General features: G+C 69.0%; 46 protein-coding genes, 1 pseudogene and 1 riboswitch. Of the genes and pseudogenes, 17 read left to right on the plus strand and 30 right to left on the minus strand.

Annotated elements, in window-relative coordinates:
• Positions 1-260: pseudogene (locus tag FFS72_RS21870) on the minus strand (SWIM zinc finger family protein); the annotation flags it as partial.
• Between the two features lie 12 nt (positions 261-272).
• Positions 273-3,122: a DEAD/DEAH box helicase gene (locus tag FFS72_RS21875; protein WP_171018782.1), complete on the minus strand. Its 2,850-nt coding sequence runs from the start codon at positions 3,120-3,122 to the stop codon at positions 273-275.
• A gap of 94 nt (positions 3,123-3,216) precedes the next feature.
• On the opposite strand from FFS72_RS21875, the gene FFS72_RS21880 reads away from it, so the two are divergent.
• Complete coding sequence (locus tag FFS72_RS21880; RefSeq protein WP_137875916.1) at positions 3,217-3,534, plus strand: hypothetical protein; 318 nt, start codon at positions 3,217-3,219, stop codon at positions 3,532-3,534.
• A gap of 3 nt (positions 3,535-3,537) precedes the next feature.
• Here the strand turns inward: FFS72_RS21880 and FFS72_RS21885 are convergent, their stop codons facing one another.
• Together FFS72_RS21885 and FFS72_RS21890 are read right to left on the minus strand one after the other, a co-directional pair.
• Complete coding sequence (locus FFS72_RS21885; RefSeq protein ID WP_502704144.1) at positions 3,538-5,775, minus strand: arylsulfatase; 2,238 nt, start codon at positions 5,773-5,775, stop codon at positions 3,538-3,540.
• Between the two features lie 181 nt (positions 5,776-5,956).
• Positions 5,957-7,357 (minus strand): amino acid permease, encoded by a 1,401-nt coding sequence (locus tag FFS72_RS21890; protein WP_137875918.1) that lies wholly within the window; start codon positions 7,355-7,357, stop codon positions 5,957-5,959.
• A gap of 146 nt (positions 7,358-7,503) precedes the next feature.
• Positions 7,504-7,616: riboswitch (SAM riboswitch) on the plus strand.
• Between the two features lie 136 nt (positions 7,617-7,752).
• Between FFS72_RS21890 and FFS72_RS21895 the strand changes: the two genes are divergently transcribed.
• From FFS72_RS21895 to metX (FFS72_RS21905), 3 genes are all read left to right on the plus strand, one after another.
• Complete coding sequence (locus FFS72_RS21895) at positions 7,753-9,057, plus strand: bifunctional o-acetylhomoserine/o-acetylserine sulfhydrylase (protein WP_137875919.1); 1,305 nt, start codon at positions 7,753-7,755, stop codon at positions 9,055-9,057.
• Positions 9,054-10,244, plus strand: coding sequence for a homoserine O-acetyltransferase MetX (gene metX, locus FFS72_RS21900; RefSeq protein ID WP_137875920.1), 1,191 nt, complete (start codon positions 9,054-9,056; stop codon positions 10,242-10,244). Before FFS72_RS21895 ends, metX (FFS72_RS21900) begins: the two co-directional genes overlap by 4 nt.
• Before the next feature lie 181 nt (positions 10,245-10,425).
• Positions 10,426-11,541 carry a homoserine O-acetyltransferase MetX gene (gene metX / locus FFS72_RS21905; RefSeq protein ID WP_502704145.1) on the plus strand — a complete coding sequence of 372 codons (1,116 nt, stop codon included), beginning with the start codon at positions 10,426-10,428 and terminating at the stop codon, positions 11,539-11,541.
• A 68-nt stretch (positions 11,542-11,609) separates the two neighbouring features.
• Here metX (FFS72_RS21905) and FFS72_RS21910 read toward each other — a convergent pair whose 3' ends face one another.
• Positions 11,610-11,915 carry a DUF3017 domain-containing protein gene (locus FFS72_RS21910; protein WP_050063302.1) on the minus strand — a complete coding sequence of 102 codons (306 nt, stop codon included), beginning with the start codon at positions 11,913-11,915 and terminating at the stop codon, positions 11,610-11,612.
• 5 nt (positions 11,916-11,920) lie between these two features.
• The gene (locus FFS72_RS21915; protein WP_212744383.1) at positions 11,921-12,781 is read right to left on the minus strand and encodes a bifunctional methylenetetrahydrofolate dehydrogenase/methenyltetrahydrofolate cyclohydrolase; all 861 of its coding nucleotides are present in this window, start codon (positions 12,779-12,781) and stop codon (positions 11,921-11,923) included.
• Between the two features lie 31 nt (positions 12,782-12,812).
• Here FFS72_RS21915 and FFS72_RS21920 point away from each other — a divergent pair, with 31 nt between their 5' ends.
• The gene (locus tag FFS72_RS21920; RefSeq protein ID WP_137875922.1) at positions 12,813-13,334 is read left to right on the plus strand and encodes a GNAT family N-acetyltransferase; all 522 of its coding nucleotides are present in this window, start codon (positions 12,813-12,815) and stop codon (positions 13,332-13,334) included.
• 9 nt (positions 13,335-13,343) lie between these two features.
• On the opposite strand, the gene FFS72_RS21925 is transcribed toward FFS72_RS21920, so the two are convergent.
• A complete protein-coding gene (locus FFS72_RS21925; protein ID WP_137875923.1) occupies positions 13,344-13,781 on the minus strand; it encodes an Rv1443c family protein in 438 nt (145 codons plus the stop codon).
• 39 nt (positions 13,782-13,820) lie between these two features.
• Complete coding sequence (locus FFS72_RS21930; protein WP_137875924.1) at positions 13,821-14,426, minus strand: pentapeptide repeat-containing protein; 606 nt, start codon at positions 14,424-14,426, stop codon at positions 13,821-13,823.
• Positions 14,427-14,604: 178 nt separating this feature from the next.
• Between FFS72_RS21930 and FFS72_RS21935 the strand changes: the two genes are divergently transcribed.
• Positions 14,605-15,069 (plus strand): tRNA (cytidine(34)-2'-O)-methyltransferase, encoded by a 465-nt coding sequence (locus FFS72_RS21935; RefSeq protein ID WP_050063297.1) that lies wholly within the window; start codon positions 14,605-14,607, stop codon positions 15,067-15,069.
• 85 nt (positions 15,070-15,154) lie between these two features.
• Here the strand turns inward: FFS72_RS21935 and FFS72_RS21940 are convergent, their stop codons facing one another.
• The 4 genes from FFS72_RS21940 to stf0 are packed head-to-tail and all read right to left on the minus strand — an operon-like array spanning position 15,155 to position 19,604.
• Positions 15,155-15,940 (minus strand): class I SAM-dependent methyltransferase, encoded by a 786-nt coding sequence (locus FFS72_RS21940; protein ID WP_137875925.1) that lies wholly within the window; start codon positions 15,938-15,940, stop codon positions 15,155-15,157.
• A 39-nt stretch (positions 15,941-15,979) separates the two neighbouring features.
• Complete coding sequence (gene cysC, locus FFS72_RS21945; protein WP_137875926.1) at positions 15,980-17,866, minus strand: adenylyl-sulfate kinase; 1,887 nt, start codon at positions 17,864-17,866, stop codon at positions 15,980-15,982.
• On the minus strand, positions 17,866-18,804 hold the full coding sequence (cysD, locus tag FFS72_RS21950) for a sulfate adenylyltransferase subunit CysD (RefSeq protein ID WP_171018783.1): 939 nt from the start codon (positions 18,802-18,804) through the stop codon (positions 17,866-17,868). Before cysD ends, cysC begins: the two co-directional genes overlap by 1 nt.
• Entirely contained in the window at positions 18,801-19,604 is an 804-nt protein-coding gene (gene stf0 / locus FFS72_RS21955) for a trehalose 2-sulfotransferase (protein ID WP_137875927.1), read from the minus strand. Before stf0 ends, cysD begins: the two co-directional genes overlap by 4 nt.
• A 126-nt stretch (positions 19,605-19,730) precedes the next feature.
• Between stf0 and FFS72_RS21960 the strand changes: the two genes are divergently transcribed.
• Positions 19,731-21,089, plus strand: coding sequence for a sulfatase family protein (locus FFS72_RS21960; protein WP_137875928.1), 1,359 nt, complete (start codon positions 19,731-19,733; stop codon positions 21,087-21,089).
• 34 nt (positions 21,090-21,123) lie between these two features.
• On the opposite strand, the gene FFS72_RS21965 is transcribed toward FFS72_RS21960, so the two are convergent.
• The 5 genes from FFS72_RS21965 to FFS72_RS21985 form a co-directional block, all read right to left on the minus strand.
• A complete protein-coding gene (locus FFS72_RS21965; RefSeq protein ID WP_137875929.1) occupies positions 21,124-22,017 on the minus strand; it encodes a LysR family transcriptional regulator in 894 nt (297 codons plus the stop codon).
• 64 nt (positions 22,018-22,081) lie between these two features.
• Positions 22,082-23,239 carry a hypothetical protein gene (locus FFS72_RS21970; protein ID WP_249353452.1) on the minus strand — a complete coding sequence of 386 codons (1,158 nt, stop codon included), beginning with the start codon at positions 23,237-23,239 and terminating at the stop codon, positions 22,082-22,084.
• 121 nt (positions 23,240-23,360) lie between these two features.
• Complete coding sequence (locus tag FFS72_RS21975) at positions 23,361-23,753, minus strand: DUF302 domain-containing protein (protein ID WP_137875930.1); 393 nt, start codon at positions 23,751-23,753, stop codon at positions 23,361-23,363.
• Positions 23,754-23,791: 38 nt separating this feature from the next.
• Positions 23,792-24,385: a class I SAM-dependent methyltransferase gene (locus tag FFS72_RS21980; protein WP_137875952.1), complete on the minus strand. Its 594-nt coding sequence runs from the start codon at positions 24,383-24,385 to the stop codon at positions 23,792-23,794.
• A gap of 2 nt (positions 24,386-24,387) precedes the next feature.
• A complete protein-coding gene (locus tag FFS72_RS21985; protein ID WP_050063486.1) occupies positions 24,388-24,657 on the minus strand; it encodes a metal-sensitive transcriptional regulator in 270 nt (89 codons plus the stop codon).
• Between the two features lie 154 nt (positions 24,658-24,811).
• Between FFS72_RS21985 and FFS72_RS21990 the strand changes: the two genes are divergently transcribed.
• Positions 24,812-25,237, plus strand: coding sequence for an Rv0313 family protein (locus FFS72_RS21990; RefSeq protein WP_137875931.1), 426 nt, complete (start codon positions 24,812-24,814; stop codon positions 25,235-25,237).
• A 7-nt stretch (positions 25,238-25,244) separates the two neighbouring features.
• Here FFS72_RS21990 and FFS72_RS21995 read toward each other — a convergent pair whose 3' ends face one another.
• The 3 genes from FFS72_RS21995 to FFS72_RS22005 all read right to left on the minus strand — a co-directional run bounded on the left by FFS72_RS21995 (position 25,245) and on the right by FFS72_RS22005 (position 32,518).
• Entirely contained in the window at positions 25,245-27,395 is a 2,151-nt protein-coding gene (locus tag FFS72_RS21995; protein ID WP_137875932.1) for an MMPL family transporter, read from the minus strand.
• 87 nt (positions 27,396-27,482) lie between these two features.
• Positions 27,483-29,111, minus strand: coding sequence for an FAD-dependent oxidoreductase (locus tag FFS72_RS22000; RefSeq protein WP_137875933.1), 1,629 nt, complete (start codon positions 29,109-29,111; stop codon positions 27,483-27,485).
• 98 nt (positions 29,112-29,209) lie between these two features.
• Complete coding sequence (locus FFS72_RS22005) at positions 29,210-32,518, minus strand: error-prone DNA polymerase (RefSeq protein ID WP_137875934.1); 3,309 nt, start codon at positions 32,516-32,518, stop codon at positions 29,210-29,212.
• Between the two features lie 568 nt (positions 32,519-33,086).
• Here FFS72_RS22005 and FFS72_RS22010 point away from each other — a divergent pair.
• The 3 genes from FFS72_RS22010 (at position 33,087) to FFS72_RS22020 (ending at position 35,697) form a co-directional block, all read left to right on the plus strand.
• Positions 33,087-33,608 carry a MaoC family dehydratase gene (locus FFS72_RS22010; RefSeq protein ID WP_137875935.1) on the plus strand — a complete coding sequence of 174 codons (522 nt, stop codon included), beginning with the start codon at positions 33,087-33,089 and terminating at the stop codon, positions 33,606-33,608.
• Positions 33,601-35,280 (plus strand): PHA/PHB synthase family protein, encoded by a 1,680-nt coding sequence (locus tag FFS72_RS22015; protein ID WP_137875936.1) that lies wholly within the window; start codon positions 33,601-33,603, stop codon positions 35,278-35,280. The genes FFS72_RS22010 and FFS72_RS22015 overlap by 8 nt, the downstream gene beginning before the upstream one ends.
• Positions 35,281-35,370: 90 nt before the next feature.
• The gene (locus FFS72_RS22020) at positions 35,371-35,697 is read left to right on the plus strand and encodes a hypothetical protein (protein ID WP_137875937.1); all 327 of its coding nucleotides are present in this window, start codon (positions 35,371-35,373) and stop codon (positions 35,695-35,697) included.
• A gap of 76 nt (positions 35,698-35,773) precedes the next feature.
• On the opposite strand, the gene FFS72_RS22025 is transcribed toward FFS72_RS22020, so the two are convergent.
• Positions 35,774-36,187, minus strand: coding sequence for a helix-turn-helix domain-containing protein (locus FFS72_RS22025; protein ID WP_137875938.1), 414 nt, complete (start codon positions 36,185-36,187; stop codon positions 35,774-35,776).
• Positions 36,188-36,374: 187 nt separating this feature from the next.
• Between FFS72_RS22025 and FFS72_RS22030 the strand changes: the two genes are divergently transcribed.
• From FFS72_RS22030 to FFS72_RS22040, 3 genes are all read left to right on the plus strand, one after another.
• Entirely contained in the window at positions 36,375-37,934 is a 1,560-nt protein-coding gene (locus FFS72_RS22030; RefSeq protein WP_137875939.1) for an MFS transporter, read from the plus strand.
• A 269-nt stretch (positions 37,935-38,203) separates the two neighbouring features.
• Positions 38,204-38,749: a hypothetical protein gene (locus tag FFS72_RS22035; RefSeq protein ID WP_249353453.1), complete on the plus strand. Its 546-nt coding sequence runs from the start codon at positions 38,204-38,206 to the stop codon at positions 38,747-38,749.
• Positions 38,746-39,909: a PrsW family intramembrane metalloprotease gene (locus FFS72_RS22040; protein WP_137875940.1), complete on the plus strand. Its 1,164-nt coding sequence runs from the start codon at positions 38,746-38,748 to the stop codon at positions 39,907-39,909. The genes FFS72_RS22035 and FFS72_RS22040 overlap by 4 nt, the downstream gene beginning before the upstream one ends.
• Positions 39,910-40,013: 104 nt before the next feature.
• Here FFS72_RS22040 and FFS72_RS22045 read toward each other — a convergent pair whose 3' ends face one another.
• From FFS72_RS22045 to FFS72_RS22055, 3 genes are all read right to left on the minus strand, one after another.
• On the minus strand, positions 40,014-41,609 hold the full coding sequence (locus tag FFS72_RS22045; protein ID WP_137875941.1) for an ABC transporter permease: 1,596 nt from the start codon (positions 41,607-41,609) through the stop codon (positions 40,014-40,016).
• Positions 41,606-42,517 carry an ABC transporter ATP-binding protein gene (locus tag FFS72_RS22050; protein WP_137875942.1) on the minus strand — a complete coding sequence of 304 codons (912 nt, stop codon included), beginning with the start codon at positions 42,515-42,517 and terminating at the stop codon, positions 41,606-41,608. Before FFS72_RS22050 ends, FFS72_RS22045 begins: the two co-directional genes overlap by 4 nt.
• Before the next feature lie 93 nt (positions 42,518-42,610).
• A complete protein-coding gene (locus tag FFS72_RS22055; protein WP_137875953.1) occupies positions 42,611-43,615 on the minus strand; it encodes a zinc-binding alcohol dehydrogenase family protein in 1,005 nt (334 codons plus the stop codon).
• A 154-nt stretch (positions 43,616-43,769) separates the two neighbouring features.
• Between FFS72_RS22055 and FFS72_RS22060 the strand changes: the two genes are divergently transcribed.
• The gene (locus FFS72_RS22060) at positions 43,770-45,881 is read left to right on the plus strand and encodes an MMPL family transporter (protein ID WP_137875943.1); all 2,112 of its coding nucleotides are present in this window, start codon (positions 43,770-43,772) and stop codon (positions 45,879-45,881) included.
• 51 nt (positions 45,882-45,932) lie between these two features.
• On the opposite strand, the gene FFS72_RS22065 is transcribed toward FFS72_RS22060, so the two are convergent.
• Positions 45,933-46,508 carry a TetR/AcrR family transcriptional regulator gene (locus FFS72_RS22065; RefSeq protein ID WP_249353454.1) on the minus strand — a complete coding sequence of 192 codons (576 nt, stop codon included), beginning with the start codon at positions 46,506-46,508 and terminating at the stop codon, positions 45,933-45,935.
• Between the two features lie 88 nt (positions 46,509-46,596).
• On the opposite strand from FFS72_RS22065, the gene FFS72_RS22070 reads away from it, so the two are divergent.
• Positions 46,597-47,574: a quinone oxidoreductase family protein gene (locus tag FFS72_RS22070; protein ID WP_249353455.1), complete on the plus strand. Its 978-nt coding sequence runs from the start codon at positions 46,597-46,599 to the stop codon at positions 47,572-47,574.
• On the opposite strand, the gene FFS72_RS22075 is transcribed toward FFS72_RS22070, so the two are convergent.
• The 5 genes from FFS72_RS22075 to imuA' all read right to left on the minus strand — a co-directional run bounded on the left by FFS72_RS22075 (position 47,558) and on the right by imuA' (position 52,185).
• Entirely contained in the window at positions 47,558-48,448 is an 891-nt protein-coding gene (locus FFS72_RS22075) for a ferredoxin family protein (RefSeq protein ID WP_137875945.1), read from the minus strand. The genes FFS72_RS22070 and FFS72_RS22075 overlap by 17 nt on opposite strands.
• Entirely contained in the window at positions 48,445-48,987 is a 543-nt protein-coding gene (locus FFS72_RS22080; protein WP_050063274.1) for a TetR/AcrR family transcriptional regulator, read from the minus strand. The genes FFS72_RS22075 and FFS72_RS22080 overlap by 4 nt, the downstream gene beginning before the upstream one ends.
• Positions 48,988-48,994: 7 nt before the next feature.
• Positions 48,995-49,753 (minus strand): alpha/beta fold hydrolase, encoded by a 759-nt coding sequence (locus tag FFS72_RS22085; RefSeq protein WP_137875955.1) that lies wholly within the window; start codon positions 49,751-49,753, stop codon positions 48,995-48,997.
• Between the two features lie 81 nt (positions 49,754-49,834).
• The gene (locus FFS72_RS22090) at positions 49,835-51,412 is read right to left on the minus strand and encodes a DNA polymerase Y family protein (protein WP_137875946.1); all 1,578 of its coding nucleotides are present in this window, start codon (positions 51,410-51,412) and stop codon (positions 49,835-49,837) included.
• Positions 51,409-52,185, minus strand: a complete 777-nt coding sequence (imuA', locus tag FFS72_RS22095; RefSeq protein WP_137875947.1) for a DnaE2-dependent mutagenesis accessory factor ImuA' — start codon at positions 52,183-52,185, stop codon at positions 51,409-51,411. Before imuA' ends, FFS72_RS22090 begins: the two co-directional genes overlap by 4 nt.
• A 217-nt stretch (positions 52,186-52,402) precedes the next feature.
• On the opposite strand from imuA', the gene FFS72_RS22100 reads away from it, so the two are divergent.
• Positions 52,403-53,560: a serine/threonine-protein kinase gene (locus FFS72_RS22100; RefSeq protein ID WP_249353456.1), complete on the plus strand. Its 1,158-nt coding sequence runs from the start codon at positions 52,403-52,405 to the stop codon at positions 53,558-53,560.
• The last annotated feature ends 208 nt before the right edge of the window (positions 53,561-53,768 follow it).

The following is a 53,768-nucleotide window of genomic DNA, read 5'->3' on the forward strand; positions in this document are numbered from 1 at the left end:
CCCCGCACCCGCCCCACGACCACGTCGATCGCCTCCCCGTCCAGGACACGTACCGTGACGGTCGCCGTGAACGGCTCGTTCTGACTGCCCTGCACCTCACCGATCACCAGTCCCGGCGCGACGCGGAACGACAGCACCTGCCCCGCCCGCACGTGACTGCGACCACGACCCAACCGCCCACCGCCGGAGGACTTCTCGACCGCCGCCATCAGCGCGCGGCCCCAGCCCTCGCCCGCGCCGCGCCGCGCCACCCGTCTCACTCGCCCACCGCCCTATTCACCGACCGCGTCGTCGCCGAGCATCATCAGCGAGGCCAACTCGTCGTCGCTCATCTCGGTGATCCACTTCTCGCCGACGCCGACCGCGAGATCCGCGAGTTCCGCCTTGCCGGTGAGCATCGCGTCGATGCGCTCCTCCAGGGTGCCGACGCACAGCAGCTTGCGAACCTGCACGTCTCGGCGCTGACCGATGCGGAACGCGCGGTCGGTGGCCTGGTTCTCGACGGCAGGGTTCCACCAGCGATCCAGGTGCACAACATGATTCGCCGCGGTCAGGTTCAGCCCGGTGCCACCGGCCTTGAGGGAGAGCAGCATGATCGGTGACGGCGACCCGTCGCGCTGGAAGTCGCGGACCATCTCGTCGCGCGCGGTCCGCGGCACCCCACCGTGCAGGAACGGCACCGCCACCCCGAACCGCTCCGCCAGGTAGGGCGCCACGATCGACCCGAACTCACGGAACTGCGTGAACAGCAGTACCCGCTCGCCGTCGGCCAGAACCGACTCGACGATGTCCTCGACCAGCGCGAGCTTCCCCGAGCGGTGCCGACCGCGTCGGATCGCGGGCGAACCGTCCGCCAGGAAGTGCGACGGGTGGTTGCACACCTGCTTGAGCCTGGTCAGCGCGGCGAGCACCACACCCTTACGTGCGCGCGGATTGTCCGCGTCCCGCAGACGCCGCGTCATGTCGTCGAGCACCCCGCGATACAGACCCGCCTGCTCGGCGGTGAGATTGGCCCGCACCGTCATCTCGAACTTCTCGGGCAGGTCCGCGATCACCGTCGGATCCGTCTTGACCCGCCGCAGTACAAACGGCGACGTCACCGCCTTCAGCCGCGCCAACGCGCCCTCGTCCTGCAGTCGTTCGACCGGCACCGCGAACCGGGCCCGGAACTGCTGCGGCGACCCGAGCAGGCCGGGGTTGGCGAAGTCGAGGATCGACCGCAGTTCCTCCAGCCTGTTCTCGACGGGGGTGCCGGTGAGTGCGAGACGATGCCGCGCAGGGATGGCACGCACTGCCCGCGACTGCGCCGTCGCCGCGTTCTTCACGTGCTGGGCCTCGTCGAGAACAACCCGACCCCAGCCTGTTTCCCGCAGCATCTCGACGTCGCGCGCCGCGACCGCGTAGGTCGTGACCACCAGGTCCGACCCGGCGACCGCAGCCGCGAACCCGTCGCCGCGCAACCGGGCAGGCCCGTGGTGGACGTGCACCCGCAGTCCCGGCGTGAACGACGCCGCTTCTCGCTGCCAGTTCCCCACCACCGACATCGGGCACACCAGCAGTGTCGGCGCCACGGCGCCTGCGCGCTCCCGCTCGTGCACCAGCAGCGCCAGCAACTGCACCGTCTTCCCGAGCCCCATGTCGTCGGCGAGAATGCCGCCGAGCCCGAGGTCGCTCATGAACGCGAGCCAGTCGAGGCCGCGCTGCTGGTACGGGCGCAGCGTTGCGTTCAGTCCGTCCGGCGTCGGAACGGGATCGGGACGCGACGCACCACCGAGCAGCGCCGACACCCACCCGGTCGAGGTGATCGCGTCGACGGGGATCGGCGGCGGGTCGGCCGCGGTCAACAGCGCCAGCAGCCCGCCGAGCGTCGAGGCATCGCCCGACTCGTGAGCGCCGACGTACTTCGCTGCCTTCGCGAGCGCCGCGCCGTCCGCCTGAACCCACTGCCCCCGAAGCTGCACCAGATCCGCCGCCGACCGAGCCAGGCGCTCGATCTCGGCGGCCGTCAGTACGAGGTCGCCGATCGCGAGTTCCCAGTTGTAGGAAAGCAGTTGGTTCATCCCGACGTCGCGTTCGTCGGTGTCGAGGAGCACGGGCGGGCTGGCGACCGCCAACCGCAACGACGGCGCCGCCACCACCCACGCCCGCGGCAGCAGCAGCGTCACGCCCGACGCCGCCAGCGCCCGCGCCCCGTGCGCCACCAGGTCCATGACCACCGCGAGCGGCAGCAGCAGATCGAGTCCGTCGAGATCCGACGGCACCGCGCGCAGTCGCGGGTACGCCTCCATCGCCTTCCCGAGCAGCCGCAGGGCGACCCGCAGCCCCTCGGGGTCGGTGTGACGGACCGGCATCGGTGCCTCCCCCGAGGGTCGCAGACACACTTCGAGACGCCACAGCAGTACATCCGAGCCCGACTCGGCGAGGTCGTCGGATTCGTCCGGTTCCACGAGCCGCAGGACGAGGTCCGGTTCCTCCACGGCAAGCGATTCACGCCACCGCTCGAGCCGTGACTCCGCGACCGCGGCACCCCGGATCGGTCCGTCCTCGGGCTCCGGGATCGGCGTGTCGGTCAGCAACGCGTGCAGCATCGGGTGGTCGCTGTCGCGGCCACCGAGCCGGTCACGCACGATCGGGTCGGTCAGCGCGAGGACGAAGTCGTCGAGGGCCTGCCTGCCTCCGGCGCGGCGAAGCACCCCCGGCATCGCGGCGCCGAGTTCCGCGAGCCACGCCCGCTGCCGATCGCCGCCGAGCAGCCGCCACCGCACCCACCACCGGCCGTCCTCGCGCCCCAGATGGGGGACGACCCGACCCGCCTCCGCCCAGCGCCGGATACCGCGCGCGACATGGACGAGGTAGCGCAGATCGCCGGGCAGCCGGGGGTCCGTCGCGGACAGGTCGAAGAGCAGCGACGCGGCGTCGGCGGGCGCCAGCGCCAACGCGGGAACCTCGACCTCGGTCAACTCGCCACGCGCATCGGGCAGCACGACGGTGACGCGATGCCGGAACCGGCGACCGAGCAGACCCGGCAGCGGCGACGGCAGGCCGTCCTGGTCGTGCGGCGCATCGGAGGCAGCGGTCCACAGCATCAGCCCCGAGCCGGGAGACCACACCGCATGCACCACCGGACCATCCAACCACCCGGCGCGGACAGCCTGGCTTCACGGCGCCGACCAGCGGAATAATGGGCGTCGACGCCGTTCGCACACGGGAGGTTCCATGACCATCCTGATCCAGGTGCTCGAACAGGGGTACTCGCACAGCACCCCGTGGGAGCAACGCAAATACCAGTACGTCGACGTCGCCCACATCCTCGGGATGCGGCTCGACGGGAACAAGGGTGTCTGGCTGGACATGTCGCGACCCGGCGAATCCCACCAGCTTGCGCTGGCACCGACCGCGGAAGACGCGATCCTCTTCATGCTGAAGGCGTTCGACGCCGTCGCCACCTGCCGGAAGCAAGGCGGCTCGTGGATCGTCGGGCACGACGGGACCGAATACGGCTCCATCGCCGCGACCCACTTCCCCCTGCCCTGACCGTCAGACGTACTCGACGACGACGGTCTCGATGGTGCCCTCGAACGGGAACGGTGCCCGGTCGAAGTAGTCCAGCGACACCGGCGAGCCCAGGCAGGTGCCGATGTCGAGGCAGTCGTTGGCGGTGAAGAGCAGCGGCGCGCTCACCGGCACCGTGGACCGACCCACCTCCTGCCCGTCCACCGACAGCACCACGTCGAGCGGACCGCCCGGCCGCTCCTGCGCGTACACCGTCGACACCTCGACGGTGTGGGCACCGGGGACCATCGGTTGCGCGGAGCGGATCTTGGTCCGCATGAGAATGAAGAGGTTGTACTCGAAGCAGAGGTAGCCGTCGTCGAGGTAGCAGGTCAAGCCGCCGCCGTTGCCACCGAGTGCGTACAGGACGCCCGAACCGGACTCCGGGACCGTCAGTTCGATCGTCACCCGATTGTTCTTGTTGCCCAGCGCCGGAGCGCAGAACTCGGGCATGCGGGTGACGTCACCGGTGAACCGCCAACTGGTGTACGGGGTGGAGATGCGCTGCTCCGGATGCATCGCGACCACCCACAGCCCGCCACCGACGGGCAGGACCTTGTTCTTGGCCGCCTCGATCGCGAACAGTTCACGCAACTGCGCCAGCTTCTTCGGATGCTGGTCCGCGAGGTCGTTGTTCTGCGTCCAGTCCTCGTCGAGGTGGTAGAGCTCCCACGTGTCGTCGTCGGGGTTCCAGTCCTGGATGCCAGCGGGCATACCTGTCGCCCACGGTGCGCGCGGTCCGAACGCGGACGCCATCCAACCGTCGTGATAGATCGCCCGACTGCCCATGATCTCGAAGTACTGGGTTGTCTTGCCCGCCTTCGCGTCCCGATCGACGAGCGTCGCCGCGAAACTGGCACCGTCGATCGGGTCCTGCGGAATGCCGTGCACCATCCGCGGCGGCGTGATGCCGAGCAGGTCGTAGAAGGTCGGCACGAGGTCGTTGCAGTGCAGGAACTGCGTTCGCGGAACTGGGTCCGGTGTGACCTTTTCGGGCCAGCGGACGACCATCGGGTTCCGCGTCCCACCGAGGTGCGAGGCGAGCAGCTTCATGCCCTTGTACGGCGTACTCCCCGCCCACGCCCACCCCGCGTGATACATGTTGTCGGTCTTCGGGGAGCCGAGGACATCGAGTCCGCCGAGTTCCTCCAATGCCGCGATGTGTTGAGCCGTGGTGGTCGGAATGCCGTTCTGGGCGAGCAGTTCACTGATCGTGCCGTTCTGCCCCTCGCCCGACGAGCCGTTGTCACCCCAGATGTAGAGCACCAGCGTGTTGTCCCGGTAGCCGAGGCTGTCGAGTTCGTCGAACAGGCGCCCCACCTGCACGTCGCAGTGCTCGGCGAAGCCCGCGGCGACCTCCATCAATCGCCGCTGGAACGGCTTCTCGTCCTCGGGGATGTCGTCCCACGCCGTCATCGTCGGGTCGCGATCGGTCAGTTCGGATTCCGGCGGAATCCAGCCCGCCTCCTTCGCCCGCGCGAAAACCCTCTCGCGGTAGGCGTCCCAGCCGTCGTCGAACTTGCCGGAATAGCGGTCCGCCCACTCCTTCATGATGTGGTGCGGGCCGTGCAGGCAGCCGCTGGCCCAGTACATGAAGAACGGCCGGTCCGCGTCGAGGGCCTTGTGCCTGCGGAGCCACCCGATCGCGTCGTCCGCGAGGTCCTCGCTGAGGTGATAGCCCTCCTCCGGAGTCTTCGGCGGCAGCACGACCGTCGTGTTGCGGACCAGATGCGGTTCGTACTGGGACGCCTCCCCGGCGAGGAAACCGTAGAAGTAGTCGAACCCGACCCCGGTGGGCCAGTTGTCGAACGGTCCGGACGCCGTCGTCTCCTCGGCGGGAGTGTTGTGCCACTTGCCGAACGCGGCCGTCGCGTAGCCGTACTGCCGCAGCACCTCGGCACCGGTCGCGCTCGACTTCGGAATGTGGCCGGAGTACCCGTCCCAGTCGTTGGCGAGTTCCGCGATCTGGCCGTTCCCGACCCGGTGATGGTTCCGCCCGGTGAGCAGTGAGGCTCGGGTCGGTGAGCACATCGCGGTGGTGTGGAAGCGGTTGTAGCTGACGCCCTCCCCCAACATCTGCGACAGCGTCGGGGTGTTCACCTCGCCGCCGAACGCGCTCGGCAGACCCGGGCCCGCGTCGTCGATCAGGACGACCAGGACGTTCGGCGCGTCGTCGGGCAGCCGCCGCGACTTCGACCGCGGGCTGTACACCGACTCCTGCATCGTGCGACCCGCGACGCTCCCGGACGGTGTCGGCGGGAAGGGAAGCGAGTCGCCGCCCGGAATCCGCTCTCCCCTGACGTCACCGTTCACGTGCCGACTCCCTTCGCTACCGGACGAGGCCGCACCCAGTGCAGCATTCGCACTCGGCCGGCGGCCTCACCCTGCGCGGGTGAAAGCCCAGCTATCTCGCGGTTTCGGCCTGTTCGGGGACGTCGACGGACTCGGTGATCCGTGGTCGAACGAAACGCCGGTACGCAGCCGTCAGGCAGGCGAGCCACACCACGCCGACGATCAACGCGACGCGAGTGTCCGCATCGAAGGCCAGCACGACGATGACGAAGCCGAGGAACGCGAGCGCGGTGAGCGGCGCGTACGGCCAGAACGGAACGGGGAACTGCAGCTCCGCCTGCTCCTGCGCGCTCATCCGCCGGCGCGCCCGGTACTGCGAGAGCAGAATCATCACCCACACGAACACCGTCGCGAAGGTCGCGATCGACGCGATGACGACGAACACCGACTCGGGAATCAGGTAGTTGAGCAGGACCGCGAGCAGCAACGCCACCGTCATCACGACCACCGTCATCCACGGCACGCCGTTGCGCGACACCTTCGTCATCACCGCGGGCGCCTGACCGCGCTGCGCCATTCCGTACATCATCCGGCCCGCACCGAAGACGTCACTGTTGATCGCGGACAGCGCCGCGGTGATCACGACGACGTTGAGCACGGCCGCGGCCGGTCCCACTCCGATCGCCTCGAAGATCTGCACGAACGGACTGCTGCCGGTGCCGATGGTGTGCCACGGGATGATCGCCATGATCACGGCGAGGGTGGCGATGTAGAAGAGCATGATCCGCATCGGGACCGTGTTGACGGCCCGGGGAATGGTGCGGGCGGGATCCTCCGCTTCGCCCGCGGTGATACCGATGATCTCGGTGCCGCCGAAAGCGAACATCACGATCGCGAAGCAGGCGACGAACCCGCCGAATCCGCCCGCGAAGAAGCCGCCCTCGCTCCACAGATTGCTCACGCCCTGCGAGGTGTCGTGCACGCCGAACCCGAAGATCAGGATGGCGACACCCGCGGCGATCATCGCGAGAATCGCGGTCACCTTCACAACGGTGAACCAGAATTCGAGCTCACCGAACACCTTGACGCTGAGCAGGTTCAGGGCACCGATGAAGAAGACGATCGCCAGCACCCAGATCCAGCGCGGCACGTCCGGGTACCAGAACCCCATGTAGACGCCGAACGCCGTGACGTCGGCGAGGCAGACGACGATCATCTCGAACGTGTACGTCCAGCCCGTCATGAATCCGGCGAGCGGCCCGAGGTGCTTCGCGGCGTACTCCCCGAACGAGCCGGAGACGGGATTGCGGACGGCCATCTCACCCAGCGCACGCAGCACCACGTACACGGCGGCACCGCCGATGAGATACGCCAGCAGGACCGATGGCCCCGCCTTCTGGATCGCCCCTGCCGAACCGTAGAACAGGCCGGTGCCGATGGCGGATCCGAGCGCGATGAAGCGGATGTGGCGGGCCGACAGACCTCGGGTCAGCGCCGTGGCGGCGTCTTTCACTTCGGGTCTCCCAGCTCGTCCTGCACGGTTGCGACCAGCAGTTTAGTGCTGTTGCGCAGGTCACTCACGGTCGGGCCACGTGGCGACGTGCCGCGGCAGCGTCCCCGTTTCGGTGAGGGCGGACACAGCGGCTAAGATCGCTGCCAGGTCATGAGTGCCAGCATCAAGCCCCGGCTCGCTGGCCGGCAACCCTCCATCCGCGGTGGGGTGCCCCGGGTGATGACCTGGTTCTCCGCACAACGGAGGACAAGCGCGGGTCCGCTGGGACGGACCCACCAACAGGGCCACGACCCACCGGAGGTTTCACCATGTGTTGCTGTCGCAGATAGGCCCCATCAGCCAGGGCGCCCCGTCGCGCCTCATCTTCGGAACACAACCTGGAGCAGAGCCAACCCATGAGCGAGAACACGATCGATCCGACCGCGAGCTGGAGCTTCGAGACGAAGCAGATCCACGCGGGACAGACGTCCGACGCCACGACCAAGGCCCGGGCGCTGCCGATCTACCAGACCACCTCGTACACGTTCGACAACACCGACCACGCCGCCGCGCTGTTCGGCCTCGCCGAGCCCGGCAACATCTACACCCGGATCATGAACCCGACGCAGGACGCCGTCGAGCAGCGGATCACCGCTCTCGAAGGCGGCGTCGCCTCGCTGCTGCTGTCGTCGGGACAGGCCGCGTCGACGTTCGCGATCCTCAACATCGCGAGCGCGGGCGATCACGTGGTGTCGAGCCCGAGCCTGTACGGCGGCACCTACAACCTCTTCCACTACAGCCTCGCGAAGCTGGGCATCGAGGTGACGTTCGTCGAGGATCCCGACAACCTCGACCAGTGGCGTGACGCGATCCGCCCGAACACCGTCGCGTTCTACGGCGAGTCGATCTCGAATCCGCGCAACGACATCCTCGACATCCCCGGCGTCTCCGCAGTCGGACACGAGGCGGGGATTCCGCTGATCGTCGACAACACCGTCGCGACGCCGTACCTGCTGCGCCCGCTCGAGCACGGCGCGGACATCGTCGTGCACTCGGCGACGAAGTACCTCGGCGGCCACGGCACCGCGATCGCCGGCGTCATCGTCGACGGCGGCACCTTCGACTGGACGCAGGGTCGCCACCCCGGCTTCACCACCCCCGATCCCAGCTACCACGGTGCGGTGTTCGCCGACCTCGGCGCTCCTGCGTACGCACTGAAGGCGCGGGTGCAGTTGCTGCGCGACCTCGGGTCGGCCGTCTCACCGTTCAACGCGTTCCTGATCAGCCAGGGCATCGAGACGCTGAGCCTTCGGGTCGAGCGGCACGTGCAGAACGCGCAGCGGGTCGCGGAGTTCCTGGAGGGACGCGACGACGTCGTCCGCGTCGCGTATGCGGGGCTGCCGAGTTCGCCGTGGTTCGAGCGGGCGCAGAAGCTCGCACCGAAGGGCGCAGGCGCCATCGTCGCGTTCGAGCTGGCAGGCGGTGTGGACGCGGGCAAGAAATTCGTCGATGCGCTCACGCTGCACAGTCACGTCGCTAATATCGGCGACGTGCGTTCCCTCGTAATCCATCCCGCGTCCACCACCCACTCCCAATTGACCCCGGAGGAGCAGTTGGCGTCCGGTGTCACGCCGGGCCTGGTGCGTCTCGCGGTCGGCATCGAGGGCATCGACGACATCCTGGCCGACCTCGAGGCCGGATTCGCGGCGGCGGCGTCTTGACAGTCGGTTCCGTTTCCAGCCCCCGTCCGGCCGGGCCCCGAGAGGTGTTCCCGTCGCCGGACGGGCGGCTGACCACGATTCCCATCGGTTCGCTGACGCTCGAGGACGGGACGCTGCTGCCCGACGTCTCCCTCGCCGTTCAGGCGTGGGGCGAACCGAGCGCGACCCGGGACAACGTGGTGCTCGTCGAACACGCGCTGACCGGCGACTCGCACGTCACCGGACCGGCGGGCGACGGTCATCCGTCGCCCGGCTGGTGGGACGGCATGGTCGGCCCCGGCGCACCGATCGACACGAACGAATGGTGCGTCCTGGCCACCAACGTGCTCGGCGGCTGCCGCGGCACCACCGGACCTACCTCCCTCGCGCCCGACGGACGGCACTGGGGATCCCGGTTTCCCGGCATCTCGATCCGCGACCAGGTCGCCGCCGAGGCGGCCCTCGCGGACCTGCTCGGCATCGAACGGTTCGCCGCTGTCCTGGGCGGGTCGATGGGCGGCATGCGCACCCTCGAATGGATCGTTGGGCACCCTGAAAGGGTAACGGCCGCACTGGTTCTCGCCGTCGGCGCTCGCGCCAGCGCCGACCAGATCGGAACCCAGACCACCCAGATGGCGGCGATCACGGCCGACCCGAACTGGCAGGGTGGCGACTACCACGGGACCGGACTCAGCCCCGATGCGGGCCTGAGCGTCGCACGGCGCATCGCGCACCTGAGCTACCGCACCGAGGGCGAACTCGACGCACGGTTCCACAACGACCCCCAGGACGGGGAGGATCCCCGCGCAGGCGGCCGTTACGCGGTGGACAGCTACCTCCAGCATCAGGCGTCCAAACTGGTGGCCCGCTTCGATGCGGCCACCTATGTGCTCCTCACCGAAGCGATGAACCGGCACGACGTCGGACGCGGGCGCGGCGGGGTCGAGGCGGCTCTGGCGTCGTGCACCGTGCCCACGATCGTCGGCGGCGTCGACTCGGACCGCCTGTACCCGCTGTGGCAACAACGTGAGATCGCGACCCACCTCGCGGGATGTGAGGGACTTCGCGTGGTGAACTCGAAGGACGGCCACGACGGCTTCCTGACCGAGGCCGCGTGGGTGACCACGCTGCTCGGCGAGACGATGGAGTTGACCAGGGCCCACCGCGATGTGCGGAGCGCCCACCGCACATCGCCCGATCCTGATTAGTGATCCCAGTTTCGCGATTGCCCCCATCGGGCGTGTTTCAAGTCGATAACATCGCGCCGTGCTCCCTATAGCAACAGATTCGACCACGACACCCTCGCTCTCCGGCGGCAGTGACCTGCGCCCCGCGGGGGCCGCCGGATCCTCCGCGGCTACCACCACGTCGCCCGACGCCCGGCCCGTCCTGGATTTCCCTCCGACCGACGGGACCATGGTCCATCTCGCGATCGGCACGCTGGCCCTCGAGTCGGGCGACCAACTGCCCGACGTCACGGTCGCCGTTCAGTGTTGGGGCGAGCCGAGCCCCGAGCTGGACAACATCGTGTTGATCGAGCACGCACTCACCGGGGACTCCCATGTGGTCGGCCCGGCCGACGACGTGCACCCGACCCCCGGCTGGTGGGAGGGCATGGTCGGCCCTGGCGCGCCGATCGACACCGATGAATGGTGCGTGCTCGTCACCAACGTGCTCGGCAGCTGCCGCGGCACGACCGGTCCCGCCTCGACCGCCCCGGACGGCCAGGCATGGGGCTCTCGATTCCCCGCGATCTCGGTGCGCGACCAGGTCGAAACGGAACGAGTCCTCGCGGACAAGCTGGGGATCGATCGGTTCGCGGCCGTCGTCGGCGGCTCACTCGGCGGCATGCGCGCACTCGAGTGGATCATCGGCCACCCGGACCGGATCGCCTCAGCCCTGCTCCTGGCGGTCAGCCCCCGCGCGACGGCAGACCAGATCGGCGGCCACACCGCCCAGATCGACGTCATCGCCGCCGACGTGAACTGGCACGGCGGCGACTACTACGGCACCGGCACTTCCCCGGACAACGGGCTGAACATCGCCCGCCGGTTCGCCCACCTGACGTATCGCGGCGCCGCCGCCCTGGACGACCAGTTCGAGAATGCCGCCCAGAAGGGCGAGGACATCTGGAACGGCGGCCGGTACGCGGTCCACAGCTACCTGGACTACTGCGCCAACAAGCTCGTGGCGACCTTCGACGCGGGCTCGTTCGTCGCCCTCACCCACTGCGCGAACAAGCACGACGTCGGCCGCGGCCGCGGCGGCATTGCCGCCGCTCTCTCCTCGACCGCGGTTCCGACCATCGTCGGCGCCATCGACTCCGACCGGATCATGCCGCTCCACCAGATCGTGGAGATGGCGGAGCTGCTGCCCGGTTGTGACGGCACGCGGATCGTGAATTCGCCCGCCGGGCACGACGGCTTCCTCACCGAGTTCGAGTGGGTCACGGGACTGATGGATGAGACCCTCACCCTGGCAAGGGCTGCACGCGCAAACCGGTAGTCGATCCCTGGCCGGTGCCGTCACGACGACGACACCGGCCAGGCAGTTCGAACCGGTCCGGGAACGGCTCAGCCGGTCCCGAGCGGGTCGATGGACACCGCGAGCCACACGATGGCTCCGCCGACGAGGGTCAACGCAGTGACGTCGAACGCCTGCCCGCGGACGGCGAGCAGGCCGACCTCCTCGGTCCTGAAGCAGAGCCGGAACCCGGCCGCGACGAGAGTCGCGATCCCGAACACGAAAGCTCCACGCCGCCACCGGTCCGCAAGCACGAACCCGATGGCGACCAGGACGATCACCGCGACCACGATCAAGGGCAGGTTCCTCCGCGCGAACCGAAGCCACCGGTTCGCCGGCTCCGCGGCGGCCGTCACCGTGGTCAGGCCGACTCGGCCGCGAGCTGTTCGGCGCGCTCGACCACGTTGCTCAACAGGAACGCGCGCGTCAGCGGTCCGACACCACCCGGATTCGGGGAGATGAATCCGGCGACCTCGCGAACGTCGTCGGCGACGTCGCCCCGAAGTCCGTCGGGGGTGCGGCTGACTCCGACGTCGAGGACGGCAGCACCCGGCTTGACCATGTCGGCGGTGATCAGACCCGCGACTCCGGCGGCGGCGACGACGATGTCGGCGCGGCGAACCTCGGCGGCGAGATCCTTGGTGCCGGTGTGGCAGAGGGTGACGGTGGCGTTCTCACTGCGACGGGTGAGCAGCAGACCGATCGGCCGGCCGATGGTGACGCCGCGACCCACGACGGTCACGCGGGCACCGTCGATCGGGACGTCGTAGCGACGCAGCAGGTGCACGACACCGCGCGGGGTGCAGGGCAGCGTCGCCTCCTTGCCGAGAACCAGACGGCCCAGGTTGACCGGGTGCAGTCCGTCCGCATCCTTGTCGGGGTCGATGCGTTCGAGCGCGGCGTTCTCGTCGAGGTGCTTCGGCAGCGGTAGCTGCACGATGTAACCGGTGCACTCCGGGTTTGCGTTGAGTTCGTCGATGACGGCCTCGAGCTCGGCCTGGGTGATGTCGGCGGGCAGATCGCGGCGCAGCGAATTGATACCGACCTTCGCGCAGTCGGCGTGCTTGCCGCGCACGTAGGACGCCGAACCGGGGTCGTCGCCGACGAGCACCGTGCCCAGTCCGGGGGTGATGCCCTTGGCCTTCAGTTCGTCCACCCGAGCCTTCAGGTCGACGAAGATCTCGTCACGGGTTGCCTTGCCATCGAGAATCGTCGCAGTCACGACGCCCATTCTTTCAGGTAACACTGGACACATGGCACACAGTCCTGAACTCGCGCCCGAATTGCGCGGTCCGCGGGTCGTGTTGACGCCCCTTCGGCCGGAGCATCGTCAACGACTGCGGGAGATCCACCGGGAGCCGGAGGTCCGGCGCTGGTGGCAGATGCCCGACGACGACTGGCCGGAGGCCCTCGAGCCCGACACCACCGGCTACACCGTCCTGACGGACGACCGGATCGTCGGGTTCGCGCAGTGGTACTTCGAGGCGGACCCCCAGTACCGGCACGCCGGCCTGGACCTCTTCCTGTCCGCCGAGGTGCACGGCCGCGGACTGGGCACGGAGGTGATCCGCGTGCTGTGCACGCACCTGATCGACGACCACCACCATCACCGGCTCGTGATCGACCCGAACGTGGCGAATGCCGCGGCCATCGCCTGCTACCGCAAGGTCGGGTTCACAGAAGTCGGGGTGATGCGGGAATACGAGATGCGACACGACGGCACCTGGGAGGACGGCCTGCTGATGGACCTGCTGGCCCGCGAGTTCGTCCGCTGACCCGCCCGGTCACGCGAGCACCGCGGCGAGCGCCCGCCAGCGCCGGTGGCGGTGCCGGAACAACAGGTGGGCAACGGGGCCGACCACCGCGCCGCGCCAGCCGTCGTCGATCTCGATCTCGTCGGTGTACCGGCAGGAGTGCTCGCCCGTCGGAGTGAACGTCAGGTGGTGATTCCACGTTCGAACCAGACCGCCGTGTTCACGGGTGAGGATCTCGGTGGCGTCCAGTCGCAGCAACGTCAGGTGATGGGTCCACGCGGGGATCACCCCGAACCACCACAGCCGGCCCGAGACGCGGGAGCCGGGCCCGATGCGGTCGGGCCGGTCCAGTGTGCGAATTCGGAGGATCGGCCGGAGTACGAAGTCGAACAGTTCGGGCTTCTGCGCGAGCGCGCACGCGGTATCCGCGGCGATCGGCAGGTCCACGGACCTCGTGACCGTTCCCATCACCACAGCATGATGGCGTCCGCGGGCGCGGACAACCCGTCACTGCTCGACAACGAGTCCGTTGGCCGCGGCCATTGCGACCGCCTGGGTGAGGTCGATCTTCGCGCCGGTCAGTTTCGCGCTGGTCCACAGGGACGCGTCGACGTGCGCGCCCCGTAGGTCCGCGTCCTCGAGGCGAAGCCCGAAGGTCCGGGCGCCGTGCAGGTCGACGGCACGCAGGTCCGCCTTGCGCAGATCCGCCTCGACGAGGTTCGCTTCGCGCAGCCGGCAGTCGGTGAAGTCGATGCCGCGCAGGTCCGCTCGCCCGAGGGAGGCGAGCGTGAAGTCGACCTCGTCGAAGTCGACGGGCCGCATCCGGCACTGCTCGAACGTCGACCCCATCAGGGTTGAGCTGCGAAACTGGCTGTGCCACAACGTTGTCCGAGCGAACGTGCAGGATCGAAATGCCGTCACGGTGTGCACCCCGTCGCTGAGGTCGGCGCCGGTGAAGTCGCAGTCCGTGAAGACCACGTGCTCGGTCCGTAGCTCGCTCAGGTCTGCGTCACGGAACGTGCATCCCGTGTAGTGCCGCCGAACCCAGTGCTGCCGCGGCAGCCGCGCATCGGAGAAATCCTCACCGACGAACTCTTCGATCTCCTCAGCCATACCCCGATCCTGCCCGCCACCCCCGACACGGCACAGCCGTGCACGTCAGCGGCCCGCAGCGGGTCCCCGTGCCCCGCCGGAGGTTGCCGAGCGACCCACATGCCGGACGTCGTGCCTGGTCCGCAGGCCTGACGCGGGTCGGCAACCGGCGGGGCAAGGCAGATGGCAAGCTTGTGCCGTGTTCCGTCTCCTGTTTCACGAGCCCCGCATCCCCCCGAACACCGGCAACGCCATCCGGTTGGTCGCCGGGACGGGGAGTGAGCTGCACCTGGTGGAGCCGCTCGGCTTCGACCTGTCCGAGCCGAAGCTGCGGCGGGCGGGCCTGGACTACCACGACCTGGCATCGGTGACGGTCCACGCGGACCTCGAGGCCGCATGGGCGGCGCTGGCGCCGGAACGGGTGTTCGCGTTCACCGCACACGCCGACACCTCGTACGCCGACATCGAGTACCTGCCCGGCGACGTGCTGCTGTTCGGTCCGGAACCGACGGGCCTGTCGGACGAAGTGCTCGCCGACCCGCACGTCACGAGCCGGGTGCGGATCCCGATGATCCCGGGACGGCGGTCACTGAACCTGTCGAACGCCGCTGCCGTGGTGACGTACGAGGCGTGGCGCCAACACGGGTTCGCCGGCGGGGTCTGATCAGGGCACTGCCAGCCGTCGGCGGAGGTCGTCGACGCCCACCCGCGCACGCTGCGCGTCGATCTCGGCCCTCAGTTCCCCTCGGTCACCCCCGAGCGCCGTCGCGGCTCAACTCGACGCGCATCTGGTTGAACCGGAACAGTCCCGGCCTGCCCGCGACCGCCTCGTACGCGGCGACGACGTCGGCCATGAACCGGGCAGCCCGGTCGGGTTCGAGCCGTCGCGTCCAGTCGGTGGACCCCACCGTGCACCACCGCAGGAAGTCCCAGCGAGAACCGAAGTCCCACTCCACTTCCCACGTCCGTCGCCCCGTCACCGCGAACCCCGCCGCCTCGGCGAGCGCCGCGTACTCGTCGGGCGTGGGGTGCACGTAGGGCGCCTCGAACCCCGCGAAATCGGCGGCCCACTCCGGCCGGTGCGTGACCTCCATCTCGATGTCCTCGACACTGGAACGCTCACTGGCGCAGACCATCTGGACCACCGCTCGGCCACCCGACCGCAGCACACGAGCAAGAGACTCCAGTGCGCGTCGCTGCTCGGGTACCCAGTGCAGCGCGTTGAACGACACCACCAGGTCGAACTCGTCGACGAACGGCAGGTCGCGGGCATCGCCGACCAGGAACCGTGCCGACGCGCCGGCCGGAACCGGGCGTGCGGTGGCCGTCTCGATCATCCGCGGCGACGCGTCGATCCCGACGACCGACCCCCGCGGCACCCGGGCCGCCAGTTCGAGACTGACCAGACCGTCCCCGCAACCGATGTCGAGGACCAGCTCGTCGCCGCGCAGGGTGAGACCGGCCAGCGCCTGCCCGGCGAGCGTGCGTTGCAGCGCACTCACCTCGGCGTACTCGTGTCCGTCCCACAGGGGCACGGACTCAGCATACGGAGGATTCGCCGCAAAGACGGCCGATCACTCCTGGTCTCGGCCCGCCTCGTACCGGCCGAGCACGTCGAGTACGCGTCCGACCAGGTCGTCGATGTCGGCGCCGGTCGTGTCGAAGGCGAGATCCGGCCGCTCCGGCGCTTCGTAGGGCGCGTCGACTCCCGTCAGTCCCCGCAACTCCCCCGCCGCGGCGCGGGCGTACAGGCCCTTCGGGTCGCGGCGAGCGCACTCCTCGACCGGGGTACTCACGTGGACCTCGAGGAATGGCAGATCCGCGGCCTCGTTGAGGGCGCGGGCGATCGCCCGGTCCGAGCGCAGCGGCGACACCATCGACGCGATCGCGACGACACCGGCGTCGGCGAACAGTCGGGTCAGGTGCCCGACTCGACGGATGTTCTCGGCCCGATCACCCGGGGTGAAGCCCAGGTCGTCGGAGATGCCGTGCCGCACATTGTCGCCGTCGAGCAGGTACGCGGCGCGGCCGGAGTCGACGAGCGCGCGTTCGAGTGCGACCGCCACCGTCGACTTCCCCGACGCGGGGAGCCCAGTGAGCCATACCGTCGCACCCCGCTGACCGGTGGAGTTCCAGCGTCGATCACGATCGAGCGCGGACGGATGCCACGTGATGTCGCGCCGCGCCTGCTCACCCTGGACGACTTCTCGGGCAGCGCCGACCGTTCCGGCGCCCACCGTGTCGTTGCTGTGCTCGTCGATCAGGATGAACGCACCCGCGTCCCGGTTCGTGCGGTACGGGTCGGCCAGGACCACCGTGCTCGTCCTGAGCGTGATCCGGCCGATGTCATTGAGCGCCAGTTCGCTGGGAGCCTCGTTCTCCTCCAGTGTTTCCGGGTCGATGCGACTGTGCAGTTCCTGCACGGTCGCGCGGACCGTGCTGGTCGTGTGTTTGAGCAACACCCGATCACCTGCGCGCAGCGGTGCCCCGCTCAGCCAGCAGACGGTTGCGTCGATCTCACGGGCGGCGACGGGAACCACTGGCGCCTCGGCGCTGACGATCAGGTCCCCGCGCGCGACATCGACGTCGTCCGCGAGTTCCAGCGACACCGACAGCGTGGCGACGGCGACGGCCCGCTCCTCGTCCAGGGTGTCGAGGGAGACGACCGTGCTGCGCGAACCGGACGGCAGAACGATCACCTCGTCACCGACGGTGAGCGTTCCCGCGGACAGGCGTCCGGCGTAGCGCCTGCGTCGGCCCTCGCCCGGACGAGACACCCACTGGACCGGCAGGCGCAGGCCCGACGCGACGGCGGACGGCGCAACCAGTTCGACACCTTCGAGGTATTCGAGCAGCGTGGGCCCCTCGTACCAGGCGGTCGACTCCGAGCGGACGACCACGTTGTCTCCCCGCGTCGCGGAAACCGGGATCACCGTGATGTCCGGGATGCCGAGCCGCTGCGCGAGCAACCTCAGTTCGGCCTGCACCTCCTTGAAGCGCACGTCGTCGAAATCGACGAGGTCGATCTTGTTCACGACCGCGACCAGATGTGGCACTCCGAGCAGCGACGCGATCCGGGCGTGACGCCGGGTCTGTCGCAGGACCCCGGCGCGGACGTCGACGAGGAGCACCGCGACGTGGGCGTTCGACGCTCCGGTGAACATGTTGCGGGTGTACCGCTCGTGCCCGGGCGTGTCTGCCAGGACGAAACTGCGTGTGGGCGTGGAGAAGAACCGGTAGGCGACGTCGATCGTGATGCCCTGTTCCCGTTCGGCCCGCAGCCCGTCCGACAGGGCGGCGAGGTCCGCCTCACCGTCGTCGCCGGTGACCGCGTCGAGATGGTCGGCCGGGAGCGACCCGGTGTCGTGGAGCAGGCGGCCGATCAGGGTGCTCTTGCCGTCGTCGACGCTGCCCGCCGTCGCCAGCCGTAGCAGTTGCCGAGGTGCCGTGGTGGTGGCCATCAGAAGTACCCCTCGCGTTTACGGTCTTCCATGGCGGCGACGGAAGTCCTGTCGTCGGCCCTGGTCTCGCCGCGTTCGGAGACCGTTGCCGCGGCGATCTCCTCGATGACACCGGCGACGTCGTCGGCGTCGGAACGCACCGCGCCCGTGACGGTGAGGTCGCCGACCGTGCGATACCGGACCCGAAGTCGGTGCACCAGTTCGTCTTCGGTGGGAATGGTGTATTCGGACAGCCCGAGCAGGATTCCGTCGCGTTCGAACACCTGACGATCGTGCGCGAAGTAGATCGACGGCAACGCGAGCTTCTCGAGTTCGATGTACCGCCATACATCGATCTCGGTCCAGTTGCTCAGTGGAAAGACACGCACCTGCTCGCCGCGGCGGATCCGGCCGTTGTACAGCGACCACGGTTCGGGCCGCTGCGAACGCGGATCCCACTGCCCGAACTCGTCGCGGAAGCTCAGCACCCGCTCCTTCGCCCGCGCCCGTTCCTCGTCTCGACGCGCACCCCCGAATGCCGCGTCGAAGCGGTTCTCCTCCAACGCGTCCAGGAGCGTCCGGGTCTGCAGCCGATTCCGGGAGAAACCCGGGCCGTCGCCCTCTGCGACTTGGCCACGGTCGATGGATTCCTGAACCGACGCGACGATCAGCCGGTGGCCTGTCGCGGCGACGAGGCGGTCCCGGAAGTCGAGCACCTCGGGAAAGTTGTGACCTGTGTCCACGTGCAGGATCGGGAACGGCAGCGGCGCGGGCCGAAAGGCCTTCTCCGCCAAACGCAGCAGAACGATGGAGTCCTTACCCGCCGAGAACAGCAGGACCGGGCGCTCCAGTTCGGCCGCCACCTCGCGGATGATGTGCACTGCCTCGGCCTCGAGTGCCCTCAGTTCGTCGACCCACACCGGATTGTCCACGGCGGTACCGGGCGGAATGGTCGTCACAGGGGAAGCCCCGTCCGAGCGGCCTCGTCTCGGTAACGCTCCACCCACTCGCGGGAGCGGCCGTCACTCTGTCTCTTGAGCGGAGGAGGAGGCGCGAGCTGCGGGTCGAGGCCGAGCTCGATCAGCACCTTCGCCACCGTGGCCTGTGGGTTCCGGACCAGGTCGTCGAAGCTGACATCGACGTGGTCGAGCCCCTCGGCCTCGAACCACCAGCGCCACTGCTCGTCCTGTTCACGCAGGATCCGCACCAGGTGCGCGATGCCGTCGGCGTGGTATTCGGCGCCGTCGTTCGGGGCGGGCGGCGTCGCGTCGTCCCGCCACACCTGGGTCTGCACCGCCCGCCACATGGACACCGCCTGCGCGACGACGTCGCCTCGGAACACGTGAACGAAGGTGAGGTCGCGCCCGAGCAGATCGTCGAGTGCGGCACGGAGCCCGGAACCCGAGCGCCGGTGGAGGCCGGCGGCACGCTCGAGTACGAGTGGGACCTGGTTCCACATCAACTTGCCGCCCCAGACGCCGTTGGGCGTCCTGCCGAGGCTGAGCAACTGGTCGCGCCACTGCTCCGAGGTGCGGGTGTCGACGATGCCCGGTTCGAGTGGCGGGAGCAGCGCAAGCACGCTCGGGTCCGTGACGCCCTCGAACCACTGCCGGGGCTGCGGTGACCGACTGGTCGACGGCAGGTACTGGAAGTACTCCTCGGGGTTGCCCGCGACCGTCGTTGCCCGCAGGGATTCGACCAGCAGCGTGCTCCCACTGCGTTGGGATGCACAGACGAGATATGAACTGGGCTCGGACATGCGGGGAAGAGTAGATCCGAGGTAACCGGTCCGCGACCGGTGAGAATCGAGGTGATCCGAACTGTTGAAGGCACCGTGCGGTCACGCCAGAATCGACTGTTGACCACCTGCTCGAAGGAGTTCCGTATGCCGACACCCGACAACGTCCTGGTCGTGCACTGGCACGATCTCGGCCGGCACCTCGGGTGCTACGGGGAGTCGGGCGTCCGCAGCCCCAACCTCGACCGACTGGCGTCCGAGGGCATCCTGCTGACGAACGCGCACGCCGCCGCACCGCTCTGCTCGCCATCCCGGGGCGCCCTGTTCTCCGGACGGTATCCGCACGACAACGGCCTGGTCGGGCTGGCGCACCACGGGTGGGAGTACCACGACGACGTCCGCACATTGCCCGCCATCCTGTCCGAAGCAGGCTGGTACACAGCGCTTTTCGGAATGCAACACGAGACGGCCTATCCCAGCCGGCTCGGCTACCACGAGTACGACGTGTCGAACTCGTACTGCGATTTCGTCGTGGACCGAGCGTCGAATTGGCTCACTCGGCACCCCCCGACCCCCTTCATGCTGACAACGGGCTTCTTCGAGACCCACCGCCCGTATCCACCGGATCTGTATCCGATCGAGGATCCGAACGGTGTCGACGTGCCGTCGTACCTTCCGGATCATCCGCAGGTCCGCGACGATCTCGCCGCGTTCCACGGATCCATCGAGGTCGCCGACGCGGCGGTGGGCCGACTCCTCGACACCCTCGCCGCGGAAGGTCTCGACGCGAGGACGTGGGTGGTGTTCTTCACCGATCATGGTGAGGCGTTCCCTCGTGCCAAGTCGACCCTGTACGCGCGCGGCACCGGCATCGCCATGGTCGTGCGCCCACCGGGTCGACTTCGCCTGGCCCCGGCGGTGGACGGTGACCTGTTCAGCGGCGTCGACTTCGTTCCGACGTTGCTCGACCTGCTCGGCGTCGACGTGCCCGAGTCGGTGGCCGGGGTGTCGCACGCGCAGCGCTGGCTGGGGCGCAACGACGAGCCTGCCCGAGACCTGCTGTTCACCGAGAAGACTTTTCACGACAGCTTCGACCCGATACGGGCCGTACGTTCGACGCGATACAGCTACATCGAGAACTACGCGCCGCGGCCCGCGCTCGACCTACCGCTCGACATCGAGAACAGTCCGTCGAGGTCCGCGCTCGGCATCGACCACCTGGCGCCCCGCGCCGACCGCGAACTGTACGACCTCGTGGCCGATCCGGACGAGGTCACGAACCTCGCAGGAACTCCCGCCCTCGCGGCCGTCGAGGCGAGACTCGCCGCAGAACTGCACCGGTGGCGGGATACGACAGGTGACGTGATCCCCAGCGAGGCCGAGGGAACGGCCTACGCCGAGCGCGCGATGGCGGACTACTTCGCGAAACTCGACGCCACCCCGAACGTTCGATCCGCCCTCAGCGCAGACCGCGGAATCCTCGACGTCGCGCAGAGCGGCGGCTGAACGCCGACCTCGGTGTGCCTGCGGTGCAACGGCATCACCGCGCACCGGCCGCGATGTCGAGGAACTCCCGCGCGGAGCCCCGCAGCCCGCTGGCGTGATCCCACACCGCGAGCAACCGCCTCGGCAGACGAAGCCCCTCGAGTTCGACGGCGACGAGCCTGCCGTCGACGATGTCGGCGGCGACGGCGAGCGACGACACGACGGCGGGCGCGTTGCCTGCGACAACAGCAGCCTTGACCGCGGTGCAGGACGTCAGTTCGAGCAGCGGTGCCACGCATCCGGGGACGGCCCGCTCCAGGGTGTTGCGGGTGCCCGACCCGAATTCACGCTGGATCAACGGCGTTCGCGCGAGTTCGGCAGGCGCGATCGGCCCCGATCGCGCCCACGGGTGTGCGGGCGGGACCACCACCACCAGTTCGTCGCGGGCGACTTCCTGGAAATCGAGGCGGGCGGGCACCTCGGGTCCCTCGACGAATCCGAGTTCGGCCTGTCCGGAGAGCACCTGGGCGACGACGTCGGTGGAGTTGAGCAGGCGCACGGAGGTGACGACCGTCGGATGCTTGCGTCGCATGGTGACGGTCCAGCCGGGTACCAGGTACTCGGCGATGGTCATGCTCGCCGCGACGGTCAGGTTCGCTTCCCTCTCGCCGCGAAGGGCGGAGATTCCGGAGGCGAGTTGCTCTGCGGCGGTCAGGGTTCCGGCGGCCCATTCGAGGACCAGCCCCCCCTCGTAGGTGGGGGTGACGCCAGTGGTGGCGCGGTCGAACACCTTGATGCCGAGCTGACGCTCCGCGGACCGGACGCGAGCGCTGATCGCCTGCTGACTGAGTCCGTGTTCCCGCCCTGCGGCGCCCATGCTGCCGAGTCGCGCGACGGACAGGAGCACGTCGAGTGCAGCCAGTTCGGGGACGCGCGGAGACAGAGGCATGCGGCACACCCTACCCGGCCACAAAGTCTCGTTGTGGCGAGACAAGGTGCCGTGGTGCCCGACGTCAGAGCAGCAGGAAGGCCACGACTGCTGCCACGAGCGCGAGCAGTGCGATCACGACCAGCACCCTCAGCACGATTCGCCCCGCCGAACCCTCGCCCTCCACGACTGCGTCCACGGTCGGCTCGGTGACGACATCGACAGCACCGGCCTCGGCCGGGTCCTCGATCGGACCTTCGGCGACCTCCACCGCGGCGGCCGCCGCCGAGAGGACCGCATCGCCATCCGTCACGACATCGGCGGGCAGCAGCGGTCCGCGGATGGCCGTCAGCACCTCGGTGACGTCATAGGACGGCGGCAGCCCGATCGGCTTGTTCGGCCGAGTCGCACTGCGGAAGCCGGCTGCGACGATCGCGGCGCCGAGTGCTGCGGCCTGCTCCGGACCCGGACCCACGACGACGTGCACCCCGAACTTCGTGGCGAGCGCATCGGCGACGCCGCGCAACGCGACGACGTCCCGCGCGACGATGCCGTCACCGGTCACCACCACGGCGTCGAGGTTGGACGGTAGCCAGCCGAATGCGCCCAGGGCCGTGGACAACTGAGCGGTCGGCGACGAGCCGCGGGATGCGGCGAACCGAAACGACCGACCGCTGGAGACGCCGGAACGCACGAGCGTGACCGTGGCCCCCACGTCGTCCACGTGATAGGTGCCGATCAGCTGCCCGGGCTTCGCCGAGACCTCCGACTCGAACCACGCGCACACCGCTTCCGCATCGGACAGCAGTGAAAGCTCGCCCAGTCCCGAATAGTTCAGCGAGTTGCGGAGATCTGCGATCTGGTCCGCCTCCCACATCGAGGGGTAGGACGCGACGACCGTCGGCGTGCCGCCGTCGCGACCACCGAAGGTGGGCAGCGGCTCGCACTCCCGCACCAGGGAACGCATCGCGGAGGCCACGACGTCCTCGGCCCGGTAGCGGGTGCCGTCGCTGGCCTCCACGCCTTCGGGATCTCCGACCCGCGCCACGAACCCCGTCACGGTGCCGACGAACTCGCCGCCCTCCGGCGGGTCACCGCCGCCGAGGAGAACGTCACCGTCGGAGCCGACGTAGAGGACGGTGTCACGGACGATGACTATCGGGTCGGGAGTGCCCGGTTCGTTCGAGGCAACGACGAGCGTCGAGACGAGGCTGCCGATGCGGAGCCCAATTCCCACAGACATGCGTACTCCATTCGAGCGACGAACATCAAAGCAATCTACGCGCTCGACGGAGCCATTCCCGAAACCCGGACGCCGGGACACTTCCTGTCGCGCCGAACATCTCGTACGCGACCCCGGTGAGTCAGGAAGTCAGCGAACCGACAGCGGCCCGCAGCAAACCGGCAGCTTCCTCGGCGACGGCCGCCAGCTCCGGATTGCCCGTCACCTCGACCATCAGTTGCGGGTTCATTGCCTCCACGACGACGGCGGATGGGCCCTCGGACCGCACGACGACGTTGCACGGCAGCAACAGCCCGATCTGCGGATCCGCACCGACGGCGCGGTTCGCGAGCCCCGGATTGCATGCTCCGAGGATCAGGTACCTGTCCAGGTCGGCCCCGATCTTCTCCTTGAGCGTCGCCTGCAGGTCTATCTCCGTGAGCACACCGAATCCCTGCTCCTGCAGTGCCGCACGTGTCCGGGCCACCGCATCGTCGAAGTCGGCGGTCAGTGTGGTTCCGATTCCGAGTTCCATGTGTGCGATCCCTTCCTTGATTCCGTTCGGTATGCCGTTCAGCGATGCTCGAGCAACTGCCAGGGCGACGCGTCGAGGAGGATGTCGACGGCGGTCCCGTCACCCTGCGGACGCAGTACGTGCTCGAGCGCGTGGATGCGCAGACCCGCCGAGGCCGACGCGAGGTCGGAGATGCCCGGCAGGATCGCCGGGTCGGGCGGCCCGCCGACCCCGCGGTGATAGTTCTCGATCGAATGCCCGAGATACAGCAGGCGACCACCCGGGGCGAGCCAGCCCGCGGCCCGGGCGACGAGCGCCCGCAGATCGTCCGTCGGCAGGTGCAGGAAACTGAGCAATGCCAGTTCGACCTGCCGGCCGGGCGCCCAGTCCGTGACGTCGGCGACCCGCCAGTCGATCAGTCCGTCGGCGTCCTTCTCCCGGGCCTGCTCGATCGCGACCTCGGAGTGGTCGACGGCGGTGACGGTCCACCCCATGCGGGCCAGCCACCGAGCGTGCCGTCCGTCTCCGCACGCCAGGTCGACGGCAGTGCCGGGCGTCGCGCCGCCGAGTCTCTGCCGAATCGTTTCGGCGGGTTCACTGCCCCACGGGTCGGGGCGGTCGCGATAACGGGCGTCCCAGTCCGAGGCGTCCATCGTCACGCCAACGCCAGGAAGAGCTTCTCGAGCTCCGCCTCGGTCATCGGTTCCTGGTTGTCGCGCGTGGTCCCGTCGAGGCAATCCCGCAACCCCGTGGCGACGATCTTGAATCCGGCCCGGTCCAGTGCCCGGGACACCGCTGCCAACTGGGTCACGACGTCCTTGCAGTCGCGTCCCGCCTCGATCATCGAGATCACGCCCGCAAGCTGCCCCTGCGCACGGCGCAGCCGGTTCAGAACCTGCGCGATGCTTTCTTCGTCGCCTGTCATCGACACACCTGCTCTTTCTCGACACGCATTCGGATCGAACTCCGTCAGTTTACCCCTCGGGGTATATCCCGGGTTTCGTGGCGAAACCGGGGTCCACGCGACCACACTGGAAGGTGCAGCGGGCGACACCGCCCACCCACGACAGGAGAAGCCCATGAGCGAGAACCGGCCCTTCGGCTTCGACCCCGAAGACCTCGACCGCTTGGCCCGCCAGGTCGGGGAGGGCATCCGCGACACGGTCGACAGGATCGGCAGCATCGTCAGCGACGCCGGCTTCGAGATCGTCACGGAGTCCCGCCCCGGCGTGACGTATGCGTACCCGCGCCGTAAGAAGACCCAGACCACCGGCGACACCGGCGGCGGCGTGTGGGCGGTCTTCGTCGTCGACGACGACGGCACGGCCACCGTCGAGCAGGTGTACCCCACCGAGCTCGACGCGTTGCGCGCCAACAAGACCAATACCGACGCCCACCGCCGCGTCCGCTTCCTGCCGTACGGCATCGCTGTCAGCGCGCTCGACGCCGACACCGACGGCGGCTCCGGGCTGGAAGCGGATGTCGAACCAGACCCGGAGCACTGACCGTCCGTCAGCCGTGCGAGAAGCTGATCTCGGGTAGCAGCCGACGCAGCCACGCCGGTGACCACCACGCTGCCCGGCCGGTGATCCGCATCAGAGCGGGCAGCAGCACCAGCCGCACCAGCACCGCATCGAGCAGGACCGCGACGCCGAGGATGATGCCCATCTCCTTCGGCGGCAGCGGTTCGGCCAGCGCGAAGCTGAAGAACACGCCGACCATCACCGCGGCGGCGGCGAAGATGACCCGTCCCGAGTGCGCCATGCCCTCGACCTGGGCGGCCGCGGCATTGCCGGTGCGTTCGTAGTGCTCCTTGACCGTCGTGAGCAGGAACACTGTGTAGTCCATCGCGATCGCGAAGATCATCGCGAAGAAGAACACCGGCCCCCAGCCGTCGAGGAAGCCCTGCGGCTCGAAGCCGAGCAGTCCGGCCCCGTGACCGTCCTGGAAGATCAGCTTCGCGACCCCGAACGCGGCGCCGGTGGACAGCAGGCTGACGACGGTTCCCATCAACGCCACCAGCGGTGCACGGAGCGCGACCAGCAGCAACAGGAAGCCGAGCACCAGGATCACCGCCATCACGATCGGCAGGTAGTCGTTCAGCGCCTGCTGCAGGTCGAGGTTCTCGGCGGGGGCGCCGCCGACGATCGCGGACTCGGGCAGGTCGGCGCGGAGCCGGTTCAGGGTGCCGGCCAGCGCGGGATCCGATGGGTCGACGTCCGGCACCGCCTGCAGCAGCACCAGATCCGATCCGTCGGCGGTATGTACTGTCGGACTCACCATCGCCACCCCCTCGGTCGCCGCGGCGACCCGTGCGACCTCGTCGGCATCCTCAGCGGCAGCGACGATCTGCAGTGTGCCGGGCACACCGGCACCCATCTGCTCCTGCACGATCTCGTATCCCTGCCGCACCGCGGCGTCCTCGGGCACGACCTGGATCGACGGCATGGCCACCTTCAGGCCGAACACCGGGATCGACAGCAACATCAGAACTCCGAGCGCACCGACGGCGAGCGGCCACGGCCGGCGGTGCACCAGCGCACCCCACCGGCCGAACAGCGGAGACCGGTGCTCCTGACGCTTCGCGTATGGCAGCGACCCCGCGTTGACCTTGCCACCGAGCTTGCCCAGCACCGCGGGCAGCAGGGTCAGCGTCGCGGCGAGCACGAACAGCACCGCCAGCATGATCCCGACCGCCATCGTGCGCACCGCGGGAGCGGGCACCAGCAGCACCGCGGACAGGCTGACGAGCACGGTCAGCCCGGACAGCAGCACCGCCTTGCCCGCAGTGCTCATCGTCTCCGCGACCGCCAACCGGGCACTTGCGCCGTTACGCAGCGCGTCCCGGAACCGGACGACGAGGAACAGCGCATAGTCGATGCCGAGCGCGAGGGCGAACATCATCGCAAAATTCATGGCCCACACCGAGATCGGCGTGAACTCGTTCAGTAACACCAGTGCCCCGGCGGACGCGACCAACCCTGCCATCGTCAACAGCAACGGCAGTCCCGCCGCGACGAGCGAACCGAACGCGAGCACCATGATCGCGAGAGTGACCGGCCACGAGAACATCTCGGCCTTGATCATCGCGTCGTGGTTGGCGGCATTGAAGTCGCTCCACAGCGCGGACGCGCCGGTGGGGTGGATCTCGACCCCTTCCCCGGCAACCGCGGCCAGCGGATCCGCGAGGTCGCCTGCGGCGGTGACCATCGTGTTCGGGTCGGCGCCTGCGCCGCCGAGCACGATCGCGGTGTGCCCGTCGGGGCTGATCGTCATGCCCGGCTGCGGCGGCACCACCTGGGAGATGCGAGAGTCGGCGTCCAGGACGCCCGTGACGCCTGCGATCGCGGCGGCCATCTCGGGGTCGTCCACGGTGTGCGTCTCCGAGTGCACGACGACCTGCAGGGCGTCGGACCCGGTGCCACCGAAGTGCTCCTGTGCGAGCTCGCGCACCTGGACGGACTCGGAGCCGTCGGCCTGCCAGCCCGCGCCGGCGAGTGAGCTGAACACGCTCGGCGCGGCGGCACCGAGCGCGACGACGACGGCGATCCAGGCGATGACGACGATGCCGAAGCGGTCGGCCATCGTGGCGCCGAGTCGCGCCATCAGGCCGTGCACCTGCTCCCGCGGCGGGGCGTGCTTGTCGGTGTCGGTGGTGGTCATGGCATCGAACATCCTTCTCATCAATACGGGTGGGGGTATATGAACGGGCCGAGAAAACCCCCGGAGACCGGGGGTGTTCTCGAAAGGTCAGACGAGGAGGTCGGCGTGGGCCCGACCCGCGAGCCAGGTGCGGTAGCCGCCGTCGAGGTTGCGGACGTCGCGGCCGAGCTGACGCAGGATGCGGGCTGCGGTGTGCCCGCGCTGACCGACCTGGCAGGTCACGACGATCTCGCCGCCGGGCAGTTCGGCAGCCCGCGACCGGAGCGCGTCGAGTTCGATGTTGACAGCACCGGGAATCGAGCCGGCCGCGAACTCGGACGGCGTACGGACGTCGACGAGCACCGCACCGGCAGCGTCCAGTTCGTGCCACTGAATGGTGGCAGCGGTGCCCACTCGCAGGTTGTCCGCGATGTAGCCGAGCATGTTCACCGGATCCTTCGCGGAACCGAACTGCGGCGCGTACGCCAGTTCCAGATCGGCGAGTTCCGACGCGGCAATGCCTCCGACCATGGCGGTGGCGATCACGTCGATGCGCTTGTCCACCCCGTCGCCACCGACACCCTGCGCGCCCAGGATGGCGTCGGTGTCCGGATCGACGAGCAGTTTCAGCGACATGCCCTGGGCTCCCGGGTAGTACCCGGCGTGCGACTGCGGATGCGTGTGGATCGCCCGGTAGGGCCTGCCCGCGGCGTGCAGGCGCTTCTCGTTCCAGCCGACGGCGGCGGCCATGAGGGAGAACACTCCGACGATCGCCGTGCCGACGACGGGACGCGGACGCACGGGCAGTCCGGAGATCACGTCGGCGACGAGCCGACCCTGCCGGTTCGCCGGATTGGCGAGCGGCACGAGGCCGGGCTGCCCGGAGATCGCGTCGAGCTTCTCGACAGCGTCGCCCACCGCGTAGACGTGCTCGGCGGAGGTCCGCATCGTCTCGTCGACGGCGATGCCGCCGCGCGGACCCGTCTCGATGCCGGCCGCGACGGCGAGCGCGGACTCGGGCCGCACGCCGATCGCCATCACCACGACGTCGGCGGGCAGGACCCGGCCGTCAGCGAGGGTGACGTCGTCGGCGCCGATCGAAGTGACCTGGGTGCCGAGTTCGATCCGGACCCCGTTGGAGCGCAACTCGTCCGCGACGGGCGCGGCCATCTCGGGGTCGAGCGGCGCGAGCACCTGATCGGCGAGTTCGACGACCGTGACGTCGAGGTCGCGGCGGCGCAGGTTCTCGGCGAGCTCGATCCCGATGAACCCGGCGCCGACGATGACGGCGGAACGTGCGGTGGAATCCAGCGCGGCGACGAGGCGGTCGACGTCCTCGACGTCGCGCAGGACCAGCGCACGGTCGACGCCGGGCAGGTCGGGGACGATCGGGCTCGCGCCGGGGCTGAGGACCAGTTCGTCGTAGGTCTCGACGGCCTCGACACCGGTGACCAGATCGCGCACGGTGACCGTGCGAGCGTCCGGGTCGATCGAGGTGACCTCGGTGCGAACACGGACGTCGAGTTCGAACCGGGAGGCCAGCGACTCCGGGGTCTGCAGCAGCAGTGCCTCGCGCTCCCCGATCACTCCGCCCGCGTAGTACGGCAGTCCGCAGTTCGCGAACGAGACGTGTGCGCCCCGCTCGAACACCACGATCTGCGCGTCCTCGTTCAATCGACGCAACCGGGTCGCGGCGGACATTCCGCCCGCAACCCCTCCCACGATGACGACCTTCACAACCGATCCCTTCCGTCGACTACATCGAACATACCCCCTGGGGTATATGAACCGGCGCACGGAGGTCGCTGTTCCCCCGGTGGTACGGATCACTGTCGTCAGCGGAAGTCCCTCGATCGACCGGCCATCCGCAAGTCCATCCGCTGCAACCGGTCGGCGACCACCGTCACCGCTCCCTCCGCGTTCTGCACCCGACCGCGGACCAGCAGCGCGGGCGCGGTGTGCGCGAGGGTGCGGTAACGGGCCCACAGACCCACCGAGCAGACGACGTTCACCATCCCGGTCTCGTCCTCCAGGTTGATGAAGGTCACTCCTGCCGCGGTCGCGGGACGCTGCCGATGGGTGACGGCGCCGCCGACGAGTACCCGGTCCCCGTCCGGGACCGACAGCAGCCGCGACGCCGGGACCACGCCGAGCGCGTCGAGTTGCGGCCGCAGGAACTGGGTGGGGTACGAGTCCGGCGAGACCCCGGTCGCCCACACGTCGGCCGCGGCCAGTTCCACGTCGCTCATCCCGGGCAGGGTCGGCGCGGTGACCGAGGCCCCGGTGCCGGGCAGCCGGTCCGGCCGCTCCCCCGCCGCCGCCCCGGCCGCCCACAGTGCCTGCCTGCGGGTTCCGGCGACACCGGCGAGCGCACCCGCCGTCGCCAGCGCCTCCGCCTGCGCCGTGGACAGTTCCACCCGGCCGGTCAGGTCGAGCAGCGAGGTGAACGGTCCCCCCTCCTCGCGCGCGGCGACGATCTTCTCCGCCAGCGCCGTCCCGACGTGCCGCACCTCACCGAGCCCGAGCCGGACCTCCAGGCCGCCGGACTCCAGGCCCGCGTGGGCGAGGCTGCGGTTCACGTCCGGGCCGTGCACCACGACACCGTGCCGCCTGGCGTCGGCGACGAGGGACTGCGGCGAGTAGAACCCCATCGGCTGCGCGCGCAGCAGTCCGGCACAGAACGCCGCGGGGTGGTGGAGTTTGAACCACGCCGAATAGAAGACCAGTGAGGCGAAGGATTGTGAATGACTTTCGGGGAAACCGAAATTCGCGAACGCGTACAGCTTCTCGTAGATCCGGTCCGCGACCTCTCCGGTGATGCCGTGCAACTCCCGCATGCCGTCGTACAGCCGACCTCTGAGCCGTTCCATCTTCTGCGGAGACCGCTTCGAGCCCATCGCGCGACGCAACCGGTCGGCCTCCGCGGCGGTGAACCCCGCGACGTCGACGGCCATCTGCATCAACTGTTCCTGGAACAGCGGCACGCCGAGGGTCCGCTCGAGCGAGTGCTCCAAGCTGGGATGGTCGTAGGTGACCGGTTCGCGGCCGTTGCGACGCCGGATGTACGGGTGCACGGACCCGCCCTGGATGGGACCGGGCCGGATCAGCGCCACCTCCACCACCAGGTCGTAGAACGTGCGCGGCTTCAGTCGCGGCAGGGTCGCCATCTGGGCACGCGACTCCACCTGGAACACGCCCACCGAGTCGGCGCGGCACAGCATCTCGTAGACCGCGGCCTCGGACAGATCCAGGTGCGCAAGGTCCACCTCGATGCCCTTGTGCTCGGCGACCAGGTCGATCATGTAGTGCAGCGCGGAGAGCATGCCGAGACCGAGCAGGTCGAACTTGACCAACCCCACCGCCGCGCAGTCGTCCTTGTCCCACTGCAGGACGCTGCGGTTCTCCATCCGCGCCCACTCGACCGGACACACGTCCGCGATCGGCCGGTCGCAGATCACCATGCCTCCCGAGTGGATACCCAGATGTCGTGGAAAACCCTCGATCTCACCTGCCAACTCGAGGACCGCCGGTGGGATGTCGGTTCCCTTCTCGTCCTTGACGCCGGTCCACCGGCTGACCTGCTTGCTCCACGCGTCCTGCTGTCCAGGCGAGTAGCCGAGAGCGCGAGCCATGTCTCGCACCGCCATCTTGCCGCGGTAGGTGATGACGTTCGCGACCTGCGCGGCGTACTCGCGGCCGTATCGGTTGTAGACGTACTGGATGGCCTCCTCGCGCCGGTCCGACTCGATGTCGACGTCGATGTCCGGCGGACCGTCCCGCTCCGGCGACAGGAACCGCTCGAAGAGCAGTCTGTTGCCGACCGGGTCCACGTTGGTGATGCCGATGGCGTAGCAGACCGCGGAGTTGGCCGCCGAGCCGCGGCCCTGGCAGAGGATGTCGCTGCGCTTGCAGAACGACACGATGTCGTGGACCACCAGGAAGTAGCCCGGGAATCCCAGCTGCGCAACGATTCCCAGTTCGTGTTCGATCTGCCGGTAGGCGTCGGGCCGCTCACCGGGGGTGCCGTAGCGGCGTCGGGCACCGGCCATCGTCAACTCCCGGAGCCAGCTGTCCTCGGTGTGCCCGTCGGGGACGTCGAACGGCGGCAGCTTCGGCGCGATCAGCGCGAGGTCGAAGGCGCACTCGCGACCGAGGTCGGCCGCCGTCGGCACCGCGGAGGGGTGCGCAGCGAACAGTCGCGTCATCTCGGCCCCCGACCGCAGGTGGGCACCGCCCGTCGGAGCGAGCCACCCGGCGGCCTCGTCGAGGGACTGCCGGGCCCGGACCGCGGCCATCGCCATCGCCAGCCGGGACCGGTCCGGCGCGGCGAAGTGGGCGGCGGTGGTCGCGACCACGGGAACCCCACAACGGTCGGCGAGCCCGGCGAGCGTCGCGTTGCGCTCCTCGTCCTCGGCCACCCCGTGCGCGGTGAGTTCGACGGCGACGCGGTCGGGACCGAATCTCTCCGTCAGTTCACGCAATTCGGTTTCGGCAGCGGAGACTCCCCCGAACGCCAGCGCCGCGCGCACGTGCCCCTTGCGGCATCCGGTGAGGATCTGCCAGTGCCCGCCAGCGGCCTCGGTGAGCGTGTCGAGATCGTAGGTCGGCTTCCCCTTCTCCCCACCTGCGAGGTGCGCGGCGGCGATCTGCCTGGACAGGCGCCGGTACCCCTCCTGACCGCGGGCGAGCACCAGCAGATGAACCCCACCCGGGTCGGGGGTTCCGGTACGCGGCGGAGCGAACGCGGCATCGGCTGCGGGCAGGGACAATTCGGCTCCGAACACGGTTCGCATGCGCAGCTCCCTTGCCGCTTCCGCGAACCGCACCACCCCGTAGAGGCCGTCGTGGTCGGTCAACGCGATCGCCTCGAGTCCGAGCCGGACCGCTTCCTCGACCAACTCCTCGGGCCCGCTGGCGCCGTCGAGGAAACTGAACGCGGAGTGGGCGTGCAGTTCGGCGTAGGGCACGACCGGGCCGCCGTCCGCGGCGATCCCCTCCGCACGATAGGCGCCGCGCTTGCGGGACCACGCCGGACTGTCGCTGCCGTCGCCGGGGTACATGGCCTCCGGAGGATTCCGGCCGGAGCGCCCGGAAAGGACCCGTTCCAGCTCCGACCAGGTCGGCGGCCCGTTGTTCCAGCCCACCACACACTCCTCCCACACCACTGACACGGCCACGACCGAGCGGGGGAAGAACGCTTCGAACGTACGTTCTACCTTGCACCAGGACGCCCCCCTCGTCAACCGACACGAGCGCCCGGTGTGCACCTTGCGGAATTCTTCTCACCCTCGGTCCGCAGTCGATGGATTCCATTTGATGTAACTCGAATTCTTACCGTCCGGTAGCCGGACCACTTTATCGACCAAACCAGTCGAATAATTCTCATCGTGCCCATATATCAATCACACATATGCCAATTGCGCATACCAAGAGGCCACTCCGCTTGGACTTCCCGAGGGAAACTGATCCCACCGCAGGAACCCGACTTGAAGTGGACATATGTTCAATCAAACGGTTGAGTGCGCCCCCTCCATCCGCGAATTCCATGCGTATATGCTGCGCTCGATCGAACCCGCGGAAAGCAATTGTCGTGAAGCCGGGTAACCGTAACCGGAACCGATTGATTGAATTGTTTACCGGGATCGATCAGCGCAATTCCTGGAACAGTTCACCAGTTCGGGTACCACTCGAACCCAAATGCAGGGACATGGGATGACCAGCGATACCACCACCACCAGCAGCAGCCGGGCGACGCGACGCGTCACCATGGCGGAGCTACCCGGACTCGTCGGCACGAGCCTCGGATCGTCGTCCCGAGTCGTGATCACCCAGGAACAGATCAACCTGTTCGCCGATGCGACCAACGACCACCAGTGGATCCACGTCGACCCCGCACGAGCCGCCCGCGGACCGTTCGGGGCACCGATCGCCCACGGCTACCTCACCCTGTCGCTGGCAGTCGACCTCTACTCGCAGCTGCTCGACGTCACCGACTGCGACCAGTTGATCAACTACGGACTCGACAAGGTCCGCTTTCCCGCCCCGGTACCCGTCGACTCGTCGGTCGGTGCCGTCGCCGAGGTGACCTCGGTCGAGCCGTGCGCCGGCGGTTACCAGATCGCGGTCACCCTGACCTTCGACGCGCTCGGCGTCGATCGCCCGGTCTGTGTTGCGCAGATGATCCTGCGCTACCTCGGCAGCGCCGGCCAGGCCACGGGAGGCGACAATGCTTGATCAGGCCTTCCGTCAGGTGTCCGCCCGAGTCGACCCGGTCGGCTGGCTCGCCGCCAGTACCTCGGTCGCCAAGAGCGCGGCGCGCAACCCGGCCGGGGTCGCCGCCGCCACCGGCAGGCTCGCGGTCGAGCTGGCCCGGATCCCGACCGACACCGCGCGGGTCGCGATCGGGGCGGACACGGACCCGCCTGCCCCGAACGACCCGAGGTTCCGTAACCCCGCGTGGCAGGAGAACCCGGCGTACTTCGCCCTCCTCCGCGCGTATCTGTGCGCTCGGTCCTACGTGGACGGACTGGTCGACGCGGGATCCGAGGACGCCTTCACCACGGCGAAGGCCCGCCAGTTCGCCCACCTCGTGCTCGACCTCGCAGCCCCGACCAACAATCCCGTCACCAACCCGGCGGTGCTCACGCGCGCGATCACCACCGGCGGCAAGAGCCTGACTCGGGGTGCGGCCCATCTGGTCGAGGACATCGTGACGCGTCGCGGGCTTCCGAAGCGGGTCGACCCGAACGCGTTCACCGTCGGCGAGAACATGGCCGCCACCGAAGGCAAGGTCGTCTTCCGAAACGACCTGATCGAGCTCATCCAGTACGAACCCAAGACCGACCGGGTGCACGAGATTCCGCTCCTCGCCTGCCCGCCGTGGATCAACAAGTACTACATCATGGACATCGGCCCCGGGCGCAGCTTCGTCGAGTGGGCGCTCGAGCACAATCGGACCGTCTTCCTGATCTCCTACCGCAATCCGGACGAGTCGATGAGCGAGGTGACGTTCGACGACTACCTCACCCACGGCGTCGCCGCGGCGATGGACGTCGTCGGCGACATCACCGGGGCGCCCCGGATCGACATCGTCGGACTGTGCCTGGGCGGCGCGATGGCGTCGATCGCGGCAGGCCACCTGGCCGGCTCCGGTGACCACCGCCTCGGCACGCTGACGCTGGCGAACACCCTGCTCGACTACAGCAACCCCGGCGCGCTCGGACTGATGACCGACCCGGACACCCGCGCCAACCTGGACGTCCTGATGGCGGACAACGGCTACCTGTCCGGTGAGGACATGGCCCTGACGTTCGACATGCTGCGGGCCAACGACCTGATCTTCCGCTACTGGGTCAGCCGATGGATGCTCGGCGAGGAACCCGAGTCGTTCGACCTGCTGGCATGGAACGACGACTCGACCAGGATGCCCGCCGCGATGCACAGCACCTACCTGCGCACGCTCTACGCCGAGAACCAGCTGGCGCGTGGCGAGTTCGTCGTTGCCGGACAATCGATCTCGCTGTCGAAGGTCGACAGCGACGTGTACCTGGTCGGCGCGATCGACGACCACATCGCGCCCTGGGAGTCGTCGTACGCGGGCGGCCGACTGTTCGGTGGGCAGGTGCGCTTCGTGCTCTCGAACGGCGGGCACATCGCCGGCATCGTCAACCCGCCGGGCAAGAAGAACTGGATCGAGGTGCACGGCGCGCCCGACGAGTCGGCGCAGGCACTGCCATCGGACCCGGCACTGTGGCGATCGTCGGCCCGACGCCAGTCGGTCTCGTGGTGGGAGGACTGGGCGCTGTGGTCGCAGCGGCGAGCGGGCGACCTACAGGCACCACCGACCATGGGGAGCGAGCGGCACCCGGTGATCGGGATCGCCCCCGGCACCTACGTATTCAGCTGAGGACGCGACGCCACCTAGCGTGTTAGCACTCACCATGCTAACTTGCTAGCAGTCGGGCATCGACCCCGACAGAAACCGAGGAGACATCCGATGGCAGCACGGACCACCACCACGAGCGGCGCGGGCACCGCGACGACGACCGTCGCCGACGGCGTCGAGTCACTCACCAAGTCGTTCGACGAAAACCTCGAACGGGTACAGGGATTCAACGAGAAGTTCGTCGACGCCGCGAAGTTGAGCGGCAACCTGACGGTCGACGCCTACGAGAAGACCGTCACCTCCGTGGTCGACTTCAACCGGTCGATCGCCGAGGCCACCCGGTTGGACTGGGTCACCGCGATCGTGGACGCCCAGAGTTCGTTGATCACGGGCATCAGCACGGCCGCCACCACCGCGGCCCGCGAGATCCTCAAGTAGTCAGGCATCACCCCGTCGGCCCCGGACGGTCATCCGAACCGTCCGGGGCCGACGTGCGTCGCGACCCGGGGCTCCCTCAGGCTTCGTCCTGCCCGCCGGCGTCCGGGGCGGCGGCCCGATCGCCTGCCGCCGCTCCGCGACGCCGCTTCGCGACGGTCACCTCCCGGAAGGTGTCGTACATCTCCTCGAGTGCCGCCCGCTGTGCCTTCGTCAGATCGGGATCCCGGCGGATCGCTACCACCACCTCCGACGCATCGCCGGAGTCGTCACGGCGCGCCTGCGCGGTCAGCATCTCCGCCGACATGTGCAGGTGCTCGGCGATCGCGTCGAGCACCTGATCGCTCGGTGCGCGCAGATTCCGTTCGATCTGGGAGAGATAGGGATTCGAGATCCCGACCATTTCCGCGAACTTGCGCATCGGGACGGCCGCGAGCTCGCGCTGCTGCCGGATCAGCTCACCGAGAGTCGGGGCCCGGCTGTCGTCCACCATGGCGTCAGCGTACTGAACCTCGGCGCCGCATCCGCCCGGCCGGCTGTCGAACACCGCTCGGCGATCGCCCCTGCCCGACCACACGGATCACCCGATCCGGGTGATCCGAACGCGACCGATCCGGAAGCACACTTGCAGGACGGCCGCCGCGAGGCTGCCGCCGTGACGAGAGCGGGGGCCGAACGAGATGACCAACGAAACCCGAGCCGCCGGCCCGGACACATCAGCCCGCCGACGTTGGGTCTCGCTCGGGGCGATCTGCACCACCGCCGGCCTCGTGTGGCTGGCGTTCGCCGACCTCGGCGTGGCCATCCCGACGATCGCGGACGACTTCGGCGCCGACATGTCCTCCCTCTCCTGGGCCAACAACGCGTTCAGCCTCGTCACGGGCGCGCTGGTGATCGCCGCGGGCAAGTTCGGCGACGTCTTCGGTCGACGCCGGATGCTGCAACTCGGTGTTCTGCTGTTCGCGGCGTGCTCGGTCGTCGCGGCGCTCGCCCAGAACGTCGAAACACTCATCGTCGGCCGTGGCCTGATGGGCATCGGAGCGGCGATGATCCTGCCCGCGACTCTGGCGCTGATCCCGCCCCAGTTCTCCGGGAAGGCCCAGTTGACGGCATTCGGAGTGTGGCAGGGCGTCGCCTGGGGTGGGCAGGCGGTTGCCCCCACGATCGGCGGCGTCGTCACCGACACGGTCGGCTGGGCGTGGCTGTTCTGGATCAACGTGCCACTGGGGCTGGCCGCGTACGCGGTGATCCGTTCGACCACACCCGAATCCGCGGACCCCGACGGGTCACGTCACGTCGACTGGCTCGGCTTGGCCACGATCGGGCTCGCCGTGTTCACCCTGTTGTACGCCCTGACCGACGGCCCCAGCGCAGGCTGGACGTCCCCGCTGATCCTCACGCTGCTGATCGTGACGGTTGTGCTCGCCATCGCCTGGGTGGTGATCGAAAGTCGCGTTCGCGAACCACTGGTCGACCTCTCGCTGTTCCGGCTGCGTTCCTTCGACGGCGCCCTGACCGCGAACCTGTCGATGAACCTCTCCTACGCCGGCCTGTCCTACCTGCTGGTGCTGTGGCTGCAGAATGCCCGCGGCTACAGCGCCGTGCAGGCCGGACTGCTGATGCTGCCCGCCGTCGTCGGCATCTTCGCGTTCATCCCGCTCGGCGGCAGGCTCGACGAGCGGCTCGGCGGCCGCACCCCCGTCCTGGTCGGCCTGGGGACCATGGTGGTTGGCTTCCTGATCCTCGGTCCACTGAACGCCGATTCCGGACTGTGGCTCGTCGCCGCAGGACTCGTCGTCATCGGTCTCGGTCTCGGACTGCTGTCGACCCCCATCTCGAACGCCGCCGTCGGCGAGACCCCGGCCTCACTGTCGGGCACCGCAGCCGGGGTGTTCAAGATGTCCAGCATGGTCGGCGGGGCGCTCGGTGTCGCGATCCTCACCGCGTTCGCCCGCGGCTTCTCGATGGCCGACAGCGAGAACGCGATCGACACGGCGGGCCTGACACCCGGCGACATCGACCAGGCCCATCAGGCACTGGTCAACTCGTCGTCCTTCGCGGACGCGCTCGCGTCGTTGCCCACCGACCTGCGTGACCATGTCACCACGGCGGCAATCGACGCCTTCTCCACCGGCGTCGGCCGAACGATGCTCGTCACCGCGGCAGGGCTGGTTGTGGCCACCGTCACGGTCGGTTTCGTCTGGCCGCGCCGCCGCAGTGCCGAACCCGACAGGCACTGATCCTCAGCCGCCACCGACCGGAGCATCGATTCGCACTCCGCGTGCCCGGATTGGGAGGATCAACCCGGACCGCACGCGCGGCCGAACCGGAACAACCAAAAGTCACAGACCCCTGGCGGTGCTGGTTCTTCCCACCATCGCCCAGTTCAGGAGTGCAAACAGTGAGCAGTACAAGGGTGATGTCGAGGCACGACTCCTCATCACATCGACATCGGCCTCCGGTGGATCACCGCTTCCTCGGACTCGACACACGTGTGTTCCCTCACGCATTGGCGATCCTTGCGGTGTGGCTCCTGTGGGTGGTGATCGTGCCGGCCATCGATTCTGCGGTGTCGTCCGAGGACCCGACCGTCGTGGGTGACCGACTGGCGGTGACCGACTCGATCTCGTTCGCGCCCGTCCCCGGGTGGAACGTCGACAGCGGATTCCGGGTCGAGCAACACGGCGCATCCGATTCCGTTCCGCGGGTCGCCCTGACCCGTGGCAACGTCACCTTCTCCGTCGACGCCGACACCTTCGACGGCACAGCGGGCGAGTTGCTGTCCCAGGTTGATGCCGTCGGTTCGGCCACGAACGGGAACTCCGTGCTCGCCCTGTCCAGCGCGCCCCGTCCGGTGACCACCGAAGGAGGCCTGTCCGGCGTCCAGATCCGATTCGACACCCCCAGTGCCGCGGGTTCGGTGACAACCTTCGTCGTCGACGGAACCGGGCTGCGTGTGCAGGTGGTCGGTCCGCCCGATCAGATCGCCGACCGAAGCCAGGAGATAGACGCGATGCTCGCCGGCATCGGAACGACCGAGGGGAATGGACAGTGAGCACTGCACTACTCGAATCGCGTTCGGCGGCACTCGAAAAGACCGCGTGGGGCGAGAAGTTCCGGTTCGTCCAACCACGAAACGTGGTGTTCTGGATGTATCTGTGGCTCTGCGGAGTCGGCGCGGTCAAGGGCTGGCAGATGTTCGCCCCCTACTCTGGATACTTCGGGCGATCCCTTCTCGTCGCCGGCGTCGTCGCCGTCATCAGTGTCCTCGTGTGGGGGTGGTGGTTCCGGCACATCGACCGCTTCGAGCGCCAGCCGGTGGGACTGGTGGTCACCGGCTTCGTATGGGGCGCAACGGCGGCGACGTTCACCATCGCCCTCCCCGGCAACAGCGCACTCGGATCCCTGTACACCAAACTGTCCGGGCAGGTGTGGGCCCAGGATTGGCACGCCGGACTCTCCGCTCCGCTGGTCGAGGAGACGGCCAAGGGCGTCGGAATCATCGTCCTTCTCGCGCTGGCACCGCGTCTGGTGCGTACCGTGACCGACGGACTGCTGCTCGGCGCGTTCATCGGGTTGGGATTCCAGACGAGCGAGGACTTCCTGTACTCGCTGGCCGGGGCAACCCAGGGCTTCGGCGCGCATCAGACCGACGGTCTCCTCGGATCCATCGCGACACGAACGTATTCCGACATCATCTCGCATCCCCTGTTCACGGCGCTCTTCTGTGCAGGCGTGATGTACCTGATCGGCTCGTCGGCGCAGCCACGTCGGATCGGACGAGGGTTGGCGCTGATCGTGGCACCGATCGTGATCCACGGCATCTGGGACTCGATGGTCGCGATCTCCGGCGGCAGCAATGCACTGGTCCTCGTCATCATGATCGGCGTCACGATCTTCGCGTTGACCGCGCTGTGGATCGCATTCGTCTGGGCGCATCCTCGCGAAGCGCACTTCGTCCGCGACGTCCTCGGCCCAGAGGTGGAGTCCGGGGTGTTGACGGATGACGAGGTGACGGCGGCTGGTGGATGGCGGCAACAGCGGCAATTCGTCAGGGCTGCAAGCAACCGAACCGAACGACGCCATCGTCGACTCCTGGTCCGCGCAGCACTGGACCTGTGTGCGGATCTGGCAGCCGGCAAGGGAGCCGACAGCGCCGACGTCGTCGAGTCGCGTAGCGAAATCGCACGGCTACGCCTGCAGAGCAGTTCCTGACCTGAGGTAGCAGGATCGGAGACACCGGGCGTCGGGCACGGACCTCGTTTCGGCCCGACACCCGGTGGGGCCCTGCCTCCCTGACTTCCGGCGAGGGCGCCCCGTCAGGGCGTGTCGCGGCGCCGGAAGCCGGTGAACCCGATGATCAGGAACCCGATGGTGACCAGGCTGATCCACCCGAGACCCGACCAATCGGCGGCGCCGGACGCCACCTTCGGGACGCGATAGAAGGGGCTGATCCCGAGCGCCCAATCGGGCAGTTTGAAGCTGGGACCGAGCAGGGTGAGCACGAAGGAAACGATCACTCCGAGCCAGGACGCCAACTGAACCTGCGGCCGGGCTCCGATGACCGCGACCGCGAGGGCGACGATCGTCCACACCGCAGGCACCGTCCCCAGCGCCTGCAGCAGTGCGTCACCGAAACCGATGCCGATCTTCGCGGTGGCGGCGAAGACACCGATCACGGTTCCGGCGATGAGCACGAACACGGCGGGTGCGGCGAATGCCACGAGCACGTTGCCGCCGTAGTACCGATTGCGGGTGATCGCGGTGGCGAGCACGGGTTCGGTGCGGTCGTCGAGTTCTTCGGCGCGGACGCGGTTCACGATCTGCACGCCCGCGACCGAGGCGATGATCCCGACCAGGCTGAGGATGGTCGCGAGGAACGCGGAAACCAGGGTGGCGGGCGACGTCGCACCGGACGCGAATATCTGGGCCAGCGCCGGATTCGCGGCGAACAGGTCCTTCACGGACCGCGTGAAGTACCCGAAGATCACGCCGAGTCCGACGAACGCGAGCGACCACGAGACGACCGGAGAGCGATTCAGCCGCGCCGCCAATGCGAGTGGGGTACGGGCGGTCCCGCGGCCCGGCCCGGGCCGGGGTGCGACGAGGCCCTGACCGAAGTCCCGCGAGGTCTGCAACGCGAACGCGATCGCAGCGACGACGCAGGCCAACGCCACCGCGAGCAGCAGCGGCCACCAGTGATCCCCGGTGGCCGGGCGCGTTTCCTCCACCCACCCGAGAGGGTTGATCCAGGTGGTCCAACCGGGCGCCTCGACCGAGTACAGAAAGCCCCGCAGTACGAACAGCACTCCGAGTGTCGCAACCGCGATCGACGTCGCGGTCCTGGCATCGGCGCCGATCTGGGCGCAGAGCGCAGCGACAGCAGCGAACATCCATCCGGTGACCGTGAACCCGGCACCGAGCAGCATCGACGACTCCCACGCGCCACCGCACAGGCTGGTCGCCACACCCGCGACGATGCCGACCGCGAGGGACAGCATCGCGGCCATGACCAGTGCGGTGAGCAGTCGTGACTGCCGGCCGAGCACCCCGGAGGCGAGGAGCTCGGCCTGACCGGAATCCTCCTGCCCGCGACTGGCTTTCACGGTGGTGAAGATCGCACCCAATGCGGTGACGAAACCGCCGAGGGCGAGACTGCGCCATGCGGTGAACCCGTCGACGGTCGACAGGTCGAACGCCGGACCGAAGATCAGACCCAGCGCCGGGTTCGCGCCCACAGTCGCGGCGAACGCCTGACGTTCCTGCGGCTCGGGGAACAGCAGCGGATAGGCGATCACCGACGACACCGCCAACAATGTGGGGAGCAGCACCCACGGCGCGAACGAGTGGGCTTCGTGCCGCAGCGACGCCCGCAGCAGCGGCCGCGTACCGACGAGTGCCGCGGGCGCCGTCATCGGGTGGTCTCCGTCTCGTCGTCCTGCTCGTAGAGGCGCAGGAACAGGCTCTCCAGTGATGGTGGGGTGACGGTCAAACTCCGCAGACCGCACGCGGTGAGCGCTTCCATCGCCTCGCCGATCCGATCGGTGTCCACCGTCGCGGTCAGGTGGTTGCCGTCGAGGTGGACCTCGTGCAGCACCGCCACACGGTCGATGTCGTGAACGGTGGCCAGTTCGGCGCGCACCGTGGTGCGCATGTGGCCGCGCAACTCCGACAACGTCCCCGTCTCCACGATCACGCCGTCCCGGATGATGCTGAGTCGATCCGCGAGGATTTCGACCTCGGCCATGATGTGGCTCGACAGCAGCACGGTGGTTCCGCGCGCCACGGCTTCCCCGACCACCTCCTGGAAGACGTTCTCCATCAACGGATCGAGCCCGGAGGTCGGTTCGTCGAGGATCAGCAGTTCGACATCGGAGGCCAGCGCCGCGACGATCGCCACCTTCTGCCGGTTTCCCTTCGAGTACTGGCGGCCGCGTTTGGTCGGATCCAGTTCGAAGCGCTCCACCAGATCCGCACGACGAGCTTCGTCGATGCCGCCGCGCAGCGACCCGAGCAGGTCGATCGCCTCACCGCCGGTCATGCTCGGCCACAACGACACATCGCCGGGGACGTAGGCGAGCCGCCGGTGCAGTTCGACGACGTCACGCCACGGGTCGCCGCCGAGCAGTCGCACCCGACCACTGTCCGCGCTGAGCAGTCCGAGCAGGACGCGGATCGTCGTGGACTTGCCCGCCCCGTTGGGGCCGAGGAAGCCGTGCACCTGACCGCGTTCGACCTGCAGGTCGAGACCGTTCAGCGCCCCGAACTTCCCGAACGACTTGTGCAGTCCCGCAACATCGATGACGAGATCCCCGCTGTCCACGGCGTCCTCCAGACCCGACGGTGTTCCTCCGATGGTTCCACGACGGTACAACCGAGTCCACGACGGCGAAGGGAATCCGATCGCCGATGCTCGTCACCCGGCAATGAGCACCGCCGCCCCCACCACCCGGCCCTCCCGCAGATCGGTGAGCGCACGGTCCGCCTCGTCGAGGGTGTAGGCGTTGGCGGTGACGAGCAGCCGGTGCCTGCTCGCGAAGTCGAGGAACTCACGGGCGTCGCTTCGGGTGTTGGAGGTGACCGAACGCAGCGTCCGCTCCTGGAACAGGTGCTCCTGGTAGTGGAGGCGGGTGATGTCGGTGAGGTGAATCCCCGCGACAGCGAGGGTGCCGCCGCGGTCGAGCGCGGCGAGGGCAGGGGGGACCAGCGTGCCGACGGGCGCGAACAGGATCGCCGAATCCAGCGGTACCGGTGGCGGGTCCGCCGGTCCCTGCACCGACGCCACCCCCAGTTCCTGGGCGAGACGCGTCGCTCGCTCCCCCCTCGTCATCACGTGCACCTCGATACCTCGAGCCATGGCGACCTGCGCGGTCAGGTGGGCGCTGCCACCGAACCCGTAGATGCCGAGCCTGCCGCCGTCGGGTACGTCCGCCATCTTCAGCGCGCGGTATCCGATGATCCCGGCGCACAGCAGCGGCGCGAGTTCCTCGTCGAGATAGCCGTCGGGCAGCCGGTGCGCGAACGCGGCGGGCACCACCGCGTACTGCGCGTACCCGCCGTCGACATCCCATCCCGTGTAGCGGGATTCGGGACAGAGGTTCTCGTCACCGCGCACGCAGTAGCGGCACACCCCACAGGTGGCCCGCAGCCAACCGATGCCAACCCGATCACCCAAACCGAATCCGTCGCCGACCCGATCACCCCACGCGACGACCTCGCCCACCACCTCGTGGCCGGGCACCACCGACATGCGGTGCACGGGCAGGTCCCCTTCGGTGACGTGGAGATCGGTGCGGCACACCCCGCACACCCGGACCCGCACCAACAGCTCGTCCGGCCCCGGTTCCGGGACCGGCATGGTCAGCTGCGCGAGCGGCCGCGAGCGCATCGGGCCGGGCTCGCGAACCCGCCAACCCGTCATCGTGCCGGGGAGGTCCACCTGTCCACTGTCCCCTGTTCGTCGACCGTGCGCCACCGGAGAAGCGATGCCTCAGGTTCACCTCAGGAACGCGTCGGTAGAGTCGTGGCGCTCGAGCCCCTGACCTGACTCATGACACCCCGAGGATGCCAATTCAATGACGCGCTGGGCCGCTTTCGTCGTCGCGAGAAAATGGTTGGTTCTTGCTCTCGCCGTGATTGCCGTACTGGCGGCCGGAGCGTGGGGGCTCGGAGTCTTCGGGAAGATGAGCCAGGACGGCTACTTCGACCCGAACAGTGAATCCGCACAGGTCAGTACCCTCATCAACCGGGAACTGGGTCAGCAGAGCCCGGACATCGTCGCGATCTACACCGCCCCCGAGGGGCAGACGCTCGCCGACATCGGCCCGGAGGTGCAGCAGACCCTGGCCGACTTCCAGGAGGATTGGCCGACTCGTTCGGTCGTGTCCTACTGGTCCGTCGGGTCGAACGCCTCGCAACCACTCGTCTCCGAGGACGGCACCAAGGCGCTGGCCACGGTCTTCGTCGACTGGGACGCCGGGCCGAAGCTCGCGGATCTCGACGCGATGACAGCCGCTCTCGACCCGCCGGGAATCGACGCCGAGTTCGCAGGCGGCACCCTCGTCGGGAACTCGTTCAACCAGCACCTGCAGCAGGACCTCGTGAAGGCCGAGGCGATCGCCATTCCGATCACGCTCCTGCTGTTGGTGGTCATCTTCGGCACTGTGACCGCCGCCGCGGTCCCCGTGTTCGTCGGCATGCTCGCGGTTTTCAGCGCTCTCGGCACGCTGCGGCTGCTCACCGAGATCACCGAGGTCTCCTCGTTCGCACTCAACGTTGCCTCCCTGCTGGGGCTCGGCCTCGCCATCGACTACGGCCTGTTCATCGTGAGCCGATACCGGGAGGAACTCGCGTCGGGCAGCGAACCCGGCGAGGCTGTGCGCCGCACCGTTCTGACCGCGGGCCGCACGGTGATGTTCTCGGGTCTGCTGCTGGTGTGCGCGTTCGCGGGCATGCTCGTGTTCCCGCAGCCGGTGATCAAGTCGCTCGGCTACGGCGCCATCGCCGCGGTGACGAGCGCGGCGGTCCTGTCCCTGACGGCGGTGCCCGCGCTCCTGGCGATCCTCGGCCGACGGATCAACTCGCTCGCGTGGCGCCGCGGTGCCGTCGAGCGCGGTGAGGCTCGCGCCGAACGGTTCTGGGGCGGCGTGGTGACGAAGGTGATGAAGCGGCCGGTCGTCTTCTCCGTCACGATCATCGCGGGCCTGCTGGTGCTCGCGTCCCCCTTGCTGAAGGTGGCGCTCGGTGAGATCACCTACACGGCGCTGCCGCCGAACGATCCTTCGCGCATCGCCACCGAAACCCTCGCCACCGAGTTCTCCTCCATGGGCGTGGGCGCCGGCGTCCTGTTGCGCGGCGAGGACGGCGCACCGCCGACCACGCCGCAGCTCGCCGAATTCACCCGTGACCTGCGTGCCCTCGACGGCATCGAGCAGGTGTCCCTGGTCGCGACCACCGGCGACGCCTCGGTCCTGAACGCGGTGTTCACCAACGGTGCCAATCCGGGCGAGATGGTGGTGGACATCCGGGCGATCGATCCGCCCGAGGGCACCGACGTGATGGTCGGCGGCTCCGCCGCCCTCACCCACGACACCAATACCTCCATCGTCGACCACCTTCCGCTGATGATCACGATCATGGTGGTCTCCACGCTGGTGCTGCTGTTCCTGGCGTTCGGGTCGGTGGTGCTGCCGATCAAGGCGGTCGCGATGGCGGGCCTGAGCCTCGCCGCGACGTTCGGCATCCTCACCTGGATCTTCCAGTTGGGCCACGGCGCAAGCCTGCTCGGCGTCACCCCGAACCCTCTCGAACCGACGTTCGTGGTGTTGATCCTCGCCGTCGTCTTCGGCCTGTCCACCGACTACGAGGTGTTCCTCATGTCGCGGATGGTCGAAGCCCGTGCGAACGGCGCCACCACCGAGGAGGCGGTGCGGATCGGTACCGCCCGCACCGGCCGAATCGTCACCGCGGCAGCGGCGTTGCTCATCGTCGTCACCGGTGCGTTCACCCTGTCCGGGCTGTCGATCATGCGGTTCCTCGGTGTCGGCATGATCGTCGCGCTCATCATCGACGCCACCGTCGTCCGCATGCTTCTCGTCCCGTCACTGGTGAAACTGATGGGCGAGGCGAACTGGTGGGCACCGCAGTGGATGAAGAAGGTTCACGAGAAGGTCGGCATCGGGCACTGAACCGACGGCGGCCGCACGCGGCGATCGTTCCGTCCACGCGCCGGGATCGCGTCAACCGGGTCGCACGACCGATTCGACCAGGCTGTGGACCGACGCCGCGAGGCGTTCGGTCTGATCGGCGCGAATGTGGTGCAGGACCAGGTCGGCGCTCAGCGTACTGAGCAGGACCCGGGCCAGCACCTCGGCGTCGACGTCCGGTCGTACCTCGGTCAGCAGCGCGGCGATGTGCCCGTACCAGAACGCGTGGATCGCCTCGGCGTGCGGATCGTCGGTGGCGTTGTCGTAGGCCTTCATCAATTCGACGTTGTTCACGACCAGTCGAAACATCTCGTCGAAGTAGGCGAGCAGTCGGTCCGCGGCAGGCGCGCCCGGTCCCAGCGGCGGTGCTCCGTCGATCACCGCATCGCGCAGGGTGTGAGCGCGTTCGAGAACCAACGCCCTCATCAGGCCTGCCCGGTTGCCGAATCGGTGAAAGATGGTGCCCTTCCCCACCCCGGCGGATTCGGCGATCTGCTCGATCGAGACGTTGTCGGCTCCGAACTCGGACAGCAGGGCGTCGGCGGCTTCGAGAATCGCCCGCCGATTGCGCACCGCATCGCTGCGCTCCCGCCGCTGTTCGTCAGCCACGCGTACCTCCGTTGACAAGTTGACCGCCGGTCCATAACGTACGAGGCGCCCCATTAACTGGACCCAAGGTCAACTTAAGGGAGAGCCAATGCGAGCAATAGTAATGACGTCGGCCGGTGAGCCGGGCGTTCTCGTCGAGCAGGACATGCCCGCACCGACGCCGGGCGCGGGCCAACTTCTGATCCGAACCGAAGCGATCGGGGTGCATTTCGCCGAAACCCAGCTCCGTTCGGGCGTTTTCCCCGCGCAGACGGACACACCCTTCGTGTTCGGCGGCGAAGCGGCCGGAGTGGTCGTGGATGTCGGGCCGGGTGTGGACTCGGCTCTGATCGGCACGCGGGTCCTCGCGACGACCGACGACGGCACCGGCGCCTATGCCGAACAGGTCGTGGTGACCGCGTCCACGGCGGTCCCGATCCCGGACACCCTGCCGACGACCGACGCCGTCGCCGTGGCGGTCCCGGGCGCGGTGGCGGTGACCCTGCTGCGTGCGGCAGAGTTGCGTGGCGGCGAGGTGGTGCTCGTCGAAGCCGCATCCACCGGTGTCGGGGCCTACCTCACCCAGTTGGCCGGGGAGTTCGGCGCCGGACGCATCCTTGCGACCGCGGGTACCGCCGCGAAGCGCGAGCGGGCGAAAGCCCTCGGCGCGAGCGATGTCTTCGACCACTCGGCGCCCGGATGGCAGGACCGGATGCGAAACGCCCTCGGCGGCACAACGATCGACGTCGTCTTCGAATCGATCGGTGGCGATTCGGCGACGGACGTCCTCGACGCGATGACGCCGGCGACCGGGCGGATGCTGTTCTACGGACTGCTGAGCGGCCGCCCTGCCTCCGTCACCGCGCAGGATCTCATGTTCCGCGGTCTCACCCTCAGGAGCTGTAGTGGACCCGCCTGGCTCGAGCGCGTCGCCGCGGCGAAGGTCGAGATCCTCGAACGCGCCGCGGCAGGGACCATCACCCCACTGGTCGACTCCGTGATCCCGCTCGGCCAAGCACACCTCGCCCACCGGAAGATCGAGGAACGGCGAACCACGGGGAAAGTGATTCTCACACCAACGGTGTGACGTCACCCGCGACCAGGGCACGCACCGGCTTCGCCTGGGCGCCGCAGCTGGCAGGACGCGGCGGCAGGTCGATGCCGGTGACCGGCACTTCCCAGGACCGGCCGTCTCGGTGCCGAACAATGGGGCGGTCCGCCGGCCCGGATACGTGCAGGTCGTTCGCGGCGGCAGTGATCTGTTCCCGGACAACGATTTCCGCGGTCTGCCCGGGAGGAGACCAGCAGCTACGACCCCGCAGTCCCGGCAGGTGCACCTCGCCGCGGCTCGCGGCGGCGATCGCCTCCGCCGACTCCTTCTCGTCGAGGCGCCCGTACGTGTAGCCGGTGGGAAGCAGGATCATCGACGGCGCGAACCGGTGTCCACCGGTGTGGGAGCACTCCCACACCGCGTCCCCGAACCGCTCCGCCAAGCCTGCCGCGACGGGCCTTCCGAGCACCGCGCAGCACTGGTCGCGTTTGCCGTGCGCGCACACCAACGCCACCGGCGCGGTGACGGACTCACCGAGGCCCGGCGGGTCGACAGCGGCGGCGAGGTCGAGGTCGAGCAGGTCGGCAGGCGAGGACACCTCGAAGCGCTCACACCATGTTCCGTCCGGCGCGGACCGCGCGAACAGCACCGTCCGGGTGTGCTTCGCCGCCGCGCGTCCGGGCCTGCGGATCAACAACAGTCGGACTCCAGCAGCGTCCACGTGCGCCTGCAGTCGTTCCGACAGCTGCGGACCGAACGCCTCGCCGGCGAACACGTCGCGGCCCCACGCCCCGGCATGTTCGAGACACAGCCACGCGGTCACCTGCGCGGCCGTCCCCGCCAGCGGTTCGTCGAGGGCGGAGAGCGCCGAGCAGGTGTCCGCCTTCAGCGCGGTCGGTGCGGCGCTCATGCGATCCCCGGCGCGAGCCACCGAGTGAGGAACGCGCGCAGGTCGTCGTCGTCACGCAGGGCGGCGTCGTCGAAGCAGACCACCGACAAGCCGAGGTGGACGGCGATCTCGGCGAAGTCGTCGATCCGGTCGACGACATTGGGAAACAGCTCACCGATGGGCTGGAGCAGCACGCGCGCAACAACTTTCGCCCGAGTGACGGCACCGTCGTCGAAGAGTGGATTGTTGGTCTCGGATCGCAACAGTGCGGTGAGGACTGGATCGCTGCGCACGGCCCCGCGGCACGCGACGATGAGTTCGACGAGATACTCGCAGGGGTCGGCCGCGGAGGTCAGTTCGCGCTGAATCTCGGTGGCGACCTCGGTCAGGCGACTGACCATCGCCTGCGAGACCACTTCCTCGCGGCTGCCGAAATTCGTGTACACGGTCTGCCTGGTCACGCCGGCCGCCTGCGCGACCGAGGCGATGGTGATCCCCTCGAAGCCGTTGCACCCGATCAGATCGAGCGTGGCATCCAAGATCCTCTTCCGTGACCGCATCGCGTCATTATCCCCGTCCGTCGTTGGCCAGGAACCCGACTACGGTCGATTCGAATTCGCGGGGCCGGTCGCGGTGCACGCTGTGGCCGACCTCGATCGTCACGGCACGACTGTCCGGGATCGCGGCGACTGCAGCCTCCAACCGGGCCGGGTCGACCATTCCCCTCGGCCCACCGGTGATCATCAGCGTCGATGCGGTCATCGACGGCAACGCCGACCACCACGCGGGGTGCGGTGTGCGGAACTGTTCGAGCGCCGACCGCGTCATCGATCGGTCGAAAGCGAACGATGCCCGGGGGCTGCGAAGCAGGCTCGTCCCCGCATGCCACAGTTCCACCGGGCTCGGCAGTCGACGCGCGAGCGACCCCAACTCCTCACCTGTCCGCAGCGGCAGAGGTGCCTCCTCGAGGACGAGACGCCGCACGAGGTCGGGGCGCGACTGGGCGGCCAGCGACGCCGCGTGCCCACCGAGCGAATGCCCGACGACGTCGACGCGATCGAGGGCCAGGTGATCGCACAGTGCGAGCAGGTCCGCGCCGAACTCGTGGAAGCGGTAACTCGGGGCGTGCGCGCTGCGGCCGTGTCCGCGAAGGTCCGCGACGATCACTCGGCGTCCACGCGTGACGAGCGACCGGGCGAACCGGTCCCACGTCGCGCCGTCCCCGCCCATTCCGTGCACGAGCAGGACCGGCACCGGATCGGCGCCACGCGAGTCGCGGTAGTGGATGTCGACGTCGTCGAACGTCGCCGTCGCCGTCGTCATCATCGAGTCGTACCTGTCCTTCGCGCTGCTCAGCTTCTCTGCCGAAAGGGTAGTCGCCATCCCGCGGGACGGTCGCGGTGGGCTTCACTCGTACACCCCCTCGACACGCCAACCGGACCCGTCGAACCGCACCAGCAGCGCACGGGGGCCGCCCTCCCCGCCTGCGGGCGCGAGCAGAACCTGGGCGCGGGCGAGCCTGCGCGCGGAGGCCGGATCCCACCACCGCTCCTCCACCGGCCAGGGACCTGCGCACCCGAGCAGATCCCAACTCCGCCTCCCCCACCGCAGTCGGCCCGGTCGGGAATCGAACTCGCCGCGATCGGTGACCGACACCGGGCGTCCCGCGGAATCCTCGAGCACGACGGGCGGCGGCTCCGGCAGCACCGCGGTGGGCGCCGGTTCGGGGAGACGCCCCGGCCACGGAGCCGCCGGGTCGGCGGCAGGCACCGGCTCGTCACCGAGAGGCACGACCGTGACCCGCTCCCCGGGTCCCCGGCCGCCACTGAGCACCCCGACCCGGACGGCGTCACCGCCCAGTAGTCCCTGCACCCGGACCAGGGCGCGGCGCGCGCGCTCGTCCTCGGCCCCGACCCCACCCCACAGGCCGAGTTGCAGCGCACCGGCCGCCACCACCTCGACCGGCTCCAGTCGCAGTATCTCGATTCCCGCGGTGGGCCTCGCCTCGCTGCGTCCGGTCAGCCAGCCGTCCAACTGCCAGCGCACCCGGTCCGCGGTGCCGTCCGGTGTCAGCGGCTCGGCGCACCGCCAGATCCGCGAAAGGCTTTGTCCGTGACCGGTACTCGCGTACACCTCCAGCCGTGTGCACGCCACCGAGGCGGCCGACAGTCGCGCGTGCAGTCGTTCGGCCAGAGTGCGGCCCGCGAACGCGGCCGCGTCCACCCGGTCGACGGGCGGGTCGAGTTGCAACTCCACCGCCAGATCGGGCGGCAGGGCACGCGCCGACGGCGGACGCTCCGGCTGCGCCCGGGCACTGCGATGGGCCGCGGCCGCGTCCGCCCCGAACCGTGAGGCCACCGCGACCGGGGTCAGCGCGGCGAAGTCCCCGATCGTGCGCAAACCGAGGCGACGCAACAGATCGATCAGATCGGTGCGGCCCTGGCCCGACAGCGCCGGCTCGGCCGCGAGTTCCGCGACGGGAAGCGGAGCCAGGAACCGCGCCCCCTCTCCGGGCGGGACCAGCACCCCTCTGCGCGCCGCGACGACCGCGGTGGACAACTCGTCGGCAATCCCGATCTGGCATTCCGTTCCCACTGCGGCCACCTCGTCCACCAACCGCTCCGCGGCAGCCTCCTCCGATCCGAAGTACCGGGCCGCACCCCGTGCGGCGAGGACCAGCAGTCCGGGACGCATCACCTCGACCCCGGGTGTGGCCGCGTCGACCGCCGCGGCCACCGGCTCGAACATCCGGGCATCACGCGCCTCGTCCGCGGCCAGCACGTGCAGTCGTGGGCATCGCCCCTGCGCGTCCCGCCGCCGCAGCCCCGGCACCACCCCGTCCGCCCTGGCCGGGGCGGTGCACGCGACGACCCGGCTACCGGCGAGCACCGCCACCGGTTCGGTCGGCGGCAGATCCTCGGACGCCGCCGCCGCGACCGCGGGCCAGTCCGCGCACCACAGCGCCAACACCCGCGGCGAGCTCACGCCGCACCACTCGGTACACGCGAGATCGGCTTCGGTTCAACAGATTCAGGGAACCACTCCACCCGACCGCGGCGCGGGCACAGGTCGACGCGGGCGGTACGACGCTGAAACGCCCGCCCCTCGACTCCGACCGACAACCGCAGTCCCCGCAGCCTGCCGCACCCCCTACCGAGCCCGTCGTACTCGTGCACGGTCGCATCGAGACGGATCTCCGCGCCGCCCCATCCGCCACCGGTCACCAGCAGGGTCGCCCCTTTGCTGCGGGCGCGCGCGACGACCGCCCGTGCCCGCGACGGCGGCACCACCAGAGCGCCGAGACCGAGCACCACCAGGTCGAGCCCGTCCAGGAGCACTGCCGCCACCTCGACCGGATCGGGACCCGGGTCGGGGATCACCGCCAGCCGTCCGAGTTCGGCGCCCATCTCGGACGCCGCGAGCAGCCCGAGCCGAGGGTGCCCGACCACGGCCGCGTGCCCACCGGACGCCGTCACCGCGGCGATCAGACCGACCAGCAGCGACGCCGCGCCCGAAACGGCGACCACCGACCCCCGAGGCAACCCGCCCTGCGGAAGCAGCGCGGCCAGCGGCTCGGGCACGGGAAGCACCTCTCGCTCGGTTCCCGGGGCCCGGTCCGGACGAGCCGCGACGGACTCGCCGCGCGCGGGCACTGCGGCGATCCGACTGCGCAACAGCTCGATTCGTTCCCGTCGGGAGAGCCCCGACGCCTCGAGTACCACCGGAACTTCCGGTGCGGCACCACTCGTCCCACCCACAGGCACACTCCGTCCACACATCTGCCCACGCACGACATCCACGACCATCGGTCGAGGCACCGCCGCGGGGAAGACGCGGACCACCCGAACCATTATCGAACACACATTCGATACCCGTTCAGTAAAGCCCGTCCCGACTGCGTCGTCAAGGCGTGGAGTATCCCCAGTTCAGGGCTCCGGGGAGCGGCCCCGACGACGCGTCGTCTACCCTCGCGGTGTGGCGCAGCAGGGGCAGCGAATCGTCGGACCGGACCATCTCGTGGCCGGCCGCTACCGACTGCGCTCGAAGCTCGGCGGGGGCGGCATGGGCTCGGTGTGGTTGGCGCACGACACCCGACTCGACCGCGACGTCGCCGTCAAGCAGATCTCCTTCCCCGCCGACCTCACCGAGTCCGCGGTGAAGGAGGCCCGCGCCCGCGCCATGCGCGAGGGCCGACTCGCGGGTCGCCTCACCCACCCGCACGCCACCGCGATGTACGACGTCACCCTCGAGGGCGACGACCCGTGGCTGGTCATGGAGTACATGCCCTCCCGCAGCCTCGCCCAGGCATTGAACGTCACCGAGTCACTGCCCCCGCTGCAGGTGGCCCAGATCGGGGCCCAGGTCGCCGATGCGCTCGCCGAGGCACATGCCGCGGGCATCGTGCACCGCGACGTCAAACCGGGCAACATCCTGATCGCCGATCGCGGCCCCACCGCGGGAACCGTCAAGATCAGCGACTTCGGCATCTCCTACGCCAAGGGCGAGACCCAGACCGGCTCGACCTCGGCGATCGTCGGTACACCCGCGTACTTCGCACCGGAGGTGGCCCGCGGAGGCGACCACACCGAGGCCTCCGACGTGTTCTCGCTCGGCGCCACCCTGTACACCGCGACCGAGGGGCAACCCCCGTTCGGCATCGACGACGACGCCATCGCACTCCTCCACCGGGTCGCCAAGGCCGAGATCATGCGGCCGACGCGCAGTGGCCCCCTCACCGACGTCCTGCTGCGCATGCTCGAACCCGACCCCAGCAGGCGCCCGACGATGGCCGAGGCGCGTGACCTGTTGGCGTACAGCACGTCAGGTCCGGGCACCAGCGTCGCGTACGTGCTCGGCGCACCCCTGCGCGACCCGGACGGCACGGTTCCGTTCTGGGCAAGGCGCGGCGCCGCACCCGCCGCGCGCCGCCCGCACCACAGCACCGTGAGCGGGCTCCCCGCCGCACCACAGACGGAACCACTGCACTCCGTTCGCCGGCCCGGCCCCGGCCTGCCGCAGCCTCCCGCGTTCGAGCCCAAGCGCGACACCGCGGGCCTGCCCACGCCACTCGTCGTCGCGCTGGCCGTCGCGGCCATCCTCGTCGTCATCCTGGCAGTCGCCATCCTGGCCTGACGAGAACCACGTCAGCGCAACACATTTGACCACACTGCCCCCGCGCCGGGAACTGTGACCCACGTCCCATTCCCCTCGGGACCTTCGACTCTTTCACGCGCCGTCGATGCCGACGACCATTTCGTGTCATGCGTGAGCACAGAAGACCCGGGAGTCCGGCAGCAGTTCGACGCGGCCGAGTGAGCGTGCGGCATGGTTGATCTCGCCC

This window comes from Rhodococcus sp. Q (genome assembly GCF_005503035.1).
Taxonomy (GTDB): Bacteria; Actinomycetota; Actinomycetes; order Mycobacteriales; family Mycobacteriaceae; genus Rhodococcus_G.

Coding starts and splice junctions, on each gene's coding strand:
- FFS72_RS21880 (WP_137875916.1), top strand. CDS start 3,217: ATGACCATCCTGATCCAGGTGCTCGAACAGGGGTACTCGCACAGCACC.
- FFS72_RS21885 (WP_502704144.1), bottom strand. CDS start 5,775: ATGCAGGAGTCGGTGTACAGCCCGCGGTCGAAGTCGCGGCGGCTGCCC.
- FFS72_RS21895 (WP_137875919.1), top strand. CDS start 7,753: ATGAGCGAGAACACGATCGATCCGACCGCGAGCTGGAGCTTCGAGACG.
- FFS72_RS21920 (WP_137875922.1), top strand. CDS start 12,813: ATGGCACACAGTCCTGAACTCGCGCCCGAATTGCGCGGTCCGCGGGTC.
- FFS72_RS21925 (WP_137875923.1), bottom strand. CDS start 13,781: ATGGGAACGGTCACGAGGTCCGTGGACCTGCCGATCGCCGCGGATACC.
- FFS72_RS21930 (WP_137875924.1), bottom strand. CDS start 14,426: ATGGCTGAGGAGATCGAAGAGTTCGTCGGTGAGGATTTCTCCGATGCG.
- cysC (WP_137875926.1), bottom strand. CDS start 17,866: ATGGCCACCACCACGGCACCTCGGCAACTGCTACGGCTGGCGACGGCG.
- stf0 (WP_137875927.1), bottom strand. CDS start 19,604: ATGTCCGAGCCCAGTTCATATCTCGTCTGTGCATCCCAACGCAGTGGG.
- FFS72_RS21960 (WP_137875928.1), top strand. CDS start 19,731: ATGCCGACACCCGACAACGTCCTGGTCGTGCACTGGCACGATCTCGGC.
- FFS72_RS21965 (WP_137875929.1), bottom strand. CDS start 22,017: ATGCCTCTGTCTCCGCGCGTCCCCGAACTGGCTGCACTCGACGTGCTC.
- FFS72_RS21970 (WP_249353452.1), bottom strand. CDS start 23,239: ATGTCTGTGGGAATTGGGCTCCGCATCGGCAGCCTCGTCTCGACGCTC.
- FFS72_RS21975 (WP_137875930.1), bottom strand. CDS start 23,753: ATGGAACTCGGAATCGGAACCACACTGACCGCCGACTTCGACGATGCG.
- FFS72_RS21980 (WP_137875952.1), bottom strand. CDS start 24,385: ATGGACGCCTCGGACTGGGACGCCCGTTATCGCGACCGCCCCGACCCG.
- FFS72_RS21985 (WP_050063486.1), bottom strand. CDS start 24,657: ATGACAGGCGACGAAGAAAGCATCGCGCAGGTTCTGAACCGGCTGCGC.
- FFS72_RS21990 (WP_137875931.1), top strand. CDS start 24,812: ATGAGCGAGAACCGGCCCTTCGGCTTCGACCCCGAAGACCTCGACCGC.
- FFS72_RS21995 (WP_137875932.1), bottom strand. CDS start 27,395: ATGACCACCACCGACACCGACAAGCACGCCCCGCCGCGGGAGCAGGTG.
- FFS72_RS22010 (WP_137875935.1), top strand. CDS start 33,087: ATGACCAGCGATACCACCACCACCAGCAGCAGCCGGGCGACGCGACGC.
- FFS72_RS22015 (WP_137875936.1), top strand. CDS start 33,601: ATGCTTGATCAGGCCTTCCGTCAGGTGTCCGCCCGAGTCGACCCGGTC.
- FFS72_RS22020 (WP_137875937.1), top strand. CDS start 35,371: ATGGCAGCACGGACCACCACCACGAGCGGCGCGGGCACCGCGACGACG.
- FFS72_RS22025 (WP_137875938.1), bottom strand. CDS start 36,187: ATGGTGGACGACAGCCGGGCCCCGACTCTCGGTGAGCTGATCCGGCAG.
- FFS72_RS22030 (WP_137875939.1), top strand. CDS start 36,375: ATGACCAACGAAACCCGAGCCGCCGGCCCGGACACATCAGCCCGCCGA.
- FFS72_RS22045 (WP_137875941.1), bottom strand. CDS start 41,609: ATGACGGCGCCCGCGGCACTCGTCGGTACGCGGCCGCTGCTGCGGGCG.
- FFS72_RS22055 (WP_137875953.1), bottom strand. CDS start 43,615: ATGACGGGTTGGCGGGTTCGCGAGCCCGGCCCGATGCGCTCGCGGCCG.
- FFS72_RS22060 (WP_137875943.1), top strand. CDS start 43,770: ATGACGCGCTGGGCCGCTTTCGTCGTCGCGAGAAAATGGTTGGTTCTT.
- FFS72_RS22070 (WP_249353455.1), top strand. CDS start 46,597: ATGCGAGCAATAGTAATGACGTCGGCCGGTGAGCCGGGCGTTCTCGTC.
- FFS72_RS22075 (WP_137875945.1), bottom strand. CDS start 48,448: ATGAGCGCCGCACCGACCGCGCTGAAGGCGGACACCTGCTCGGCGCTC.
- FFS72_RS22080 (WP_050063274.1), bottom strand. CDS start 48,987: ATGCGGTCACGGAAGAGGATCTTGGATGCCACGCTCGATCTGATCGGG.
- FFS72_RS22085 (WP_137875955.1), bottom strand. CDS start 49,753: ATGATGACGACGGCGACGGCGACGTTCGACGACGTCGACATCCACTAC.